Below are 44,187 nucleotides of genomic sequence, written 5' to 3' on the forward strand. Positions count from 1 at the left end.
GCGAGCGGGTTCGTTCTTTGGCGCAACTACGACCTCCAGCGTGATCGCCGGCAAGGTCTGCTTTCAGGAAGCTGCGAAGTCGATCTCTACGGCTGAGATGCGGCGCAAAGCAGCCATGCCGCCGTCGCGTGCGAGACTCTGCTTCGGGTCACAAGCAGAACAGCAGCCCCTACGGCTCGTCCCTCTCATCGCGCAAATTAGACACAACGCGGCGGTTCTGCGACCTGCAGGCGGTGTCGGGGCAGTCGCGGACGAGCCTGTCCTTGCCGTAGCCCTTGGCCCACATGCGGTTGCGGTCTATGCCGCCGGCGGCGAGGTAGTCCATCACCGCATCGGCGCGCTGCTGCGACAGCGCCGTTTCACTTGCGCCGGGATCGTCGGCGAAACCCTGCAGCTTGAGCAGCCAGCGCGGATGCTTTGCTAACCAGGCGATCTGGGTGTCGAGGGTAGCCTTGGCGACAGAATCGAGCGCGGCCGAACCTTGCGTGAAATAGGTGCGGCGGCCGACATTGAGGATAAAATCCTCCTCGCTGCCCGGCTGCACGTTCTGGAAGCCGGCAACCTCGGTGTTGGTGATGTCGGGCGTGGAAGGGGCCAGCGTGTTCCTGGTCGAGCAGGATGCGGCCAGCACCAGCAGGCCGGCGGCGAGCAGCCGGCGCGTGTTTTCCATCATGCGGTTCATGAGGCGCCAATCATTCGACAGTGGTGGAAGCGGGCGCCTGGTCGGCGATGTGCGGCAGGACCTGCACCGCAGTACCGATCGGGCAGCGCTGGTAGAGGTCGATGATGTCTTCCGGGAACATGCGGATGCAGCCGCTGGAAGCGTCGGTGCCGATGCTCCATGGCTCCAGCGTGCCATGCAGGCGGTAGCCGGTGTCGGCGCCGTTGCGGTGCAGATAGAGCGCGCGCGGCCCGAGCGGATTGTTGGACGCGCCGCCTGCGACCATGTGCGGTAGGTCCGGCTTGCGCTTACGCATTTCGGGGGGCGGGACCCATTGCGGCCACAGCGCGCGGCGGTCGATCGTCGCGCGGCCGTACCATTTGAAGCCGTCCTTGCCGACGCCGACGCCGTAGCGGATGGCGGTCTTGTTTTCCATGATGACGTAGAGGAAGTGGTGGCGGGTATCGACCACGACGGTGCCGACCGGCTCGCTGCTGAAATACTTGACGATCTGGCGATGCCATCTCTTGTCGATCTTGGCGAAGTTGGTCTTGCGATAGACAAAATTGTTGTCGCTGGCGGTACCGGCGAAAAAGGATTTTGCCGCCGCGGCTTGAGCAATATTGCTGGTTGCACCCACCGCGACCAGCGCCAGGCCGCCGAGCACGACACCCCTGCGTGATAAAACCATCGGCAATATTCCCCCCATGCCAAAAAGCCTGGCGGACCATAGTTGAGAATTACTTCGCCTCAAAGTGGAAAATGCTGCGTTGCTTCAGTCCGCCGTGTCCGGACATTCGGCAATTTGGCGGCGAGTGACCGAATTGTGACAATCTTGCCGAGGACGAACGTCTAACCTAAACCAATTCCAGGACATTAGCCAAATTGGCGCGACTGTTTGGGACCGGGCGTAGTTGCGACATTGCCCTATCCGACGTGTGAGCAATCCCGTGGGCAAACCGTGATGCATGCTTTTTTTCGTTCGGTTGCTGCGATGATTGTGGTGTCCGGCGTGGCAGGTTGCACCAGCATTTCCTACTACGCACAATCCTTGAAGGGTCACGTGGAGATCATGGCGGCGCGCCAGGATGTCGGAGAGCTGATCGACGATCCTTCAACCCCTGGGACATTGCGCGCTCGAATGGCATCGGCGAGCGCCATCCGACAGTTTGCGATAGATGAACTAGCGCTGCCGGACAACAATAGCTACCGCAGCTATGTTAACATTGGTCGGGACGCCGTGACATGGGCCGTTTTCGCCGCGCCGGAATTCTCGCTGACGCCACGAACATGGTGCTTTCCGGTGTTCGGATGCGTTCCGTACCGAGGATACTTCTCCAAAAGGTCTGCGGTTGAAACCGCTGTCGAGCTTCAGAGACAGGGCCTGGACGTCTATGTGACGGGCATCACTGCATATTCCACGCTTGGCTGGTCAAGTGACCCGCTGCTAAGCACCATGCTCAGCCAAGATGAAGCGGGTCTTGCAGGGCTGGTGTTCCATGAGCTGGCCCACCAGCGCGTCTACGTACAGGACGATTCCGCGTTCAACGAAGCGTTCGCTGTCGCCGTCGAAACAACCGGTGTAAGAAAGTGGCTGCGCGCGAATGGGGATACTGCCGGTTTGCGCCGTTACGAAGCCGACCGGAGGCGCAGAGCTCAATTTCTTGCGCTGGTGTCGCAGACCCGAGACGAGCTAAGGCACGTCTATGACGACTCCAGTACCTCGGACCAGAAGCGGGCTGCAAAGACAGCCGCGATCGAACGGCTGCGGATGCACTACCGACAGATGCGCGACAGTCGCTGGCGTGGATACCGGGGATACGATGTCTGGTTCGATTCTCCGATTAACAACGCGAAGCTCGCCGCGACTTCCGTCTACGGCGATCGGGTGGCGACGTTTCTCCGCTTGTTCGATTTGTGTTCGGGCGACTATCCACGATTCTTCGCGTCGGTTCGACGGATAGGAGCGTTAGACAAATCTGACCGCGCCGAAGCGCTCAAGGCGGCAGATTCATGCGATTGAGCCGGTCAAATCCGAAGGCAAGAAGCGGCGAATCGGTCGCTGATGTACTCGGCAGCCGGCGCAGGTGATTGAATTGACCATTTGTCGGCCGATTTCCTAGGTATTTTGACGTCGGCGGGGCCGGAAGCCGCATGTCGGCCTACAGAAGCCAAAAGCGGACTTGCCTGAACTCCCCGCTGGATCCTGGACCACAATGATTGCCGGCGGGCCGGGGCACCTCAGCGTGCGCCCCTACGAGGCCGAAAACCTCACGCTCACGCCGCGCTGCCGAAAATAAGCCTGCATTAGTTTGCGGCCCGAACGGTTGTCTGCGCCAGCCTGGTCGGATCGAACACCGCTTGTTCTATCCCCTCTCGCGTCAGCGCTGCTTTGAGCGCCGCGATATGTGCGTCGATGTCGGCATTGTTCGCTTGGAGCGATGCATAGATGCTGTCGGTCGCCTCGGCCACGGTCGGCTCGCTCACGGATGTACTCCTTTGGCTATTCGGGCGGCGGCTTAGCACAGATCAACGGCTTCGCCGATACCGATAAGACGGCTAGATTGGCGGCAACAGTGTTCCTTGGGGTCGGTTGTGAATCATAGGTTCCGCCTGAGTCGGAGATCGCAAACCATGTCGACACGAACGAGTGAGGAGGATTGGACGCACACGTTCGAGTATCCGGGCTTGCCTGCCGCGACGCATCAGCAGTCTGTTGCGCGGCCCGTTCGAGTCGGGAAAGGTTCTCCTGTTCCTTGGCGCGCGGTTCCATGGTTCACCTCCCGATGTGGCCATCAACACCCAGCCGGTGGCTTCTCGTTCCTCGACGGCGGCATTCCGGCAAACGATCCAATGTCAGTCGCTGACTAGTCTAAAGGTCGGACTTTGCCGTTTCTGAAGACGCAGAAGCGCTCGATCCCGTTCCCCGCTGCATCGGCTACGAATGACCGGTCACGAGATGAGTCAATAATGACTTAGAGGTAACATAGTGGCCAAAAAGGCAAAATTGCGTGGCAATCGACGGCCAGCGTCAGACGGACGCGAGCCGCCCTTTTTCACTGCAGTGCGAATTCCGCTGCGTTGTTTGCGAATGCGCTGGCGCCGTGGTCGGCACGGCCGACCATTTGCCGGAACCCGGCGAAAAGCTCGCGGCCGAAGCCGAATTCATTGCCGACAAGATCGCTGTCCGCCGCCCGGCGCAGCGCGAAATCGCCGGCCGGCACCAGCACTTCCAGCGTTCCGGCGTCGGCGTCGAGCCTGATGATGTCGCCGTCATGGATCCTGGCGATCGGCCCGTCCTCGACCGCCTCCGGCGTCACATGGATCGCCGCCGGCACCTTGCCGCTGGCGCCCGACATGCGCCCGTCGGTGACCAGCGCCACATGCTGGCCGCGATCCTGGAGGACGCCGAGCACGGTGGTCAGCTTGTGCAGCTCCGGCATGCCGTTGGCTTTTGGCCCCTGGAAGCGGATGACGGCAATGAAATCGCCGGTCAACGTGCCGGCCTTGAACGCCTCGTTGAGCCCTTGCTGGCTGTCGAAAACCTTGGCCGGCGCCTCGATGATGCGCCGTTCCGGTTTCACCGCCGATGTCTTGATGACGGCGTGGCCGAGATTGCCTGAGAGCATCTTCAATCCCCCCGTCGGCTGGAACGCCTTCTTGAACGGCGCCAGCACCTTCTCGTCGCCGCTTTTGCGGGGCGAGGCCTCGCGCACCACGCCGCCATCGGGGCCGAGCCGGGCCTCGACCGCATAAGGCCGCAGCCCTTCGCCCCAAACCGTCTGGACGTCCTCGTGCAATATGCCCTCGTCGAGCAGTTCGCGGATCAGGAAGCCGAGCCCGCCGGCTGCGTGAAAATGGTTCACGTCGGCAAGGCCGTTCGGATAGACCCGCGCCAGCAGCGGCACGGCTTCCGAAAGATTCGAAATATCCTGCCAGGTAATGGCGATGCCGGCTGCGGCCGCCATGGCGATCAGGTGGATGGTGTGATTGGTCGATCCGCCGGTGGCGTGCAGGCCGACGATGCCGTTGACGATCGAGCGCTCGTCGATCATCCGGCCGGCCGGCGTGTAGGCGTTGCCGAGCGCGGTGATCGCCAGCGCCCGCTTAGTCGCCTCCCGGGTCAGCGCGTCGCGCAACGGCGTGCCCGGATTGACGAAGGAGGCGCCCGGCGTGTGCAGGCCCATGATCTCCATCAGCATCTGGTTGGAGTTCGCCGTGCCGTAGAAGGTGCAGGTTCCCGGCCCGTGATAGGATTTGGACTCGGCCTCGAGCAACTCGGCCCGTCCTGCCTTGCCTTCGGCATAGAGCTGGCGGACCTTGGCTTTCTCGTCATTGGGCAGGCCCGTCGTCATCGGCCCGGCCGGAATGAACACCGCCGGCAGATGGCCGAAGGTCAGCGCCGCAATCACCAGCCCCGGCACGATCTTGTCGCAGACGCCGAGATAGACGGCGGCATCGAACATGTTGTGCGACAGGCCGATCGCCGCCGCCATGGCGATCACATCGCGCGAGAACAGCGACAGCTCCATGCCGGGCTGGCCTTGCGTGACGCCGTCGCACATCGCCGGCACGCCGCCGGCGACCTGGGCAATGCCGCCGGCTTCGCGCGCCGCGTCCTTGATCAGCGCCGGATAAGTCTCGAAAGGCTGATGCGCCGACAGCATGTCGTTATAGGAGGTGATGATGCCGAGGTTCGGCACCCGGTCGCCACCCAGTGCCAGCTTTTCCGAAGGGCTGCACACGGCAAAGCCATGGGCGAGGTTGCCGCACGACAGCACGGCCCGGTTGGCGGTGCGGCTCGAGGCCTCGGCGATGCGGCCGAGGTAGGCTTCGCGGCCCGGCCTGGAGCGCTGGCGGATGCGCTCGGTGATGGCTTCGATGTCGCGTCTCGCGGTCATGGCGTCGGTCCTTTCAGGTGAGGTCCCGCAAACACCGTCCGGCGATCTGCCGGGACCTCGGCAAGTTGAAATCAGGGTGCCCAGAAAACCTCTACGGGCCTCTCGGCTGCGTCGAGCACGGCACGAATGGGTTTTCGCGGTTGCGATGCCATCGCGCTTTCGAATGCCTTGCGCTTGTCTTCACCTTCGATGTGCAATGCGAGGAAGCCGGCCCTGACGATCCGCGCCAGCGAAAGCGTCAGCCGCGGCTCGCCGGCGCTTGCCGCGTGAACCGGGAATACGACCCTTTCCGAGGACGGGTCGAGCAGTTTTTCCAGATTGTCGGCGTCAGGAAAAAACGACGCGGTATGGCCATCGGTTCCCATGCCAAGCACGACCACATCGAGCGGCCAGGGCAGCGACCGCAACATCCTGCTATCGGCCGCCTCCCACATATCCCCGATGCTTTCCGCCTCTTGGTAGAGCGGCACGAAACGTGCGGTTGCGGCGGCGTTTTGCAAAAGATTGGCGGCGACCAGCCCGGCGTTGGAGCGCGGAGAGGAGACCGGCACGCAACGCTCGTCGACCAGCGTCACCGTGACCTTGTTCCAGGCGATCGGGATGCTCGAAAGCGATGCGAAAAATTTCGCCGGCGTGGTGCCGCCGGAAACGGCGAGCAATGCCGTGCCGCGCTCAGCGATCGCATCGGTCAGGCGGCCTGCGACGTGGCCGGCAAGTGCTGCCGCCAGGTCCTGGCGTTCGGCGAACGCGTGCCAGCTGTAAGCGGCGCTGCTTAATTGCTCTCGTGCCATGTCCGCCCGTCGCGTTCGATCAGCGCAATCGAGGCCGAGGGGCCCCATGTGCCGGCGGTATAGCCCTGCGCCTCCTGCCTGGCGCTTTCCCATGCGTCCTGGATCGGGTCGATCCACTTCCACGCCGCCTCGACCTCGTCGCGGCGCATGAACAGCGTCTGGTTGCCACGGATGACGTCCATGATCAGTCTTTCATAGGCATCGGGGGCGCGGCCGTCGAAAGATTGCGCAAAGCTCATATCGAGCGGGATCTGGCGCAGCCGCATGCCGCCCGGCCCCGGATCCTTGATCATGATGAACTGCTTGACGCCTTCGTCGGGCTGCAGCCGGATGACCAGCTGGTTGGCGGAGATCGGCCCGGCGCTGTCGCCGAAGATCGAATGCGGGATTGGCTTGAATTCGATGACGATCTCCGAGACGCGCGTCGCCAGCCGCTTGCCCGTCCTGAGATAAAACGGCACGCCCGCCCAGCGCCAGTTGCCGATTTCGGCCTTGAGCGCGACGAAGGTCTCGGTGTTGCTGTTCTTGCCGAGCTCCTCGACATAGCCTTTCACCGGCCCGCCGGCCGAGGCCCCGGCACGGTATTGGCCGCGTACCGTGTGCTTGGGGGCTTCGTTGCCGTTGATGCGTTTCAGCCCGCGCAGAACCTTCAGCTTTTCGTCGCGCACGGCGTCGGCGTCCATCGACGACGGCGCCTCCATGGCAACGAGGCAGAGAAGCTGCAGCATATGATTCTGCACCATGTCGCGCAGCGCACCGGCCTTGTCGTAGTAGGTGACGCGGTCTTCGAGGCCGACGGTCTCGGCCACGGTGATCTGCACATGGTCGACATTGGCGGAATTCCACAGCGGCTCGTAGAGCGCATTGGCAAAGCGCAGCGCCATCAGGTTCTGCACCGTTTCCTTGCCGAGATAGTGATCGATGCGGAAAATCTGGCTTTCATGAAAATCGTCGCCGACCAGATCGTTGAGCTCGCGCGCCGAGGCGAGATCGCGCCCGATCGGCTTCTCCAGCACGATGCGCGAGTTCGGCGTGATCAGCCCGTTCTCCTTCAGCTTATGCGAGATATCGCCGAACAGCGCCGGCGCAACCGCCAGATAGAAGGCGCGGATGCATTCGCTGTCGCCGATCGCCTTCTTCAATTTGTCGAAGCCCGCGCCGGTTGTCGCGTCAGCCGAGACGTAGGAAAGCCGGGCAAGGAACGTCTTCAGCTCCGCGGCGTCGATATCGGCCGGTTTCACATGGTCGGAAATCGCCTGCCTGGCGAAGTCCTGGAATTCCTCGTCGGTCATTTTCGAGCGCGAGGTGCCGATGATGCGCGTCGGTTCGGAAAACTGATGGCCGCGCTGGCGGTGATATAGCGACGGCAAAAGCTTGCGTTCCGACAGATCGCCGGTGCCGCCGAAAATGATGAAGTCGAAAGGGTCGACGGGAATGATCTGACTGGTCATGGTCTGTCCGCTCTAACGCCGCTCGCTGTATCGCGGTTGATATAATCTAATCGATTTAGATTTTCCAGTGACACAGCGTCACATCTCAGGGCCAATCGGGTGATTGCCGATTGTTCTGAGGTGCGCCCTTGACACTGGCGCAACCCGGACGCTTGTCGGCGAGGTGGTTCCGGGAGGCCTTCGCAGATGCAGCATAGAGTGGGATCGAGGCGAAAGCCAAAGGAGAAATCGAGAGTATACTGATCTTTCGGCGGCCATTGCCGGAGGCTGCCGTGTCTTCAATCATGAGTGAGAAAGCCATGCGCCTGGAAAACAAAGTTGCCATCATCACCGGTGCCGCGTCAGGCTTCGGCGAGGGCATGGCCAAGCGTTTTGCCGAGGAGGGCGCCAAGGTCGTTGTCGCCGACCTCAACGCCAAGGGCGCCGAACGCGTCGCCAACGAGATCGGCCGGGCGGCGATCTGGACCCAGACGGACGTCTCGACCCGTTCCGAGTTCGACGAGATGGTCTATGCCGCAAAGAGTGCCTTCGGCCGCATCGACATCATAGTCAACAATGCCGGCTACACCCATCGCAACGGCGATATGCTCGAGGTCGACGAGACGACCTTCGATCTGATCACGGCCGTCAACATGAAGGCGATCTACCACGCCGCTCTGGCGGTCGTGCCGGTGATGGATAGACAAGGCGGCGGCGTCATCCTGACCACGGCTTCGACCGCCGGCATCAGGCCGCGGCCAGGCCTCACCTGGTACAATGCGTCGAAGGGCTGGGCGATCACCGCGACCAAATCCATGGCGGTGGAACTCGCGCCGAAGAACATCCGCGTCAACTGCCTGTGCCCGGTCGCCGGCGAGACCGGCATGCTGGAAAAATTCATGGGCGCCGACACACCCGAAATCCGCGAGAAATTCCGCGCGTCGATACCGCTTGGCCGGCTTTCGACGCCGCTCGACATAGCCAACGCGGCGCTCTGGCTGGCTTCGGACGAGGCGGCCTTCGTCACTGGCGTGGCGCTGGAGGTCGACGGCGGACGGTGCATCTGAGCCGTCCGGCCCTGTCGGTTTCAAGTTCGACTTGCCCGGCCCTCGCACCCGGGCGGCTGATTGCGGCAGCCAAAAGAGCCGTGGGCAACGTCAAAGAATGGCCAGGCCAATCCTAAAGCGCGTCGCGTTTGAATGGGCTCATGCGACGCGTTTTAGGTTCTTGTTTTTATGCATGTCGTTGTCGCAAAACCGCTGCGCACCCTCGCCTCAAGCCCGAGGGCATGCTTTTGCGCGACATGCATTAGGCGCCGGTCTTGACGAAGCTCTTGTAGATCCAGCCGCGTTTGCCGTTGTAGACGATCTGGCACCATTTCTTGCAGCCCATCACCTGAACCGAGGTCTTGGCTGGAATGGTGACGATGGCGGCCGCACTGTTCTTTGGACCGGTGCGCATGGTGACGCCCCTGAGGATGCGTCCGGTGTCTGCCGCGCTTGCTTGCTTGGCCTCGACCTTGGCCTGGGTGCCATCCGTCTGTGTCGCGGCCGGCAGCGGCTTCGGGGTGGGGATGGCAGCGGTTGGCGCAGCGTCCGTCGCCGTCTTGGTGGGAGCAGCGACTTTGGCAATCAATGCTGCCACTTTGGTTTTCGCTGCCGGATCGGCGAATGCCGCCGCAGCAGACGGCCTGTCTGCTTTTTCAGCCTGGCCCGCCACCTGGCCGGATGCGGTCTTCGGTCCCGATCCTGTCCAGCGAGGGTCATTGGGCGCCAGCGCCGCTATCTCGGCCTTGGCTGCAACCACCGCCGGCGAAATCGCATCGGCCTTGCTCGCACCTGGCTGCGCCGCGGCTACCCTCGACGCCGCAGCCGGCATGATCCTTGTCGTTTTCACCGGAATGCTGGAAACGATCTGCTCGGGACTGGCGACCGCTTGTCTCTCGCTGGCCGGCAATGCCAGCCATAGCGCCACCGCGGCCATGCCAAGCAGCGCTGCTGTGCCAAACGCGGCGATGACCAGATGCAGGTTCGACCGGATTTGCCGCCAGAACCTGGGCTGCATGTCGTAGCCAAACTGCATCGCAAAGCGCCGTCGTTCCGGCGCGCCGAAACTGAAGGGCTCTCTCACTCTTGCAACCTCCATTTGCGGGCCAACGTTCTTACGACCTGTGCCGGGCAACCGGCATCTGGTCGGCATCGGTCCCAATCCAACGCGGGCAGGCCCGCAAAATCCCCCTTCGACTGCCCAGAACCGGCATCCTTTGCCGGCGATTGTGGCATCACTGCGCCCTTGCCGGGCGGATTCTGCACCTTTACGATCGATTCTGCAACTTGCAAGGGATTTTGCAACCTGTGGTTATATGCGGTCCCTCAATGCATACCAGTTGAGCGCAAGAAACAGCAGAGGCGCGCGGAAGCGCCGGCCCCCGGGAAAGGCCGGAATCTTCAGGTCCTCGATCAGCCTCAGCCGGTCCCGGTTGCAGGCGACGGTTTCGGCATAGAGCTTGCCGAAAAAGTTCGACAGCATGACGCCGTGGCCGGAATAGCCGCCGACCGAGATCACATTGGGCATCACCTCGCGCACGAACGGTTTTCTCGGCATTGTGATGCCGACATAGCCGCCCCAGCCATGGGTGATCTCGACATCCCTGAGTTCAGGGTAAAGCTCGGCGATCTGCCGGCGGATGTGGACATGGATGTCTTTCGGATCGTTGACCGCGTAGATCTCGCGCCCGCCGAACAGCAGCCGCCCATCCGTCGATTTGCGGAAATAGCGCACGACGAAGCGGGAATCGTCGACCGCCTCACCGCCCGGCAGCACGTTTGAATCCCCAAGCGGCACCGTCGCGCCGATGAAGGAGCCGATCGGCATGATGTGCGCGGCACTGATCGGCTCGAGCGTGCCGCCATGGGCGTTGACGCCGACGAGACATTTCTCGGCGGATATCGTGCCTTTCGGCGTCGTGACCCTGACCTTGCCGCCAACGGACGCGATGGCGGTCGCCGGCGTCTGCTCGAACAGCTGCGCGCCCGCCTGCGCCGCCACTTTTGCCGTGCCGATCACCAGCTTCAGCGGATGGATGTGCCCGGTGCCGGTGTCGCGGGTGCCGCCGAAATAGCGCGCCGAGCCCAACCGCTCCGCCGTCTCCTTGGCGTCCATGAAGCTGATGTGCGGATAGCCGAAGCGGTTCGCCATGATCTCGGCATGTGCCTTGTAGTCGTCGACATAGCGCTGCTTGTGCGCCACCGACATCTGGCCGGGCATGTAGTCGATCTCGATCTTGTTGGCGGCGGCGAATTCGAGGAGATGCGCCTTGGCCTCTTCGGCGAGATCGAACAGCGCCTTGGCGCGGGAAAAGCCGTATTCCGCTTCGAGCTCCTCGGCCCAGGCACGCTGACCGGTGCCGAGCTGGCCGCCATTGCGGCCCGATGCGCCGTCGCCGAAACGATGCGCTTCGATCAGCACGACTTTGCTGCCCGCCTTGGCGAGGTGCACCGCCGCCGACAGGCCAGTGAAGCCGCCGCCAACGACGACGACGTCGCACTTCAGGTCACCGTCGAGCGCCGGGTATTCGGGCCGTGGACCGGCCGTGTCCTCATACCAGGAGCGGCCGGGGGAGATTGGGGATTGGTATTTCATGTGCGGTCGGGAAAGAAAAGTGAGTAGTCAGTAGTCAGTAGTAAGTAGTAAGTAGTAAGTAGTAAGTAGTAAGTAGTGAGTAGTGAGTAGTGAGTAGTGTGTAGTGAGTAGTGAGTAGTGAACGGCAGTTCGAGGAGAAATAAGTCAGGATGAGTGTCGGTACCGTCCAAGCCCCTAATTCCTAATTCCTACTCACTACTCACTCTCCACTCACACATTCAACAACAAATACTCCCGCTCCCACGGGCTGATCACTTCCATGAAGGTCTCGAATTCCGCCCGCTTTATCGCCGCATAGGTGGCGGCGAACGACTTGCCGAGCAGCGCGCAGAGTTCCCCGTCGGCTTCGAACAGGTCGACCGCCTCGAGTAGGCTGCGCGGCAGGTCGATCTCGGCTTCGTTGGCGGTGGTGAGAACCGGCGGTTCGGCCTTGATCTTGTTGGTCATGCCGATCAGCCCGCAGGCGAGCGATGCGGCCATCGCCAGATAGGGATTGGCGTCGGAGGAGGGGATGCGGTTCTCGACCCGCCTGGCTGCCGGGTCGGAGCGCGGAACACGGAAGGCGGTGGTGCGGTTGTCGTAGCCCCATTTGTTGTTGACCGGCGCCGAAGCCGACTGCGTCAGCCGGCGGTAGGAATTGACGTAGGGCGCAAACATTACCAGCGCGTTCGGCACATGTTTCTGCATGCCGCCGAGGAAATGGAAGAAGGCTTCGGTTTCCGAGCCGTCCTCGGCAGAAAAGACGTTCCTGCCGGTCTTCTTGTCGATGATCGATTGGTGGATATGCATGGCCGACCCGGGCTGCCCCTGGATCGGCTTGGCCATGAAGGTGGCATAAATCTCATGCTTCAGCGCCGCCTCGCGGATGGTGCGCTTGAACATGAACACCTGGTCGGCCAGTTCGATCGGATCGCCGTGGCGCAGATTGATCTCGAGCTGGCCGGCGCCTTCCTCGTGGATCAGCGTGTCGATCTCAAGGCCCTGGCTTTCGGAGAAATGGTAGATGTCGTCGATCAGTTCGTCGAACTCGTTGACGCCGGCGATCGAATAGCCGGCGCCACCGCCGATCGCCCGTCCTGAACGCCCGACCGGCGGGGTCAGCGGGTAGTCCGGATCGGGATTCTTGCGCACCAGGTAGAACTCGATCTCGGGCGCCACCACCGGCCTCAGCCCGCGCTTGTCGTAAGCGGCAAGCACACGCTTCAGCACGTTGCGCGGCGTGAACTCGACCGAGCGGCCGTCCTGGTGGACGAGATCGCAGATAACCGCCGCCGTCGGGTCCTCTTCCCACGGCACCACGGTCAGCGTCGAAAGGTCCGGCATCAGCTTGAGGTCGCCGTCGTCCTCCGGATAGTGGAAGCCGTTGCCGTCCTCCGGGTAGCCGCCGGAGATCGTCGTCATGAACACCGCCGAAGGCAGCGCCAGCGAGGTGTTGGAGGTGAATTTCTTCGACGGCATCATCTTGCCGCGCGCAACACCCGCCTGGTCGGGCGTGATGCATTCGATATCCTCGATGCCGCGCCATGCCAGCCAGGCGCCGACTTCCTTCCAGTTTTTCACACCACGTTGATTTTTCACGAAGGCAGGCGTGCGGATACGTCCTCCGCGGCTCGACGGACGGACTTCCTTTTTTGCAGGCGGCATCATTCACCAGATTGGGTTGCGGATTTGGGAGTATAGCCGGGGCCGGTGATGGAAGGGAAGGGGAGCGCGGTTGCGTTCGCCTGCCCAGTTGAAAACCGCCGCAAGCAGCTTAGGTTCGACGCAAGTTCAATGACCTCGGTTGAAGACGTCGAATGCGGAACAATCGTCAATTGACCACGATCGGCTTCGATGCCGACGACACGCTCTGGCAGAACGAGCAGTTCTTCCGCATCACCGAAAAACGCTTTGCCGCGCTGCTCGCCGATCATGCCGAGGAGGAGCACATCTCGGCAAGACTGCTGGAGGCCGAGAAGCGCAACCTCGCCGTATACGGCTTCGGCATCAAAGGGTTTACCCTGTCGATGATCGAAACGGCGATCGAGATTACCGAGGGTCGCGCGCCGGCCTCGGTCATCGCCGAGATTCTCGCCGCGGGCCGCGAGATGCTTGGCCATCCGATCGAGGCGCTGCCTCACGCGCGCGAAACCGTTGAAAAACTGGCGGATACCTATCGCCTGGTGCTGATCACCAAGGGCGACCTTTTCGATCAGGAACGCAAGCTGGCGCAATCGGGCCTTGGTGACCTGTTCGATGCCGTCGAGATCGTCAGCGACAAGAGCCCCGCCACTTACGTCAGCATCTTCAGCCGACACGGTGATGGCGCCGAAAAAAGCATGATGGTCGGCAATTCGCTCAAGTCGGACGTGGTGCCGGCCATCGAGGCCGGCAGTTGGGGCATCCACGTGCCGCATGAGCTGACCTGGGTGCTGGAACATGTCGAGCCGCCGGTCACCGCGCCTCGCTTCCGCCAGATTGCCGATCTCTCGGAACTGCCCGGGCTGGTCGAAAGCATCGGGAAAGCCGGCTGATCGCGTGTCTCGGCGTCGAACCGGACGTGCGCCGCAGCGCACCGGTGCCGGCGTTTCGCAATCCTTGTTGCCGGCTCCGCCAAAAGAGCCGCGCTGTCGCTGACCCCATCGCGCGGCCCCCTCCATCGCGCGGCTCTTGTACAATCCACGATGCAAAATCGTTTTCTACTTGCAAATCAGTCGCAATTGCAGAATATGCGACAAGCGTGGCGTCACAGTGCCCGCTGCCCATGCGAGTAAATCGCGACAGGAGATTTTGATGATCGAGAGATACGGGCGATTGGTTGTCGTCGGGTTGATGGCTGCGGTTTTCGCTGCGGCAGTGGCTTCAAGCCCAGCCAAAGCGCAGGAAAAATTCAAGGCCGTGACGACCTTCACCGTCATCGCCGACATGGCGAAGAACGTGGCGGGCGACGCAGCGATCGTGGAATCGATCACCAAGCCGGGCGCGGAGATCCACAATTACGCGCCGACGCCGGGCGACATTCAGCGGGCGCAGGGCGCACAGCTCATTCTGTGGAACGGGCTCAACCTCGAAATCTGGTTCGAAAAGTTCTTCCAGAACCTCAGCGACGTGCCCGGCGCCATCGTCTCCGAGGGCGTCAATCCGATGAGCATCGACGAGGGACCCTATACAGGCAAACCGAATCCGCATGCCTGGATGTCGCCGACAAACGCGCTGATCTACGTCGACAACATCCGCGACGCCTTCGTCGAGCACGATCCAGCGCATGCCGAGACCTACAAGGCCAATGCGGAAGCCTACAAGGCAAAGATAGAGGCGGCCGTCGCGCCGATCCGCGAGAAGCTTGCCTCGATCCCGCAGGACAGGCGCTGGCTGGTGTCGAGCGAAGGCGCTTTCTCCTACCTCGCACGCGATTTCGAGCTGAAGGAGCTTTATTTGTGGCCGATCAACGCTGACCAGCAGGGTACACCGCAGCAGGTTCGCAAGGTGATCGACGCCGTCCGGGAAAACAAGATCGTCGCCGTCTTCAGCGAAAGCACCGTATCGGACAAGCCGGCCCGGCAGGTCGCGCGAGAGACAGGAGCGCATTACGGCGGCGTGCTCTACGTCGACTCGCTCAGCGAGGCGGACGGCCCTGTGCCGACCTATATCGACCTGCTGCGTGTGACATCGGATACAATTCAGAAAGGCCTCGCCGCAGGGCTGTCGCAATGAACAGAGCCGTTCCGCCTCTTGCCGCCGCGCCCGAGGATGCGGGCGGCGGTCTCGCCGTCCGGGGCGCGACCGTCACCTATCGCAACGGCCACACGGCGCTGCGGGATGCGAGCTTTGAAATTCCGACCGGCACGATCACGGCGCTCGTCGGTGTCAACGGCTCGGGCAAGTCGACGCTGTTCAAAGCCATCATGGGCTTCGTGCGGCTGGCAAAGGGAGAGATTCTTGTTCTCGGACAGCCGGCCGCGGCCGCGCTGAGGAAGAACGTCGTCGCCTATGTGCCGCAGGCCGAGGAGGTCGACTGGAACTTTCCAGTCCTGGTCGAGGACGTCGTCATGATGGGTCGCTACGGCCATATGGGCATGATGCGCATTCCGAAGGCGGCCGATCGCGAGGCGGTTACATCAGCGCTTGCGCGTGTCGGCATGAGCGATTTCCGCAAGCGCCAGATCGGCGAGCTTTCTGGCGGGCAGAGGAAGCGAGTCTTCCTCGCTCGGGCGCTGGCGCAGGACGGGCGCGTCATCCTGCTCGACGAGCCCTTCACCGGCGTCGACGTCAGGACCGAGGACGCCATCGTCGAACTGCTGCGCGCACTCCGGCGCGAAGGCCGAGTGATGCTGGTCTCGACGCATAATCTGGGTAGCGTGCCGGAGTTCTGCGACCGTGCCGTGCTGCTCCGGAACACGGTCCTTGCCTACGGGCCGACAGGCCAGACCTTCACGCAGGCGAATCTGGAAAAGGCGTTCGGCGGCGCCTTGCGTCATTTCGTGCTGGGCGGCGCCGGGCTGCATGAAGACGACGACAAGCGCCGCCTTGCCGTCATCACCGACGACGAGCGGCCACTGGTCTTCTACGGAGAGAACGGAGCCATGCAGCACAAGATGCGGGAACCGGACGAATGAGTGTCCTGCTCGAGCCGTTCGGCTACGAATATATGCTCAACGCCATGTGGGTGTCCGCCCTGGTCGGCGGTGTCTGCGCCTTCCTGTCCTGCTATCTGATGCTGAAAGGCTGGTCGCTGATCGGTGACGCGCTCTCGCATTCGATCGTGCCGGGCGTCGCCGGCGCCTATATGCTTGGCCTTCCGTTCTCCATCGGCGCCTTCTTCTCCGGCGGGCTCGCCGCTGCGGCGATGCTCTTCCTCAACCAGCGCACCAAGCTGAAGGAAGACGCCATCATCGGCCTGATCTTCTCCTCCTTCTTCGGCCTCGGCTTGTTCATGGTGTCGCTGTCGCCGACCTCGGTGAATATCCAGACGATCGTGCTCGGCAACATCCTGGCCATCACTCCGGAAGACACGCTTCAGCTCGCCATCATAGGCTTCGCCTCGCTCGCCATCCTGCTGGTGAAATGGAAGGATCTGATGGTGGTCTTCTTCGACGAGAGCCATGCCCGCTCGATCGGCCTCAACCCGAGCGCGCTCAAGATCATGTTCTTCATGCTGCTATCGGCCTCCACGGTCGCCGCGCTTCAGACCGTTGGCGCTTTCTTGGTCATCTGCATGGTGGTGACCCCCGGCGCAACCGCCTATCTTTTGACGGACCGCTTTCCGCGCCTGCTCGTCATCGCGGTCGTCATCGGCGCGGCGACGAGTTTCACCGGCGCCTATGTCAGCTATTTCCTCGACGGCGCCACCGGCGGCATCATCGTCGTGTTGCAGACGCTGATCTTTCTCGCCGCCTTCTTCTTCGCTCCCAAGCATGGAATGCTGGCAGCCCGCCGCCGCTCGGCGAGGGCCTTGGAGGCCAGCCGATGAGCATCCTCGATACGCTGCTTGCCCCCTTCCAGTTCGGCTTCATGGTCAATGCCCTGATTGCTTCGGTTCTGGTCGCTGTGCCGACGGCGCTGCTCTCCTGTTTTCTCGTTCTCAAGGGCTGGTCGCTGATGGGCGACGCCATCAGCCACGCCGTCTTTCCCGGCGTGGTCATCGCTTACATCCTCGGATTCCCCTATTCGATCGGTGCCTTCGCCGCCGGGATGGTCTGCGCTCTCGCCACCGGCTTCCTCAAGGACAACAGCCGCATCAAGCAGGACACGGTAATGGGCATCGTCTTCTCCGGCATGTTCGGCCTCGGCCTGGTGCTCTACGTAAAAATCCAGTCCGACGTGCATCTCGACCACATATTGTTCGGCGACGTTCTTGGCATCGGCCTGCGCGACATCGTCGAAACCGGGCTCATTGCTGCGATCACGGCCGGCATCATCGGCATCAAGTGGCGCGACTTCCTGCTGCACGCCTTCGACCCGGCTCAGGCTCGCGCGGTTGGTCTTCGGGTCAACCTGCTCCATTACGGCCTTCTTTGCCTGATCTCGCTCACCATCGTCGGCGCGCTGAAGGCGGTCGGCATCATCATGGCCATCGCCATGCTGATCGCGCCTGGCGCCATCGCCTTCCTGCTGACAAGGAAGTTCAGCGCCATGCTGATCCTGTCGGTGGCGATCGCGGTCGCCGCATCGTTTCTCGGCGTCTATCTGTCCTTCTTCATCGACAGCGCACCGGCTCCGACCATCGTTCTCATGCTGTCCGCCGCCTTCATCGCTGCCTTCGCAGCCACCACCCTCAAAGCCGGCCGAATGGAGATCAGCGGGGAGGGCTAGAAACTGGCGGTCATTCTCTGGTCTGACGAGAGCGTCGCGCTCTCTGGATCGGCTTCACGTAGATCTCCAGTCTGTGGCTGATGATGGTGAATCCGTGCTGTCGAGCGATTTCCTCCTGGAGCCGCTCGATCTCCGCCGACTGGAACTCGATGACATCTCCGGTCTCGATGTTGATGAGATGATCGTGATGCTCGCGGGGAACGGTTTCGTATCTGGCGCGCCGATCGCCGAAGGTGTGCCGCTCCAGTATGCCCTTTTCGCGCAGAAGGCTGACGGTGCGATAGACAGTGGCGAGCGAGATCGTCGGCTCGATGGCGACAACACGGCGATGGAGTTCCACCACATCCGGATGGTCGCTGGATTCGGATAGAACGCGCATGATGACGCGGCGCGGGCCGGTGATGCGCAGTCCGAGTTCCCTGCAAAGCGCGGCGATGGTCTGTTCTGAGGACATGTCATGATCCGCCAATATCGACAGCCATGTCGCGAAGTCGGAACATGCCTGCCGATTTGTTCGAAGGTGCTATCCCAGATGCGTCGCAATTGCAAAAGGACATCGGGCGGCGTTCGCTGTCAGGCGGTCACATACTGACATAAGATATCCAGATTCGATCGCAAGAAGCGAGGAAGGGCGTGTGAGCCGGATCGGATGCCGGCTAGCTGCGTCCGAGCCCGATCAAATGGTCGATCACCGGCTGCAGCCGTTCGGTCGTGATCGGTTTGACGACCACCGCATCGACGACGCTCGGCAGGCCGAGGCTCTCCGGTGTGCCGCTTTTGGTCGAGAGCAGGATCACCGAGGGACGCGACCTGCCCGAGATGCGTCGCAGCGCGTCGATACCAGACATCAGCGCGGCGCAGTCCTTGTTGTCGGCTCCGCCATCGAGGACGATCGCTCCGGGAATCAGCGAGCGCAGCGTCGTTGCTGCCGTTTCAGGCGATTCCGAGACCGGTTTGAGCCCGGATCGTTCGACGATTTTCGAAACCACCACCCGGTTGACCGGCGATTTTCCGACGACGAGGACGCGGGTGAAGTCCGCGAGCATTTCGGGGCCTACATTCCGGCTCATCAAACTCAGCTGGTTTACAGTGCGATTCAAGGGGCGCATCAGCGGGGCGGGCACTCGTCGGTTGCAATGCAGGGTTGAAACTTTCGAAACAATTGCCGTCAGATCGCTGCCTATGTCAAGTTGAAATGGCTGACATCGAGAATATCGCAAGAACGGTTAAAATTTAAAGCAAGTTCTTTTTTGGCTTCGTATGCAAACTGGTTGAGCAAGCGCAAATCACCTGCGCAGGGACTGCGCAGGTGATGCCGGATCCACCAGCAGGGGTTGGTCGGATGTCGCTCAGCCGAGGCTTCGCTGCGTGACGATCACCGGGATCAGCAGGTCGCCCCAGTTGCCGTCGCCGCCATGGTGCCGTGCCGAGCGCACAAGCTCGACCGAGACACCGGCCTCGACCGCCTTCATCACCGACTGGTTGAGCCTGTGCAGGTCGTTGGCCAGCATGCGGATGGTCGCCTGCTGGTCGACGGTCATGGTGGTGGCCTGTTCTTCCGCCCGTTCCTTGACGCGGCTTATCGATGCCATTGGTCTTCTCCTTTATACCCCCTTTGGGGCGTTCCTCTATTTTGTTGCGTTGCTGCTATTCCGCCGCCGGTTTGAACTGGGCGTGCTCGGTCGATTCATGCATGGCCGTGGTCGAAGACCGGCCACCGCTGATCGCCATCGACACGGCGTCGAAATAGCCGGTACCGACTTCGCGCTGGTGCTTGGTCGCGGTGTAGCCGTGGGCTTCCGCCGCGAATTCAGCCTCCTGCAACTCGGAATAAGCCGCCATCTGCCGCGTCTTGTAGCCGCGGGCGAGCTCGAACATGCCGAAATTGAGCTGGTGAAAACCGGCCAGCGTGATGAACTGGAACTTGTAGCCCATAGCGCCGAGTTCCTTCTGGAACCTGGCGATCGTGGCATCGTCGAGGTTCTTCTTCCAGTTGAACGACGGCGAGCAATTATAAGCGAGAAGCTTGCCGGGATGCTGCCTGTGCACGCCCTCGGCGAACTTTTTGGCCTGCGCCAGATCCGGCTTGGAGGTTTCGCACCAGATCAGGTCGGCGTAGGGCGCGTAGGCGACGGCCCGTGCGATGCAGGGCTCGATGCCGTTCCTGACCTGATAGAAGCCCTCCACGGTACGGCCGGCGCCATAGTCGACGAAGGGCTGGTCGCGCTCGTCGATGTCGGAGGTGAGCAGCTTTGCCGCTTCCGCGTCGGTGCGCGCCACGACCAGCGTCGGCGTGCCCATGACGTCGGCAGCAAGCCGCGCGGCGTTGAGGTTGCGGATGTGTGCCGCGGTCGGGATCAGCACCTTGCCGCCGAGATGGCCGCATTTCTTCTCCGACGCCAGCTGGTCCTCGTAATGGACGCCGGCGGCACCCGCCTCGATGAAGGCCTTCATGATCTCGAAGGCATTGAGCGGTCCGCCGAAGCCGGCTTCGGCATCGGCGACAACAGGCGCGAACCAGGTGTCGACCGAAAGCCCCTTGCCTTCCGAGGTCTCGATCTGGTCGGCGCGCTGCAGGGTGCGGTTGATGCGCTTGACCAGTTCGGGCGCCGCATTGGCGGGATAAAGCGACTGGTCCGGATACATGGCGGAGGCGGTGTTGGCATCGGCCGCAACCTGCCATCCGGACAGGTAGATCGCCTTCAGCCCGGCACGGACCTGCTGCATCGCCTGGTTGCCCGACATGGCGCCAAGCGCGTTGACGAAGTCCTCTTCATGGATGAGCTTCCAGAGCCGGTTGGCGCCCATTTCGGCGAGGCTCTGCCGGATTTGGACCGAACCGCGCAGCCGCTTCACATCGTCCGGCGAGTAGGGCCGCTCGATGCCGTCGAAGCGGCCTTCTGGCGCCGAGGGGACGAGGTTGTAAAAATCAGTCATTGGTCGCTCCGACAGATAGTTGCTGGGATGGAAACGCCGCCTCATGAAAATATCTGCGTCGTTTGGGTGTGACAGCATTTACATTTTGGCGCGAGACCGGCGAGGAAAACCAGAGGATTGGCTGGAAAATAAGGGAAAACCTGTGTTGCGTTTGACAGTCATGCGCTGTAAATCTGTCATGATTGTAAAGGGCCGGCATGGCAGCGCCGCGCGGAGTCATGTAAAGTCTGTCAAGGACAGCCGAGTGGCCGATCAGAAGATCTTCGCCGGGCCGCGCATCCGCCGCATCCGCAGCGCCAAGGGCCTGACCCAGACGGCGATGGCCGAAGGGCTCGGCATCTCGCCGTCCTACCTCAATCTCATCGAGCGCAACCAGCGGCCGCTGACGGTTCAGCTGATCCTCAAGCTGGCGTCTGTCTACAAGGTCGACCCGCATGAATTGCAGGGCGAGGCGAGGGGTTCGGTCGCCGCCTTGAAGGAAGTGTTTTCAGATCCGCTGCTGGTCGGCGAATTGCCCGGTGACCAGGAGCTGATCGAGCTTGCCGAGGCGGCGCCCAACGCTTCCGCCGCGGTGATAAAACTGTTTCGCGCTTATCGCGAGCAGGCCGAGCGCCTTTCCGACCTCAACGAGCTCCTGGCGCGTGAGGGCAAAGCGACGGCACTGTCCGGCGCCCGCCTGCCGATCGACGAGGTGCACGAGATTTTCGAGCGCCGTCCGAACCATTTTGCCGCGCTCGAAGCGGAGGCCGAGGCATTCACCTCGGTGCTCGATCCAGGCGACGATCTGCTCGGTGCGCTGAAGGCTTGGCTGAAGCGCGAATACGGCATCGTCGTCAAGGTGCTGCCGGTCGCCACCATGCCGAACTGGCGCCGCCGCTACGACCGCCATTCGCAGCGTCTGTTCCTGTCCGAGCGCCTGTCGCCGTTCGACCAGTTGCGCGAGGTGGCGATGGAGGCCTGCCTGATTCGCATGACGGTCGCCGTCGCAAGCGAGATCCAGGCGCTGAAGCTGACCACGGATGAGGCCCGCCGGCTCGCCCGCTTCGAGCTTGGCCGCTACGCCGCGCACGCGCTGATGATGCCCTATCAATCCTTTCACGCAGCCGCGATACGCGCGCGTTACGACGTCGACGTGCTGCGCTCGCGCTTCGGCGTCTCCTTCGAGCAGGCGGCGAACCGGTTGACCACGCTGCAGCGGCCGGGCACGTCGGGCGTGCCGTTCTTCATGCTCGAGGTCGACAATGCCGGCAACCGCTTCCGCAAGGCTGGCAGCCAGGGATTTCCGCAGAGCCGCTTCGGCGGCGGCTGTCCAAAACTTCCCGTGCATGCCGCCTTTACCCAGCCCGGCCAGATCTTCGTCGAGGCGGTGGAAATGCCCGACGGCGCCGAGTTCCTCTGCGTCGCCCGCACGCTCGAAGGGCCACAAGGCTCGTTTTCGGAGCGTCCGCGCCGTACCGCACTTCTGCTCGGCTGCGACATCGGCTTTCGTGACGAGACCGTTTACGGCGCGGCACTGTCGGGGCCGGCTGCCGCGGCGGACGCAAAAGCCGGGCAGGGCGCCAGTCCGGCTACGCCGATTGGCCCGGCCTGCCGGCTGTGCGAACGCATCGGCTGCCTCGCCCGCGCCGAGCCGCCGGTGACGCGCCCGCTCGGCCTCGACGAGATGGTGACCGGACTAAGCGCGTTCGATTTCCAGTGACGGGCACAGCGTTTCCATCAAATTGCGCCCGGCGCATTGTTCTATCGCCCACCGCTGCCTATCAGAACGTCCATCTCAATCGTCAGCGGCTCTCCAACGCTCGGCGAAGCCAGCCCGCGCCAGACTTCCTCGCGCACTGTGACCTGCATATCTGGAGGAAGCTGGACATACTCCTGACCGCTCAATGTTGCTCCTTTGGTGATTCCGCTGAAATAATCGTCGAAAGATGAGAATTTGATGGGCCGAGTTTCAAGCTGGACATAAACCTCTTGAAACCCGGCGCGGTGGAGCAAGGAATGCAAGCATGTCGCGTCAGGGATGGAGAAGAAGCGATTTAGCTTTTCAGCTTTTTCAGGTGCGCAACGGGCGATTACCGCGCCTATTCTGGCGAACAGCGAGCGCTCCGGCGTCGTCGTCACGCTAACTGCAGTCCAGCCGTTGGGGCGCAGAACCCGACGAAACTCCGAAAGAGCTCCAAGCGGGTCCGAGAAGAACATGAGCCCAAGCTGACAGATCACCGCATCGAACCGACCATCCTCGTAAGGGAGCGCGTGGGCGTCAAACGTTGCGAGGGTGATTGGCTGGTTTTTCAAATTGCGTTTGGCAGTTTCGAGCATGGCCGGCGAGATATCGCCGGCAATCACAGAGCCGGATGGGCCTACCACGATCACTGCAGCTTGCGCTGCTGCTCCTGTACCCGTTGCGACATCGAGCACCCGATGGGCAGGCGCAATTTGCGCTGCCTTCAGCAAGGATGGAATGAACGAGTTCGTTGCGCGGGCGAACAACTCGTCATAGCCAGTCGCCGCTGTCTTGTAGAATGGCTCATCCATAGGGTCGCCTCAAAATACAATTTCTACGTCGTCACGGGACGTCTCTTGTCGCGCAGCAGCCGTCCAGCCTCGCATCGTAAACTATCCCTGCCAGCTCCGCACGACCGTCTTGCCTCGTCTGTGCGCTAGTCAGTGCGCCAAACGGAACACGGTGCTGGATCACGCCCGATCTTCGTCTTTGCGTTACGCGATTAATGCACGTTTCTGTCGTTCGCTATGCATCGTGCTGCCCCGAAATCGCCGACAGTCGCAATCATGACCGAAACATCATCATCACCGCTAGCCGTTTCGCCTGTCGTCTCGCCGCGTGACGAGCGTATCGGCTTCCTGCTGATTTTCCTGTCGGCGCTGATGTGGAGTTTCGGCGGCGCCATCGCCCGCTTCATCGACGCCGGCGACAGCTGGACCGTGGTGTTCTGGCGCTCGGTCTGGGCCGCTGCCTTCCTGATCTGCTTCATGGTCTGGCGCGACGGCTGGCACGGCACCCTAAGGTTGTTCCGCGGCATGGGCCTGCCCGGCCTTGCCGTGGCGTTCTGCTTCGCCACCGCATCGACCTCATTCGTCGTGGCGCTTGCCTACACCACCGTCGCCAACATCCTTTTGATGCAGGCCGGCGTGCCGCTCCTGGCGGCGCTGTTTGCCTGGGTGCTGTTTCGCGAACGGGTGGCCTTGGCAACCTGGGTGGCAATTGCCGCCGTCATTGCCGGCGTTGCCATCATGGTATCGGAATCGCTCGATGGCGCCGTGTCACCCATCGGCGACGGCTTGGCGCTGCTCATCGCCGTGATGTTTTCGATCGCCACCGTCATCACGCGACGCTTTGCCCATGTGCGGATGACGCCGGCGACCTGCCTGGGCACGATGCTTGCCGCCGCATTCGCGGCGTCCCAGGCATCGCAATTCGCCGTCTCCAGCAGCGACATGGGTTTCCTGTTTGCATTCGGCGTGGTCAATCTCGGTCTCGGCCTTGCCTTCTTCGCCACCGGCGCCCGGCTCGTTCCGGCGGCGGTCGCAGCGCTGCTCGGCACTTTCGAGCCGATCCTCGGCCCGATCTGGGTCTGGCTCATCCATTCCGAAGTGCCGTCGGGACGCACCATCCTTGGCGGCACGGTCGTGGTCGCGGCGTTGCTCGTGCATATCGGGCTCGAATTCAAGCGTCAGACGCGGCCCGTGCGGCCGGGTGTCACCGGTATGCCGTCGCCTAATTGATGCAGCGCACGCGCCAGAGCGAGATGAGCCATTGACAATGGCGCAGCCGCGCGGGCAGGCTGTCAATACGGCAACAACAAGACAGGCTCATCTTGCCAAGTCTCCCCTCCGGCCCGATCGAGACCGGACAACATCGTCGTATCCCTGCCCGCGCCATGGCGAGAGCCTTTGACGGCGTCGGAAGGCCACCTGGATCACGACATGGGCCTGGATCACGATATAGGAACGGGGGGCTCGGCCGCTGCGCATCGAGCCACGAAGGTATTGGCGGTTCGCGCTTGTCGCTTGTCGGAAAGCCCAATAATCTGAAGCAAACGCCCAGCCGCGCAGCCCCGCGACGAGTTGGCGATGGAACACTCATAAAAAGGAGAGACGCATGATCCGCAAAGCATTCCGGCTTTCGGCGACCTCGGCATTTCTGGCGCTTTTCACCCTCGGCGCTCATGCCCAGGACCGCGTCGTCAACGTCTATAACTGGTCGGATTACATCGACAGCTCGATCATCGACGACTTCACCAAGGAAACCGGCATCAAGGTCACCTACGACACCTTCGATTCCAACGAGCTGCTTGAGACGAAACTGCTTGCCGGCGGCAGCGGCTACGACGTTGTCGTGCCGACCGCCAATTTCCTCGCACGCCAGATCCAGGCAGGCGTGTTCCAGAAGCTCGACAAGTCGAAGCTGCCCAACATTTCCAACATGTGGGACGTCGTTTCGGAGCGCACTGCCAAGTACGATCCCGGCAACGAATATTCGATCAACTACATGTGGGGCACGGTCGGCCTCGGCTATAACGTCAAGAAAGTGCAGGAAGCGCTCGGCACCGACAAGATCGACAGCTGGGACGTGTTCTTCAACCCGGAACAGCTGGCCAAGCTGAAGGATTGCGGCGTCTATGTTCTCGATTCTCCGAGCGACATCCTGCCGACCGCCTTCAAGTATCTGGGCATCGATCCCGAGACCACGTCGCTAGACGATTTCGCCAAGGCCGAAGAAGTGATGCTGAAGATCAGGCCTTACATCCGCAAGTTCCACTCGTCGGAATATATTAACGCGCTCGCCAATGGCGACATCTGTCTGGCCGTCGGCTGGTCTGGAGACGTGTTCCAGGCGCGCGACCGTGCGACGGAGGCAAACCAGGGCGTTGAGATCGGCTATTCCGTGCCGAAAGAAGGCGCCGAAATGTGGTTCGACCAGATGGCGATCCCGGCCGACGCGCCGCATGTCGCCGAGGCGCATGAATTCCTGAACTACATGATGAAGCCGGAAGTCATTGCCAAGGCGAGCAATTACATCTTCTACGCCAACGGCAACAAGGCGTCGCAGCAGTTCATCGACAAGGAGATACTCGACGATCCGGCGATCTACCCGGACGAGGCGACGCTGGCGAAACTGTTCACCATCGCCCCCTACGATTCCAAGACCCAGCGCGTCGTCACCCGCACCTGGACCAAGATCGTCACCGGGCAGTAAGCGACAATCAACGACCCCGGCAGGGTGCTGCCGGGGTCAAGTCTTCTGGGGATAGAACGCAGGACGGAGTGGGACATGAAATCGCTTGGCAGCATCCGCAGGGATTTCGCGCCATGGAACGATCCGAACGCCAAGCCATACATCCAGTTCGACAAGGTCACCAAGAAGTTCGGTGACTTCACCGCCGTCAACAATTTGTCGCTGACCATATTCGAGCGCGAGTTCTTCGCCCTGCTCGGCGCTTCCGGCTGCGGAAAGTCGACGCTTCTGCGGATGCTCGCCGGATTCGAGGATCCGACCGCCGGCCGCATCCTGCTTGACGGCCAGGATCTGCGCGGCATCCCGCCTTACCGGCGGCCGGTCAACATGATGTTCCAGTCCTATGCGCTGTTCCCGCATATGACGGTCGAGAACAACATCGCCTTCGGCCTCAAGCAGGACGGCATGCCGAAGCCCGAGATCGCGGCGCGCGTTGGAGAGATGCTGAAGCTGGTCAAGCTCGAGCAGTTCGCCAAGCGCAAGCCGCACCAATTGTCCGGCGGCCAGCGCCAGCGCGTCGCGCTTGCCCGCTCGGTCGCTAAAAGGCCGAAGGTGCTGCTGCTCGACGAGCCGTTGGGCGCGCTGGACAAGAAGCTGCGCGAGGAAACGCAGTTCGAGCTGATGGATCTGCAGCAGTCGCTCGGCCTCACCTTCGTCGTCGTCACGCACGACCAGGAAGAGGCGATGACCATGGCCGACCGCATCGCCATCATCGACAAGGGCGAGGTGATGCAGGTGGCGACGCCGGCCGAAGTCTACGAGGCGCCGGGCTCCCGTTTCGTCGCCGGCTTTGTCGGCAACGTCAACATGTTCGAAGGCAAGATTGCGCATGGCGAGGCGGGTGCTGCAAGCATAGATGCCGGCAACGGCATCACCATCCGGACCGAGAATGCCGGCGATGCCGCAACTGGCGCGGCCGTCGCCTTCGCGATCAGGCCGGAGAAGATCAGAATATCGTCGACGAGACCGGCCGGCGCCGTCAACGCCATCGAGGGCGAGGTCTACGACATCGCCTATCTCGGCGACATGACCGTCTATCACGTCAGGCTTGATGACGGCCACGTGGTGCGGGCGAGCACGATGAACGCGGCCCGCATCACCGAGGATCCGCTGAGCTGGAACGACCGCGCCTGGGTGTCGTTCCGGCCGGATGCCGGCGTCGTGCTGACTCGATAGGGGGCGGCCATGTCGAATGCCGCTGTCACCGCTGCAACAAGCTCTCGAGCCACCGCTGCGGGCAAATCCGCCCTGGCCAGACTGGGAGAGGCCTTCGTTAGCCGTCTTGTCATCCTCATTCCGTATCTCTGGCTGGTCTTCTTCTTCCTCATTCCGTTCGTCATCGTCTTCAAGATTTCGCTGTCGCAGACGGCGATCGCCATACCGCCCTACACGCCGGTGCTCGGCTTCGGCGACGGCCTTGCCGGATTTTTCGCCCAGCTGAATGAGCTCAGCATCGACAACTACACATGGCTGACGCAGGACGCGCTCTACGTCAACGCCTATGTGACGAGCGTCATCGTCGCCGCCATCTCGACGGTGCTGACATTGCTTGTCGGCTATCCGATCGCCTACGGCATGGCCCGCGCCCCGGCGATGCTGCGCCCGACTTTGCTGATGCTGGTGATCCTGCCGTTCTGGACCTCGTTCCTGATCCGGGTCTACGCCTGGATCGGCATCCTCAAGCCTGAGGGGCTGCTCAACCAGCTGCTGCTCGCCACCGGCATCATCAGCCAGCCGCTGGTCATCCTCAATACCTATACGGCGATCTTCATCGGCATCGTCTATTCCTACCTGCCGTTCATGGTGCTGCCGCTCTATTCGGCGCTGGAAAAGATGGACTATTCGCTGATCGAGGCGGCCAAGGATCTCGGCTGCCCGCCGACCAGCGCCTTCTGGAAGATCACCTTTCCGCTGTCGCTGCCCGGCGTCATCGCCGGTTGCCTGCTGGTGTTCATCCCTGCGGTCGGCGAGTTCGTCATTCCGGACCTGCTCGGCGGCTCGCAGACGCTGATGATCGGCAAGACGCTGTGGAACGAGTTCTTCGCCAATCGCGACTGGCCGGTGTCTTCGGCCGTCGCCGTCATCCTGCTGTTGCTGCTGATCGTGCCGATCATGCTCTTCCAGCGGGCCCAGGCCCGCGCCCAGGAACAAGACAAATGAACCCGACCTGGAGCCGCTTCAACATCACTTCGATCGTGCTCGGCTTTGCCTTTCTTTACCTGCCGATCGTCCTGCTCGTCGTCTTCTCTTTCAACGAATCGAAACTGGTCACCGTCTGGGGCGGCTTCTCGACCAAATGGTACGTCTCGCTGTTCCACAACCAGGGCCTCATGGATGCCACCTGGGTAACGGCCCGCGTCGCCGTCATCTCGGCCACCGTGGCGACCGTGCTCGGCACGCTGGCGGCTCTCACCTTGACGCGCTACACGCGCTTCAAGGGCCGGACGCTGTTTTCCGGCATGGTCTTTGCGCCGCTGGTCATGCCGGAAGTCATTACCGGCCTGTCGCTGCTGCTGCTCTTCGTCGCCGTCGGTCTCGACCGCGGCTTTCTCACCGTCACGCTTGCCCACATCACCCTGACCATGTGCTTCGTCGCCGTCGTCGTGCAGTCGCGCCTGATCACGTTCGACCGCTCGCTGGAAGAAGCCGCGATGGATCTTGGCGCGCCGCCGGTGAAGACCTTCTTCCAGATCACGCTGCCGGTCATCATGCCGGCGATCATATCTGGCTGGATGCTGGCGTTCACACTGTCGCTCGACGATCTGGTCATTGCCAGCTTCACTTCAGGGCCTGGCGCCACGACGCTGCCGATGAAGATCTACAGCCAGGTTCGTCTCGGTGTGACGCCGGAGATCAACGCCGCCTGCACCATCCTGATCGCGGTTGTGGCGGTTGGGGTCATCATCGCTTCGCTCGCCAACAAGCGGCGCGAGGTCCAGCGCCAGCGCGATGAGCAGGCCGCGCAGCGGGGGTGACGAGAGCGGCAGCAGCAAAAAGCCCGCAGCAAGCACTCTCGACGACGACCGCAGCAGCCTCGTCTGCCTATTCTCCCGAAACACCGCGGCTTATCGGCGAAATGAACGGCGTGCTCCACGTTCCGCCGACGAAGAACGAAGACTGGTTGGGACCTTGGCTATTTGTCTGCGTGGCTGGCTGGTCCGCCTGAATGATGCCGCCAGACAGCGCCAGCCCGCGCCCGGCATAGGAGGCGATGCCGGAAAGCCAGATCTTGTACTTCGCCGAATTCGCTTCGGCCTTGTCGATCTTCGCCACACCGTTCGAAATGCTCGCCTTGAGTTCGGCCCCGTCGATCGGCAGCGTTCCGTCGGAGACATCGTCGAGCGCGAAGAACCCGCCCTGTTCGTTGTGTTTGAGAAACGCCGGCAGGTTGAACCGGCTCAACGCGCCCTGGCCGAATTTCGCCGAAACCGAGCCGTCGGCGTTTTCGAAAATGGAATCCCAGGTTCTGCCTGGCCCCTTGAGGATGACCGAAACGGTTCCCGTGCCGATCGGCACCAGTCGCGTCATTCCGGCTGCGGTGCCAAAAGCGCCGCCGTCGATGTCGGAGGCGAGCAGCCTCATCTCGACCTGCGTGCCTTCCGGCTTGCGATCGAAACGAAGACTGCTCTGGATGTTGCCGCCAAAGGCCGATGCATCGGAAATATCGAAGACGGCAAGTCCGTTCTTGACCTGGGCGGCGGCGGCGACGTCGGCAAGCTGGATAGCGCCTGCGGTGGCCTGCGCTGCCGATAGTCTGAGATCGAGATTGATCCGGTCGGCGACGCTTATGTCGATTTCGCCGGGGCCAGCGCCGTTCGCGGGCGCCAAAGGCGTGAAGGCGGAGAGAAACGACCGCAGGTCGAGCGTCTCGAAGGCGAGCGTACCGGAGACCACCGGGCGCGCCTCGCCAAAGGAGAAATCCAGCGCACCCATTCCCGGATTGTCGTCCAAGGCGATCTCGGTGTTTTCGAATTTGATGCGGCCGGAGGTCGCCGTGAGCTTGCTGGAGACGGAAACCGAGCCAATTGCTGCGCCCGGCGCGATGCCGGCCCGCGACCATTCGAGCGCTCGCCTGAGCGAGGGTGCGGCAAATTTTGCCTGGCCGTCGAAATAGGCGTTCTCGGACATGCTAGCCACGCCGTCGAACGAAAAACTGGCAGGGGCCGCCTTGAAGGAAAGCGTCATCGGCGCCGCACCTCCGCCAAACAGCACCAGCGGGTTTGACGATGCGGCATCCACGGCGACGCTTTCGCCGCGCCAGATCCCGGTCGCCGACAGCGTCGCATTGCTGTTCATTACGGCCCAGTTCGCCTGGCCGCTCAGGCTGCTCAGTATCTCAGCGTCCTTGCCATCGACGGAGGTCACCACGCGGCCGTTCCTGAACTCCACGGTGCCGAACGGATCAGCCGGCAGCTTGCCCAGGTCCGGCTTGGCTGGATTGGCGCTGACAACGGCGCGAGCGATGTCGATGGACCGGGTAATGCGCCCGCCCGAAGGCAGGGCGGGCAGGAAAAATCCATGTGCTGCGCGTTGAACCCTGATCGTCGGCCGGATCAGCCGCGCCGTCGAGAACACCACATTGCCACGCAACGCCGCCATGGCGGAGAGATTGACCTCGACCCGTTCAGCCTCGATCACCGGCGGCGCGGCGGTCTCTGTCCATTGCGAAAGTGTCACGTCGCTCAGGATGGCACGGAAATTCGGCCAGACCTCGATCCGTGGCGCGCCGTCGATGGTGACCCTGAAACCGCTCCACGCACTCATTTCCCAGGCGATGCGGTCGCGCACGATACGGGTCGAGGCGACGAGCGGCAGGGCGGCAACGGCTAGCGCGATGACGAGTACGGCAACGCCGATCGCCCATATTCCGCGCCGGATCAAAGGTGATGGCATGTCGCCCCGTATGCTTCCGTTCCGACAAAAAATCGCCCGACGGGTGTAACCCACGGCTGACGCATTTCAAGTCATTATGGCCCAGCGATGGCATTTGCGCACATCCGCGTCGCTCGGCCGAACAAAATCTTGCTCTGCTGCGCTGCGATATGCATAAGCGATGCCAATGCATGTCGCCAAAATGCGCAACGTTTTCGGATAACGACATGCGTAAAAACGAAAGTCTAAGGCGCGTCGCGTGAATCTCTTTAGACGTAACGTGCTTTAAGGAGGAACGATCATGGCTGGCGACGCACCGCTCTGGATACCGACCAAAGACCAGATCGACGCGGCGCCGATGACTGCCTTCATGCAGGCCGCGGCGGCCGCAACCGGCAAGGTTTTTTCCTCCTACACCGATCTTCATCGTTGGTCGATCGACGATCGCGAGGCGTTCTGGAGCCTGGTCTGGGACTTTTGCGGGATCGTCGGCGACAAGGGCGCCAGTGGGGGCGCCAGTGGGGGCGAGCGCGTGCTTGTCGATGGCGACAAAATGCCCGGCGCTGCCTTTTTTCCCGACGCGAAGCTGAACTTCGCCGAAAACCTGTTGAAGAAAACCGGGCTCGGTGACGCCATCGTCTTTCGCGGCGAGGACAAGGTCGAGCGCCGGCTCTCCTGGAACGAGTTGCATGCGCTGACCTCGCGGCTGCAGCAGCTTTTCCTGTCGCTCGGGGTGAAAAAGGGAGACCGCATCGCCGCCATGATGCCCAACATGCCTGAGACCGTCGCGGCAATGCTGGCGACAGCCTCGATCGGCGCCGTGTGGTCGTCCTGCTCTCCCGATTTCGGCGAGCAGGGCGTTCTGGACCGGTTCGGCCAGATCGAGCCTGTCGTCTTCATCGCGCCCGACGGTTACTGGTACAATGGCAAGGCGATCGAGGTCGCCGACAAGATCGCGGCGGTTGCAGCAAAGCTTCCGACCGTCGGCAAAGTGCTGATCGTCGACTATCTCGGCACGTCGACCGATGTGGCGGTGACCATCGAGAAGGCGACTGCGCTGGACGAGGCGCTGTCATCCTTTGCAGCCAAGCCCGTCACCTTCGAACGGTTGCCGTTCGCGCATCCGCTCTACATCCTGTTTTCTTCCGGAACGACCGGCATTCCCAAATGCATTGTCCATTCGGCCGGCGGAACGCTGATCCAGCATGTCAAGGAAGAACGGCTCCACGCCGGCCTGCTCGACGGCGACCGCTTCTTCTATTTCACCACCTGCGGCTGGATGATGTGGAACTGGCTGGTCTCAGGCCTGGCATCGGGCGCAACCCTTCTGCTTTACGACGGGTCGCCGTTTTATCCCAACGGCAACGTGCTGTTCGACTTTGCCGACGCCGAGAAGATGACCTATTTCGGCACCTCGGCCAAATTCATCGATTCCGTGCGCAAGGCCGGCCTCAGGCCGATCAACACGCACGATCTTTCCAGCGTGCGCACGATCTCCTCCACCGGCTCGCCACTGTCGCCGGAAGATTTCCGTTTCGTCTATGACGGCATCAAGAAAGACGTGCATCTCGCCTCGATCTCGGGCGGCACCGACATCGTCTCCTGCTTCGTGCTCGGCGTGCCGACGCAACCGGTATGGATCGGAGAGATCCAGGCACCTGGCCTCGGCCTCGCCGTCGATGTCTCGGACGACGACGGCCAGCCGCTCAGGCAGGAAAAGGGTGAGCTCGTCTGCACCAAGGCGTTTCCGGCGATGCCGATCGGTTTCTGGAACGATCCCGAAGACAAGAAATACCACGCCGCCTATTTCGAGCGCTTCGACAATGTCTGGTGCCACGGCGACTTCGCCGAATGGACCGCCCATGGCGGCCTGATCATCCATGGCCGTTCCGACGCGACGCTCAATCCGGGCGGTGTGCGGATCGGCACTGCGGAGATCTACAACCAGGTCGAGCAGATGCCGGAAATCCTCGAAGCGCTGTGCATCGGCCAGGACTTCGACAATGACGTGCGCGTCGTGCTGTTCGTGCGGCTGGCTGCCGGGGTTGAACTCGACGCCGAGCTGGAACAACGCATCCGCGCGAAAATCCGCAGCGGCGCGAGTCCGCGCCACGTGCCGGCTAAAATCGTCGCCGTCGCCGACATTCCGCGCACCAAATCGGGCAAGATCACCGAGCTCGCGGTGCGCGACGTGGTGCATGGCCGCGCCGTCAAGAATAAAGAGGCGCTGGCCAATCCCGAAGCGCTCGAGCTGTTCCGCGACCTGCCGCAGCTGGCCGATTAGTTTCTCGAGGTCCAGACGTGAGAACCGTCACGCGTTCAACCGGAGCCGAGCATGGTTAACGAAATATCTCGCTCGAATTTACCTAGATTTCATGAGTGGTACACATTGGTAAATTTTTCGCGGTGCCGGTAAGGTTTTGTTAAGGGCCGACATCGATAGTCGTGCGTAACTTGAGGGAGAAATCCCGTTCCTCTAAATCCCCAGAGGATCTGAATTCGCTCAAGCCCCCGATGTACAGCAACCGATCATTCAAGGCGTCCTGTTGGACGCCTTTCTTTTTGGAGCATCGGACCCAAAAGTGGGCACCGGTTTTGGGAAAATCCGATGCTCAAACAAAAAGACAGGGCGGCGACACGGACGACCGAAAGTCCGCCGCTCTATTCCGCCAGCACGCGGGTCGACGGGAAAGCGACTTCGACCAGAGTGCCCTCGCCGGGGGTCGAGTTGATGGTGAACCGGGCCCGGTTCGCTTCGACCATGGCCTTGGTCAGTGGCAGCCCGAGACCGGTGCCGTCGCCGCGCCCGCGCTTCAGCGCGTTGATCTGCTTGAACGGCTTGAGCGCCTGCTCGATCTCGGATTGGCTCATGCCGATGCCGGTGTCGCGCACGCGCATCACCACGTCACCGGAGTTCTCGTAGGCTGTCGATACGATCACCTGGCCGCCGGCCTGCGTGTAGCGAATGGCATTCGACAGGATGTTCAGCGCGATCTGGCGCACGCTGCGCAGATCGGCTACCACTTCCGGCAGCCGGGAAGCGAAACTGGAGCGGATGATGACACGTTCGCGGTTGGCTTGCGGCTGCATCATCGCCACCGTCTCGGCCAGCGTGTCGTTGAGCGACACTGCCTCATAGGCCATCTCCTGCTGGCCGGCCTCGATTTTCGAAATATCGAGCAGATCGTTGACCAGGTCGAGCACATGGTTGCCCGACCGGTTGATGTCGCGCAGATAGTCGCGGTAGCGGTCATTGGCGACCGGTCCGAACTTCTCGTCGACCATCAGCTCGGAGAACCCGATGATGGCGTTGAGCGGCGTGCGGATTTCGTGGCTGATGCGGGCGAGGAAGTCGGTCTTCTGCGAGGAGGCGCGCTCGGCCACGGCGCGCGCCTGCGTCAGATCCTCTTCGGCCCGCTTCCACTGGGTGATGTCGCGCACTACCGCGCAGAAGCCGCTGTCGTTGGGCAGCCTGCCGATGGTCATGAACAGCGGAATGAAGCGCCCCTGCGCCTCGCGTCCGATCACCTCGCGGCCGTCGTTGAGCACGCTCGCCACGCCGGGCTCGGACAATCCGTCGAGATAGTCTCGCGCGGCGCGCTGGCTTTCGATCGCGAACAGCGAGACGAAGGGCTTGCCGGTTACCTCGTCGCTGTCGAAACCAAACAGGGCTTCCGCCGGTCGGCTGATCGAGCGGATCGTTCCGTCCCGGCCGATCAGCACGACGCCGTCGGTCGCGGTGTCGATGATGGTGCGCATCTCGGCGATGCGCGCCTTGAGCTCGGAAGTGTCCGGCTGCGTCTGGTCGTCGGCGGCACCTGCTGCCTCGTCGTCGCCGGAACGGCGCACGACCAGCATCAGCGCCTTGCCGCCACGCCAGGGAACCGAGCGCAGAATGGCCTCGATCGGGAACTCCTGACCCTCACGCGTCTTCAACCGCAGCGCGTGATCGGTTCCATCGGACGCGCTGCCGTCGTAAGGATCGGCAAACAGCGCGTCGAGGCCACCGGCATCCTCCAGCTTGTCGAGCGTGTCATAGCCGGTCAGGCTGAGGAATTCCTCGTTCGCATAGTGAAGATCGTCGCCGGAATGGATGAGCAGCGGCACCGGCAGCTTGCCGAGGATCGAAACGTCCGGAGCCTTGCTGTCATCAGCAGTCGAAAAAGCCGACGGCACGAACCCCTCGAGCTTGAGCGGCGGCACCTGCAGGCGCGGCCGCTCGATCGTCGCCGGTTCGACGTCGCCGGCATCGCCGATGTCATCGGTCGGCGAACCGGTTTCACCGTCATCGGGCCGCGCCCAGTCCTCGCTGTCTTCTGCATCGCGGAAATCGGCAGCCGTCATGCTGTCGTCGTCGTCGGCAACCGATCGACTGGCGGCGTCGGTGGGCTCAGCGATCTCCTGCGCCGGCTTGTCCGGCTCGGAAACCGGCGTACCGTCGCCATTGTCGGCGACGTAGTCCCGGTCGGCGTAGTCGAGCAGCGAGCCTGAGATGTCGGACACGGTTGCTTGCGGCTGCTCACCGTCGAGCCTTGCGACGTCCTTCTCGTCTTGGACATCGGTTTCGTCTTGGACATCGGTTTCGGTCGGGACTGCCCCAGCCGGCTCTGCCGCAATTGCGGCATCGGGCGGTTCGGTCGGGGGATTGTCCTTTTTGAGCCGCTCGCCGATCTCGCGGAATGCACTGCGTTCCAGCGTCGACAGGCCTTTGTCGTTGGCCGGCTGCCGGTGCTCGGCCAACCGGATCACCTTGTCGGCAAAGCGCCGCTCCGGCTTCGGCACGATGCTCAGCGCCGGCACCTCGCCCTGGAACGGGTCGGCTTTGTCAGGCGTTTCGACGACTTCCGGCTCGACGGCCGCGGGGGCGTCGGCATTGGCGACAAGCGCCATACCGATCGCTTCCGGATCGACCACCGCATCGCCGGTGCGGGCAACGCCGAAACCGCGAAAACCTTCGAAGGCACGGCTGCGGCCGTAGACGGGCAGCGCCGCAAGGTCGACGGGTATCTTGAAATCGGTGCCGGCAACCGGCCACAGCACAGAGCGGCCGGACCAGGTATCGCGTCGGTCGAGCAGGCCGGCGATCTCGCCGGTCGCATCGAGGTCGAAGGTGGCCGCGACGTCCCTGAAGCGCCGGCCGATCACATCGGCGGCAGGCTTGCCGACGAGTTCCGCGAATTCCGGCGACAGGGCACTGAACCTGCCCTCGGCGTCGGTGCGCCAGACGAAACGCAGGGGCGCCGCCCCGCGGTCGATCGAGGGGATGGCACGCTCAGTCGGGGAGGCGGCCCTGATGGCATCTCGTGCGGAACTTTCCGCCGAAGCATCCGCCTCGACAGGACCGGATGCATCCAGTCCCGGCTTTTGCGCCTCGTCCTCGCTGGCGCTGAAATACCAATGGTCATGCTGTGGAGATATTCCGCCGGCCGCTTCCAGACCCTGCTCGGTTGAATCGGGCGCGCTTGAATCGGGCCTAGTCGAATCGGGCCCGGTGGAATCGGGAACATCATTCTCCGCCGACAGCGAAGTGTCTTCGTCGGCTGCCGGAACTGTCTGAGCTGCCGCATCCGTTTTCGCGACTGTTGCCGGCGCGTTGTCCTGTTCTGCTTTTGGCGGGATTGCGGCATCGGCCGGCGCCACCGCGCTGGGCTCGCCAGCAGGGGCTGCTTCGGAGTCCAGCTGGTTCTCGTCGATCACCACCAGCAGGTGCCGCTCATCCGTCAGCCGGGCGAGGCCGGCCGGGTAGGAAGTGGTGCCGCCCGGAACAAGGCGTTTGACGATGCGACCGCTTTCGTTCGCAACATCGGCGACAAGCGCTGCCAGCGTTTCGGGCAAGATGCCGAGTGCCGAAAAACCATCGGAAGCGGCCTCGATGTTGCCCTTGGCATCGACGAAGGCGATGAAATGACCGTCTTCGGTAAAGCCGCTGATCGCCCGAGCGGCGATCTCGGCGGCGCTGCGCGAGCCGGTCTGCGTCGCCGGCACCGCCAAGATGATCGCGTTTTCGCCGTCAGGCATTGTCACCGCGCTGGCCAGAAAGCCAACCGCGCGGCTGGTCAGGCCGGTTGCCAGCCGGACCGTGATGGCGCGGTCGCGGCCGATCTGTGGAAAACCGCTTGTCGCCATGATCTGGCGCCTGGCGATCAGCGGCAAGCCGGCCGAGGCGCCGATGATCGCCTCGATGTCGGGATAGCCGAACGCCGCTGCCCCTGGTCCGTTGGCCCAGATCACCTGTTCAAGGTCTGCTGACAAAAGGGCCACCGCGTCGCCGGCGGCAAAGCGCTGGCGGACCGCGTCGAGCACGGCGACGTCGAGGAAGGAGTAGTTTTCAGACGGCATGCGCTTTGGGAACCCTCACCGAGCGGGCGGTTTGCAGTTAACGCTTTGTTAATAAAAGCCGACGGCGCGAAGGTCCACAAGTCATAGCGTGCAACCGCCGGAATCTCTGGGCTCGTGGTTAACGTAGGGAAAGAATTTATGGTGCACTGCAACAAAGTTATTGCAATGCACAAGATTTGCCTTTATATTGCCAACATACATGAACGAGACGGCTTTCCTGTCGAAGCCGCTGCCACTGCAAAGGATGGAAAATTGTCCAGGACCAAGACCGCTGATACCATAGAAAACGTTGAATTCCCGAGCTTCGACGCTTCCAAGGCCACCGACCAGATCCGTGCTTTCGCCGAAAAGGGCGTGGAGCAGTCGAAAGAGGCCTATGCCAAGCTGAAGACCGGCGCCGAAGAGACTCAGAAGGCTCTTGAGTCCACCTTTGAGACCGCCAAGACCGTTTCCAGCGACCTGTCGCTCAAGACCATTGCCGCTCTGCGCGCCAATACCGAAGCCGGCTTGTCGCATTTCGAAGCTCTGATCGGCGCCAAGTCGCTGTCGGAAGTCGTCGAACTGCAGACCGCATTCCTGCGCAAGCAAGTCGAGATGACTGTCGAGCAGGCAAAGGATTTCCAGACCGTCGCCTCCAAGGCGGCCGAGGACGTCTCCAAGCCGATCAAGACCGCCTTCGAGAAGGCGATGAAGGAAGTTAAGGCCGCCTAATATTTGCGCATAGCTCGAAGATGCAACAAAAGGTCGCATTTCTTCGAACAGGATTATGTGAGATATAGTGGTCGAAGCGAATACCCGGCGGGTGGAACCTCCTCCCTCTGCTCTCCGGGATAACCAGCCAGCACCTCCTCCCGCTGGCTCGGAACAGGAAAAGGCCGGCACCTCCTCCCGCCGGCCTTTTTCTTTGCCCGGCGAAAATATGATGTCGATGCCGGAGCGCTCTTTCCCTACTGCGCCGCGCGCCTTCTTTGGCGCGCAAAGGACGCGGTGGAGCCTGGGATTTTGCGCAGATTAGTCCGTAAATCGATTCTGATTCTCGTGGTCATGCGTGGCCAAAAGCCTTGAATTAGACTCCGATAGCCCGTATGGACGCATCGCCGAACGAAAGAGCGGGTCGCGGAGAACGAACGTTCCCATCCCGCTCAGGCGAACGTGCCGTTGTAGCTCAGATGGTTAGAGCGCCGGATTGTGGATCCGGAGGTCGCTGGTTCGATCCCAGCCAACGGTACCATTGGCTGTCTCTGGTGCGGTTGGCTTCTTCGGTTTCGGCCGCTTCTCTTGGCTACAGGGGTCCGTTCTTTCGGAGGCAGCTCGGCCGGTGCCCCGCTTGGTTCGGATTCCTGATGCATGTCGCGCAAAAGCATGCCCTTGGGCCTGACCCAGGGCCTGAGCAAAAGCATGCCCTTGCGCCTGATCCAGGGCCTGACCCGAGGGCGCGCAGCGGTGACATGCATAAAACAAGAACTTAAAGCGCGTCGCATGAATCCCTTCAAACGCGACGCGCTTTAGCCTTAGTCAAGCTTCCGAGTAACGGCAATGTGATGCGAGATTTGGTTACCAACCATCTCAGGCGACACGTGCGGCGAAGATGTCCTTCTTCACCACCGCATGTACCCCCCAGTTTCCATCGACGACCTGGGTGATGCCGAAGTCTACTCCGATCGACATCAGGGAAATCGCCTCGTCCTCTGTTAGTCCTTTGGTTGTCATGAGGAAGTGGCGCATCTTCCGGAACGCGTCGCGTAGCGCTCTGTCGACAGACGACTTGGAATAGATGTCGCTCTGAGCGCTCGGCCCCAGTTCCTCAAGATAGTTGGCGTAGGAAAACCCATGCACCAGCCAGTCGGTTTGCGTCTCGAGCATGGGGTAGTTGAGCTCCTCGAGCGGTGTGCCGGCAAGGTCCGCTTTCTTGTGCAAGATGAGCTGGAACGTGCCGGTGAGCGAGCATTCGATCGCCGTACCGCATAATTCGCTGTCGCCTTGGCTGGCATGGGGATCACCGACCGAGAGCAGCGCGCCGTCGACGGAGACCGGATAATACATCGTGGCGCCCTTGCCGATGCGCCAGTTGTCGATGTTGCCGCCGGTGTAGCTCGGCGGAATGGTGTCAACGACGTCGGCTTCCTTCGGTGCCAGTCCGATCGTACCGAAATGCGGGCGAATAGGCAGTCTGACACCCTTCAGCACATCGTAGTTTCGTTTGGTCAGGCCGTGGTCGACCGGAACCCCGGGATAGTCGATCGTGTCATGCCTGACGCCGAACGGATCGGTCTGCGGAACCCATTGGAAATTGTAAACCGCTTCGGCCCAGCTTTTGCCGCCGGCATTGTCGACCTCGTAGATGGTGACGACCTCGCGCTTGGTGCCGCCAAGCAGGTCATTGTAGTGGAAACCCCAATTGGCCGCGGCGTTGGAGCCATATGACTTGCCGCTGAACTTGGGATTGCCGGACGGACGCGGCTCGCAATCGAGAATCCGCACCTCTAATATGTCGCCCGGCTCCGCGTCGCGGACATAGACCGGGCCGGTCATGATGTGCACGCCCTGCCCCTCACCAGAGCCTTTCTTGTACTTGGCCGGGTCGGTAGGGCCGGCGCCGCGGCGGTCGACGCCCTTCTTCTCTTTCGTCCAGAGATAGACGCTCTCTGCACCCTCGTCGCCGTCGACCATGCGCTCCAAATCATCGCCCGCATGGTGGGTGAGCGACTCGATCGTGACGATGTCACCGGAATTGACCTCGATGCGCGGCTTCAGCGATTTGCTGAAGTAGCCCCAATGCACGGTCTCGGCGTTGGCCGGCAAATAATGATAGGCGCGTTGTGCAGGCAGCTTCGATGTCGTGGCCTGCGCCAGTGCGGGTGTGACCAGCGAGATGCCACCGGCGCCCAGCGTGGCCAGACCGCTGGCTGCGAACAGGCCCCCCTTCAGAAAGCCGCGTCGCTCGGCATTTAGATCCTGCTTCAACTTCTTGTAGTGAAGCTCGAAATGCGGACAGCTGAGATCATCGCCTTTGCACATGACCAGTCCCCTTGTTTTTGTTGGAAGGAATGTGCGCGATGTTATGCACCACGCGCGCCGTCGGCAATCCAGCCAACCGGCCGCGAAAATCGATGCATCGCGCTAAGCCCTAAAAGACATAAAGTTAATTCAATGGTTTACGCTTGCGTCGGCAACATCGGCGAGCTTGAGCTCCGCCTGGTGACAGGGTAAAGTCAAGAGATTGTTCGCATGCGCACAAAGACTGTAGCCCTAAAGTCAATTCGGCGGGCGGGTCGCCTGATGACGTAACGCGTCCCGGAAAGGCCGCATGCAGTATGGCCAACAAGGACCCTCTTCTCTTATGGTTGCGGCTCTGCGATCGATCGACCACCTGCCCCTCGAACACCGCGACAAGGCGTGGCTCGACTGGTTTGAGGAGCTTTCCCTTTCCGCGTCTGTCGACGACCAGCCGATCCCGAGAGGCACCATGCACCTTCGGGCAGCGAACGCCACCACGCGCCTCGCCGACGTCTCTGGCACACCCCAGCGCATAGTGCCGATGCGCCGGGACCACGGGATTCTCTTCGCTCTCATCGTTGCTGGGCGCGGGCGTCTTGTCGCCCCGCACCAGGCGTTCGATCTCGCGGACGGCGACATGATGGTGCTGGGCACGGCCGACGACTGGTCTTTGACCTTTCGCAGTGACTTCCGCGCGTTCATACTTCAGGCGGCCGCCGGTCCGCTGGAAGCACGGCTGGGCCGCAGCGGCATCCGCTTGCCGAAGGTGCTAGCCAGCACCGTCGTCGCTGCGGTCGCGAAATCCGGATTGCGAACGCTGGGCTCCAATCTCGAGACTTCCGGTGCGGCCGATCTGACAGCCGCTGAAGTGGCTTTGACGGAACTCGTGGCAAGCGCCCTGCTCGGCGAGGTACGTGAACCGGCTGGCAGCCTGACCGGGGTGCAGACGGCGCATTTCAGGCGCGTCGCGGCGACGATTGACGCCCGGCTGTCGGACCCGGATCTTGCCTTGGCCTTGATCGCGAGACTGGAAGGCCTTTCCGTGCGCTACGCACAAAAACTGTTCGAGGGGCGCGGCGAAAGCTTCTCCGAATATGTGCGCCAGCAGCGCCTCGAACATTGCCGCATAGACCTGGCGGATCCCAACCATGCACATGAAAGCGTGGCCGCGATCGGACAGCGCTGGGGCTTTCGCGATCAATCGCATTTCAGCCGCACTTTCGGCGCGACGTTTGGAATGAGTCCCAGGCAGGTGAGGCGCGCAAGGTCGCAGACGGAGGAGGCTTATCCGCTGCGCGGCAAACCGGACGGCCGCAAGACGGCGGCGGCGCGGCCGGCCCCGATGCTGCAGGCCCCTGTGGATCGCCCGCCAACGGCAAGAGCGCGCGAACGGACGGACCATTGGCATTTGCCAGCAACAGCGGAAACCGTGCATTGGGGCTTTTTCAGCCGCTCGCTGCCGCCGGTGTTGCGCGTCGATCCGGGCGACTCAGTCACCGTTGAGACGCTCACTCAGCACGCGGGCGACGACTGGCAGCGGATGGTGGCGGGCGACAGCGGGGCTGAAAGCGTGTTCGATTGGTCACCCGAACACAAGCGCGTCGACCGTCGCGGGGCCGGTCCGGCCAACGCTTCCATCTTCGGGCGCGGCGCCGGCGAGGGGTTCGGCGTTCACATCATGACTGGCCCGATCTATGTGCGCGGCGCCGAGCCAGGCGACGTGCTCGAGATCGAGTTCGTCGAAATTCGGCCACGGCCGAGCGCTGCCTTCCCCGGCAAGGCCTTCGCATCGAACGTATCGGCATGGTGGGGGTATCATTATCACGACCTTCTGGACCGGGATGCCAAACGCGAAACGGTGACTATCTTCGAAATCGACATGCAGTGCCCGGCCGCAGCGCGGCCGCTATACAGCTACGAATGGCAGCCGCAGACCGACCCCTTCGGCGTTGTCCACGCGACGATCGACTATCCTGGCATACCCGTCGACCACAGCAAGGTTTCGCATCGCGACTTGAGTGGTAGCGGCGTGCGCATACCGGCGCGCATGCATTTCGGGTGCATCGCGGTGGCTCCGCGCGAGGCCGACCTGGTCGATTCCATTCCGCCGGGCTATTTCGGCGGCAATGTCGACAATTGGAGGATCGGAGCCGGCGCGAAGCTTTATTTGCCCGTTGCGGTTCAGGGCGCACTGCTCTCGCTCGGCGATGGACATTTCGCGCAGGCGGACGGCGAGATCAACGGCACGGGCCTTGAGTGTTCGCTGACCGGCGACATCGTCATAAAGCTACACAAGGCTGGCGACGCGTGTCCGGCTTTCCTGCGCGGTCTAAACTCGCCGCTCATAGAAACCCAGCACAGTTGGGTGATACAGAGCTTCAGCCACCCAAACTATCTCAGGGACCTGGGCAGCAACGCGCAGTCGGACGTTTACAAGACATCCACCATCGATTTGGCGCTGCGCAACGCCTTCCGCCAGACGCGCCGATTGATCATGCAGACATACGATCTCACGGAGGACGAGGTGCTGAGCATCATGTCGCTTGCTGCCGACTTCGGCATCACACAAGTCGCCGACGGAAACTTCGGCGTGCATGCCACGATCACCAAATCCGTGTTCGGCGAGCGACAGCACAGCCAGCCTACCGCTCGCCCCTGACCACCCCCTTTCGAGCCGCCTGCGAACTGAGCACGGCAGCCAGTGCTGCCGTCGTCCCGAGCCGCTCGACAACTATCGGAGATCACGCAGCGGTTTCATTGATGGCGGGTGCCCTCATAACTCCGTACCGTGCTCTTTTGTGCCACCTCAAGCGCTTGGCTGAGAGGCACCGCCTCGGAGAATAGGAAGCCCTGAGCAGTTCTGCAGCCAAGCTTGTACAGAATTTGCCGATCCGCCTCTGTTTCGACGCCCTCGGCCATGACATCGATCCCGAGCGCCCGACCAAGATCGATCACCGTTTTGACAAGCAGCCGGTCCTCCCGAGACTTGGCTAAGCCGCGAATGAAGCCTTGGTCTATTTTCACCTTGCGTATCCGACTGTCTTTGAGCGATGCCAACGTGGAAAAGCCGGTGCCGAAGTCATCGAGCGCGATGGAAATGCCGGCATGTGAAAGCCGTCCGAGCTTTTCATCTACTCTGTCCGGGTCCACTGGAGATTCTTCGGTAATCTCGATTTCGAACATCGTTGTCGGGAGGTCTCTTGCCGCCAGACCATTCAGAACCATGTCGTCGATATCGCCGGCTTCCAATTCGCGCGGTGAAACATTCATTGCCACACGAACATCTCGACGGTCAGCTTTCACCAAGCCGTCGATAAGAGCACAACAGTCGGAGAATACCGTTTGAGTTAGCAGTTGAAGCATTCCGGTTTCGCGTGCGGCTGTCATGATTTCGGGTGGAGAGATGGAACCATGGATCGGATGGGACCACCTTAGCAAGGCCTCAAAACCGATCACGGCCTCGGTGTCGAGCCTTACGATGGACTGGAACCAAGGTGCCAGCCTTCTCGCCTCTATCGCCGAATGAAGGTCGCGTTCGATGGACTGGCGACGTTGCAATTCCGTGTCGAGTTCGGCATCGAACAGGCAAAATTCGTTCCTGCCACGACGCTTGGCCGTGTAAAGGGCAACATCCGCCCGCAGCAACATTTCCGTCAGCCCCGGCCGTTCAGCCAAGTATATTCCGATCGATGCACCGATCCGGACGGACGCGACCTCAGAATAGGGGCTGGCGACTTTGGCTATGATATTGGATGCGAGGCTACTGGGAGAAAGCGAACTCCTGAGTGAGGGAAAAAACAGCACGAACTCATCGCCGCCGATACGGGCGAGCGTTGAGCCTGCCGGCGCTTCCTGCTCTATCCGGCGGGCGATCCTGACGAGCAGTTCATCACCGGTCCTGTGACCGTAGGTATCGTTGACGGATTTGAAGCCGTCCAGATCAATCAGCATTGCAACGAAGGGGCCGCCTGTATTCTCGAGCTGATTGATCGCGTGTTCGAGGCCCCGTCTGTTGAGAAGGGCCGTAAGGTGGTCCTCCCTGGAATTGCGCTCATTTTCCGCCCCAAGCGGC

Annotated in this window: 33 protein-coding genes, 1 tRNA gene and 1 pseudogene; 17 read left to right on the forward strand and 18 right to left on the reverse strand. The window is 62.1% G+C overall.

Annotated features, from left to right (window positions below; translation table 11 throughout):
* Positions 1-169 precede the first annotated feature (169 nt).
* Together NMG80_RS17855 and NMG80_RS17860 are read right to left on the reverse strand one after the other, a co-directional pair.
* Positions 170-682: an OmpA family protein gene (locus tag NMG80_RS17855; RefSeq protein ID WP_254019313.1), complete on the reverse strand. Its 513-nt coding sequence runs from the start codon at positions 680-682 to the stop codon at positions 170-172.
* 10 nt (positions 683-692) lie between these two features.
* Positions 693-1,352 (reverse strand): L,D-transpeptidase, encoded by a 660-nt coding sequence (locus tag NMG80_RS17860; protein ID WP_077380658.1) that lies wholly within the window; start codon positions 1,350-1,352, stop codon positions 693-695.
* Positions 1,353-1,625: 273 nt separating this feature from the next.
* On the opposite strand from NMG80_RS17860, the gene NMG80_RS17865 reads away from it, so the two are divergent.
* Entirely contained in the window at positions 1,626-2,684 is a 1,059-nt protein-coding gene (locus NMG80_RS17865; protein WP_254019314.1) for an aminopeptidase, read from the forward strand.
* A 231-nt stretch (positions 2,685-2,915) separates the two neighbouring features.
* Here NMG80_RS17865 and NMG80_RS17870 read toward each other — a convergent pair.
* From NMG80_RS17870 to zwf, 4 genes and pseudogenes are all read right to left on the reverse strand, one after another.
* Positions 2,916-3,148, reverse strand: a pseudogene (locus NMG80_RS17870) (hypothetical protein).
* 569 nt (positions 3,149-3,717) lie between these two features.
* The gene (gene edd, locus NMG80_RS17875) at positions 3,718-5,562 is read right to left on the reverse strand and encodes a phosphogluconate dehydratase (RefSeq protein WP_254019315.1); all 1,845 of its coding nucleotides are present in this window, start codon (positions 5,560-5,562) and stop codon (positions 3,718-3,720) included.
* Between the two features lie 71 nt (positions 5,563-5,633).
* The gene (gene pgl, locus NMG80_RS17880; RefSeq protein WP_254019316.1) at positions 5,634-6,353 is read right to left on the reverse strand and encodes a 6-phosphogluconolactonase; all 720 of its coding nucleotides are present in this window, start codon (positions 6,351-6,353) and stop codon (positions 5,634-5,636) included.
* The gene (zwf, locus tag NMG80_RS17885; protein ID WP_254019317.1) at positions 6,335-7,804 is read right to left on the reverse strand and encodes a glucose-6-phosphate dehydrogenase; all 1,470 of its coding nucleotides are present in this window, start codon (positions 7,802-7,804) and stop codon (positions 6,335-6,337) included. Before zwf ends, pgl begins: the two co-directional genes overlap by 19 nt.
* 299 nt (positions 7,805-8,103) lie before the next feature.
* Between zwf and NMG80_RS17890 the strand changes: the two genes are divergently transcribed.
* Positions 8,104-8,850, forward strand: a complete 747-nt coding sequence (locus tag NMG80_RS17890; RefSeq protein ID WP_254019318.1) for an SDR family oxidoreductase — start codon at positions 8,104-8,106, stop codon at positions 8,848-8,850.
* 241 nt (positions 8,851-9,091) lie between these two features.
* Here NMG80_RS17890 and NMG80_RS17895 read toward each other — a convergent pair whose 3' ends face one another.
* The 3 genes from NMG80_RS17895 to NMG80_RS17905 form a co-directional block, all read right to left on the reverse strand.
* Positions 9,092-9,913, reverse strand: a complete 822-nt coding sequence (locus NMG80_RS17895) for an SH3 domain-containing protein (RefSeq protein ID WP_254019319.1) — start codon at positions 9,911-9,913, stop codon at positions 9,092-9,094.
* A 228-nt stretch (positions 9,914-10,141) separates the two neighbouring features.
* On the reverse strand, positions 10,142-11,425 hold the full coding sequence (locus NMG80_RS17900; RefSeq protein WP_254019320.1) for an NAD(P)/FAD-dependent oxidoreductase: 1,284 nt from the start codon (positions 11,423-11,425) through the stop codon (positions 10,142-10,144).
* 210 nt (positions 11,426-11,635) lie between these two features.
* Positions 11,636-13,072 (reverse strand): glutamine synthetase family protein, encoded by a 1,437-nt coding sequence (locus NMG80_RS17905; protein WP_254019321.1) that lies wholly within the window; start codon positions 13,070-13,072, stop codon positions 11,636-11,638.
* Positions 13,073-13,221: 149 nt separating this feature from the next.
* Here NMG80_RS17905 and NMG80_RS17910 point away from each other — a divergent pair, with 149 nt between their 5' ends.
* The 5 genes from NMG80_RS17910 (at position 13,222) to NMG80_RS17930 (ending at position 17,716) form a co-directional block, all read left to right on the forward strand.
* On the forward strand, positions 13,222-13,938 hold the full coding sequence (locus tag NMG80_RS17910) for an HAD family hydrolase (protein WP_254019322.1): 717 nt from the start codon (positions 13,222-13,224) through the stop codon (positions 13,936-13,938).
* 298 nt (positions 13,939-14,236) lie between these two features.
* On the forward strand, positions 14,237-15,118 hold the full coding sequence (locus NMG80_RS17915) for a metal ABC transporter substrate-binding protein (protein ID WP_254019433.1): 882 nt from the start codon (positions 14,237-14,239) through the stop codon (positions 15,116-15,118).
* Positions 15,115-16,020 (forward strand): manganese/iron ABC transporter ATP-binding protein, encoded by a 906-nt coding sequence (locus NMG80_RS17920; protein WP_254019323.1) that lies wholly within the window; start codon positions 15,115-15,117, stop codon positions 16,018-16,020. The genes NMG80_RS17915 and NMG80_RS17920 overlap by 4 nt, the downstream gene beginning before the upstream one ends.
* Positions 16,017-16,874, forward strand: a complete 858-nt coding sequence (gene sitC / locus NMG80_RS17925; RefSeq protein ID WP_254019324.1) for an iron/manganese ABC transporter permease subunit SitC — start codon at positions 16,017-16,019, stop codon at positions 16,872-16,874. The genes NMG80_RS17920 and sitC overlap by 4 nt, the downstream gene beginning before the upstream one ends.
* The gene (locus tag NMG80_RS17930) at positions 16,871-17,716 is read left to right on the forward strand and encodes a metal ABC transporter permease (protein WP_254019325.1); all 846 of its coding nucleotides are present in this window, start codon (positions 16,871-16,873) and stop codon (positions 17,714-17,716) included. The genes sitC and NMG80_RS17930 overlap by 4 nt, the downstream gene beginning before the upstream one ends.
* A 10-nt stretch (positions 17,717-17,726) precedes the next feature.
* On the opposite strand, the gene NMG80_RS17935 is transcribed toward NMG80_RS17930, so the two are convergent.
* The 4 genes from NMG80_RS17935 to aceA all read right to left on the reverse strand — a co-directional run bounded on the left by NMG80_RS17935 (position 17,727) and on the right by aceA (position 20,653).
* Positions 17,727-18,170: a Fur family transcriptional regulator gene (locus NMG80_RS17935; RefSeq protein WP_254019326.1), complete on the reverse strand. Its 444-nt coding sequence runs from the start codon at positions 18,168-18,170 to the stop codon at positions 17,727-17,729.
* A gap of 202 nt (positions 18,171-18,372) precedes the next feature.
* The gene (locus tag NMG80_RS17940; RefSeq protein WP_254019434.1) at positions 18,373-18,786 is read right to left on the reverse strand and encodes a response regulator; all 414 of its coding nucleotides are present in this window, start codon (positions 18,784-18,786) and stop codon (positions 18,373-18,375) included.
* A 279-nt stretch (positions 18,787-19,065) separates the two neighbouring features.
* On the reverse strand, positions 19,066-19,308 hold the full coding sequence (locus tag NMG80_RS17945) for an SMc00767 family acetate metabolism repressor (RefSeq protein ID WP_077379645.1): 243 nt from the start codon (positions 19,306-19,308) through the stop codon (positions 19,066-19,068).
* 55 nt (positions 19,309-19,363) lie between these two features.
* Complete coding sequence (gene aceA / locus NMG80_RS17950; RefSeq protein WP_254019327.1) at positions 19,364-20,653, reverse strand: isocitrate lyase; 1,290 nt, start codon at positions 20,651-20,653, stop codon at positions 19,364-19,366.
* Between the two features lie 244 nt (positions 20,654-20,897).
* On the opposite strand from aceA, the gene NMG80_RS17955 reads away from it, so the two are divergent.
* The gene (locus NMG80_RS17955; RefSeq protein ID WP_254019328.1) at positions 20,898-22,352 is read left to right on the forward strand and encodes a helix-turn-helix domain-containing protein; all 1,455 of its coding nucleotides are present in this window, start codon (positions 20,898-20,900) and stop codon (positions 22,350-22,352) included.
* Between the two features lie 41 nt (positions 22,353-22,393).
* Here the strand turns inward: NMG80_RS17955 and NMG80_RS17960 are convergent, their stop codons facing one another.
* Positions 22,394-23,185, reverse strand: coding sequence for a class I SAM-dependent methyltransferase (locus NMG80_RS17960; protein ID WP_254019329.1), 792 nt, complete (start codon positions 23,183-23,185; stop codon positions 22,394-22,396).
* 255 nt (positions 23,186-23,440) lie between these two features.
* Here NMG80_RS17960 and NMG80_RS17965 point away from each other — a divergent pair, with 255 nt between their 5' ends.
* From NMG80_RS17965 to NMG80_RS17985, 5 genes are all read left to right on the forward strand, one after another.
* Positions 23,441-24,394: a DMT family transporter gene (locus tag NMG80_RS17965; RefSeq protein ID WP_254019330.1), complete on the forward strand. Its 954-nt coding sequence runs from the start codon at positions 23,441-23,443 to the stop codon at positions 24,392-24,394.
* Positions 24,395-24,770: 376 nt separating this feature from the next.
* Positions 24,771-25,868, forward strand: a complete 1,098-nt coding sequence (locus NMG80_RS17970) for a polyamine ABC transporter substrate-binding protein (protein WP_254019331.1) — start codon at positions 24,771-24,773, stop codon at positions 25,866-25,868.
* 75 nt (positions 25,869-25,943) lie between these two features.
* Positions 25,944-27,083, forward strand: coding sequence for an ABC transporter ATP-binding protein (locus NMG80_RS17975; RefSeq protein WP_254019332.1), 1,140 nt, complete (start codon positions 25,944-25,946; stop codon positions 27,081-27,083).
* 9 nt (positions 27,084-27,092) lie between these two features.
* On the forward strand, positions 27,093-28,067 hold the full coding sequence (locus tag NMG80_RS17980) for an ABC transporter permease subunit (RefSeq protein WP_254019333.1): 975 nt from the start codon (positions 27,093-27,095) through the stop codon (positions 28,065-28,067).
* Positions 28,064-28,882, forward strand: coding sequence for an ABC transporter permease (locus NMG80_RS17985; protein ID WP_254019334.1), 819 nt, complete (start codon positions 28,064-28,066; stop codon positions 28,880-28,882). Before NMG80_RS17980 ends, NMG80_RS17985 begins: the two co-directional genes overlap by 4 nt.
* Positions 28,883-28,949: 67 nt before the next feature.
* Here NMG80_RS17985 and NMG80_RS17990 read toward each other — a convergent pair whose 3' ends face one another.
* Entirely contained in the window at positions 28,950-30,800 is a 1,851-nt protein-coding gene (locus tag NMG80_RS17990) for an AsmA family protein (protein WP_254019335.1), read from the reverse strand.
* Positions 30,801-31,080: 280 nt separating this feature from the next.
* On the opposite strand from NMG80_RS17990, the gene NMG80_RS17995 reads away from it, so the two are divergent.
* Positions 31,081-33,063: an acetoacetate--CoA ligase gene (locus NMG80_RS17995; protein ID WP_254019336.1), complete on the forward strand. Its 1,983-nt coding sequence runs from the start codon at positions 31,081-31,083 to the stop codon at positions 33,061-33,063.
* Between the two features lie 377 nt (positions 33,064-33,440).
* On the opposite strand, the gene NMG80_RS18000 is transcribed toward NMG80_RS17995, so the two are convergent.
* Positions 33,441-37,118 carry a PAS domain S-box protein gene (locus NMG80_RS18000; RefSeq protein WP_254019337.1) on the reverse strand — a complete coding sequence of 1,226 codons (3,678 nt, stop codon included), beginning with the start codon at positions 37,116-37,118 and terminating at the stop codon, positions 33,441-33,443.
* Positions 37,119-37,370: 252 nt separating this feature from the next.
* On the opposite strand from NMG80_RS18000, the gene NMG80_RS18005 reads away from it, so the two are divergent.
* Positions 37,371-37,829 (forward strand): phasin, encoded by a 459-nt coding sequence (locus NMG80_RS18005; protein ID WP_254019338.1) that lies wholly within the window; start codon positions 37,371-37,373, stop codon positions 37,827-37,829.
* 443 nt (positions 37,830-38,272) lie between these two features.
* A tRNA-His gene (locus tag NMG80_RS18010) sits at positions 38,273-38,349 on the forward strand.
* Between the two features lie 335 nt (positions 38,350-38,684).
* Here the strand turns inward: NMG80_RS18010 and NMG80_RS18015 are convergent.
* Positions 38,685-40,136, reverse strand: coding sequence for an acetamidase/formamidase family protein (locus NMG80_RS18015; RefSeq protein WP_254019339.1), 1,452 nt, complete (start codon positions 40,134-40,136; stop codon positions 38,685-38,687).
* A gap of 322 nt (positions 40,137-40,458) precedes the next feature.
* On the opposite strand from NMG80_RS18015, the gene NMG80_RS18020 reads away from it, so the two are divergent.
* The gene (locus NMG80_RS18020) at positions 40,459-42,774 is read left to right on the forward strand and encodes an acetamidase/formamidase family protein (protein ID WP_254019340.1); all 2,316 of its coding nucleotides are present in this window, start codon (positions 40,459-40,461) and stop codon (positions 42,772-42,774) included.
* A 95-nt stretch (positions 42,775-42,869) separates the two neighbouring features.
* On the opposite strand, the gene NMG80_RS18025 is transcribed toward NMG80_RS18020, so the two are convergent.
* A partial coding sequence (locus NMG80_RS18025) for a putative bifunctional diguanylate cyclase/phosphodiesterase (RefSeq protein ID WP_436798634.1) occupies positions 42,870-44,187 on the reverse strand: 1,318 nt, incomplete at its 5' end.

The sequence above is a fragment of the Mesorhizobium escarrei genome, assembly GCF_935825525.1.
Classification (GTDB): Bacteria; Pseudomonadota; Alphaproteobacteria; order Rhizobiales; family Rhizobiaceae; genus Mesorhizobium; species Mesorhizobium escarrei.

Coding starts and splice junctions, on each gene's coding strand:
- sitC (WP_254019324.1), top strand. CDS start 16,017: ATGAGTGTCCTGCTCGAGCCGTTCGGCTACGAATATATGCTCAACGCC.
- NMG80_RS17985 (WP_254019334.1), top strand. CDS start 28,064: ATGAACCCGACCTGGAGCCGCTTCAACATCACTTCGATCGTGCTCGGC.
- NMG80_RS17910 (WP_254019322.1), top strand. CDS start 13,222: ATGCGGAACAATCGTCAATTGACCACGATCGGCTTCGATGCCGACGAC.
- NMG80_RS17945 (WP_077379645.1), bottom strand. CDS start 19,308: ATGGCATCGATAAGCCGCGTCAAGGAACGGGCGGAAGAACAGGCCACC.
- pgl (WP_254019316.1), bottom strand. CDS start 6,353: ATGGCACGAGAGCAATTAAGCAGCGCCGCTTACAGCTGGCACGCGTTC.
- NMG80_RS17935 (WP_254019326.1), bottom strand. CDS start 18,170: ATGTCCTCAGAACAGACCATCGCCGCGCTTTGCAGGGAACTCGGACTG.
- NMG80_RS17980 (WP_254019333.1), top strand. CDS start 27,093: ATGTCGAATGCCGCTGTCACCGCTGCAACAAGCTCTCGAGCCACCGCT.
- NMG80_RS17970 (WP_254019331.1), top strand. CDS start 24,771: ATGATCCGCAAAGCATTCCGGCTTTCGGCGACCTCGGCATTTCTGGCG.
- NMG80_RS17990 (WP_254019335.1), bottom strand. CDS start 30,800: ATGCCATCACCTTTGATCCGGCGCGGAATATGGGCGATCGGCGTTGCC.
- NMG80_RS17965 (WP_254019330.1), top strand. CDS start 23,441: ATGACCGAAACATCATCATCACCGCTAGCCGTTTCGCCTGTCGTCTCG.
- NMG80_RS17995 (WP_254019336.1), top strand. CDS start 31,081: ATGGCTGGCGACGCACCGCTCTGGATACCGACCAAAGACCAGATCGAC.
- NMG80_RS17920 (WP_254019323.1), top strand. CDS start 15,115: ATGAACAGAGCCGTTCCGCCTCTTGCCGCCGCGCCCGAGGATGCGGGC.
- NMG80_RS17960 (WP_254019329.1), bottom strand. CDS start 23,185: ATGGATGAGCCATTCTACAAGACAGCGGCGACTGGCTATGACGAGTTG.
- NMG80_RS17905 (WP_254019321.1), bottom strand. CDS start 13,072: ATGATGCCGCCTGCAAAAAAGGAAGTCCGTCCGTCGAGCCGCGGAGGA.
- NMG80_RS17940 (WP_254019434.1), bottom strand. CDS start 18,786: ATGAGCCGGAATGTAGGCCCCGAAATGCTCGCGGACTTCACCCGCGTC.
- NMG80_RS17915 (WP_254019433.1), top strand. CDS start 14,237: ATGGCTGCGGTTTTCGCTGCGGCAGTGGCTTCAAGCCCAGCCAAAGCG.
- aceA (WP_254019327.1), bottom strand. CDS start 20,653: ATGACTGATTTTTACAACCTCGTCCCCTCGGCGCCAGAAGGCCGCTTC.
- NMG80_RS18015 (WP_254019339.1), bottom strand. CDS start 40,136: ATGTGCAAAGGCGATGATCTCAGCTGTCCGCATTTCGAGCTTCACTAC.
- NMG80_RS17900 (WP_254019320.1), bottom strand. CDS start 11,425: ATGAAATACCAATCCCCAATCTCCCCCGGCCGCTCCTGGTATGAGGAC.
- edd (WP_254019315.1), bottom strand. CDS start 5,562: ATGACCGCGAGACGCGACATCGAAGCCATCACCGAGCGCATCCGCCAG.
- NMG80_RS17865 (WP_254019314.1), top strand. CDS start 1,626: ATGCATGCTTTTTTTCGTTCGGTTGCTGCGATGATTGTGGTGTCCGGC.
- NMG80_RS18000 (WP_254019337.1), bottom strand. CDS start 37,118: ATGCCGTCTGAAAACTACTCCTTCCTCGACGTCGCCGTGCTCGACGCG.
- zwf (WP_254019317.1), bottom strand. CDS start 7,804: ATGACCAGTCAGATCATTCCCGTCGACCCTTTCGACTTCATCATTTTC.
- NMG80_RS17855 (WP_254019313.1), bottom strand. CDS start 682: ATGAACCGCATGATGGAAAACACGCGCCGGCTGCTCGCCGCCGGCCTG.
- NMG80_RS17975 (WP_254019332.1), top strand. CDS start 25,944: ATGAAATCGCTTGGCAGCATCCGCAGGGATTTCGCGCCATGGAACGAT.
- NMG80_RS18020 (WP_254019340.1), top strand. CDS start 40,459: ATGGTTGCGGCTCTGCGATCGATCGACCACCTGCCCCTCGAACACCGC.
- NMG80_RS17860 (WP_077380658.1), bottom strand. CDS start 1,352: ATGGTTTTATCACGCAGGGGTGTCGTGCTCGGCGGCCTGGCGCTGGTC.
- NMG80_RS17890 (WP_254019318.1), top strand. CDS start 8,104: ATGCGCCTGGAAAACAAAGTTGCCATCATCACCGGTGCCGCGTCAGGC.
- NMG80_RS17930 (WP_254019325.1), top strand. CDS start 16,871: ATGAGCATCCTCGATACGCTGCTTGCCCCCTTCCAGTTCGGCTTCATG.